The organism is Comamonas sp. JUb58, assembly GCF_004364775.1.
Classification (GTDB): Bacteria; Pseudomonadota; Gammaproteobacteria; order Burkholderiales; family Burkholderiaceae_C; genus Comamonas.
Genome location: NZ_SOAL01000002.1, coordinates 1 through 56,476, shown reverse-complemented (window position 1 = coordinate 56,476; position 56,476 = coordinate 1). Strand labels below are relative to the sequence as shown.

The window sequence follows — 56,476 nt, the reverse complement described above, 5'->3', positions numbered from 1 at the left end:
CATGGGGCCTTCTATGCGCATTTCGCCTCGCGCGAGGCGATGTTGGCCGAAGCTGCCAGTCTGGCCTGTGCAGAATCTGCGGCCGTGGTGGCCAATGTGGCTGCCCAGGCTGCGCTTGACCAGGGCTGGGAGGCTTTGCTGCGCGCCTACCTGTCCAAAGCCCATGTGCAGCATGCCGAGCAGGCTTGCCCCTTGGTCGCCCTGGGCTCCGAGACCGCTCGCCAAGCCCCGGAAGTGCGCCGCGTGACCACCCAGCATATCAAGGGTATGGTGGATCTCATCGCCCGCCAATCGCCCGATTGGGGGCAGGCACAAGCCCACGAGCGTGCGATGGTGACCTTGTCCACGATGGTGGGCAGCCTGCTGCTGGCCCGTGCGGTGGACGATCCTGTGCTGTCGGACAACTTGCGCGAAGCGGCGCTCAAACAACTGCTGCCAGCCGATCAGGCAAGCGACCAGGCATCGGACAGCGGCGCCTAGCAGCGCGCTGCTTTTTTTGATTTTTAATATGACGATCATCATTCGAAATGCTACCTTGCAAGCGTTGGTGCCGGACCGCCCTGGCAAAAACAGCTGGCTGTTGTGCGCAGTTGCGCGAGACCGCAGCGCTGATTGGGGCGAATGCTCCGCCCGCTCGCAGATCGTGTTCTCCCCTTTGAATACACCCCTGACGCACTGGCCACTGTCAAGGCCAGCCATGCCCAGGGGAAAAGTCCCCATCCAGCGCCCATGCGCGCTTCTTCAACCTCGGTAAATGTGGAGATTCCCATGAAAATTGCTAACGCTGTCGTTCTTGTCACCGGTGCCAACCGTGGCATTGGCCAGGCCTTTGTGCGCGAGTTGCTCGCCCGTGGTGCCAGCAAGGTCTACGCGGGTTCACGCGATCCCGCCAATGTCAGCCCCCAAGCAGGAGTGCATCCGCTGCGGCTGGATGTCAACAAGCCCGAGGATGTGGCCGCTGCGGTGGCGCAGGCGCCAGATGTGACCCTGGTGATCAACAACGCTGGCATCGCGCAGACGGGTGGTTTTCTTGCCGAAGACAGCGAAGCCGTGGCACGGCGCATGTTTGAGACCAATTTCTTCGCGGTGCTGCGCATGAGCAAGGCCTTTGCGCCGGTGCTGGCGGCCAATGGCGGTGGTGGCTTGCTCAATGTGCTCTCGGTGGCCTCTTGGCTGAACGGCAGCGATCTGGCCGCTTACTCAGCGAGCAAGTCCGCCGCCTGGTCGCTCACCAACTCGCTGCGCTACGAGCTGGCTGCCCAGAAGACGCAGGTGTTGGGCCTGCACATGGCCTTTGTCGATACCGACCTGACCCGCGGGCTGGAGGCCCCCAAGTCCAGCCCAGCGGATATCGTCAGCCGCACGCTCGATGCGCTGGAAGCCGGGCTGGACGAGGTGCTGGCCGATGACCTGACGCAGCAAGTCAAACGCGGACTGGCGGCAGACAGGCCCAGCTACCTGCCGCAGCGCGCCTAAGGCTTGGCGCTTGGCCGTCTGTATCAGCCGTGCAGCACCAGCTGAAAACCTTCCGCCGCTGACGGCGCCACAAAGTGCTGGCTGATCAGGTCAAACTGCGCATCGCTGGTTTCGAACGGATGCTCGCCCGAGGCATTGCGCGCCCGCAGGCGGCGCTTGCATTCCTCGTCGGGCAGCTGCAGCCAGTGCAGCGCATGCGGTGCGCGCGCTGCCTCAAACATGCTGCGCGCCCAGGCGCGGGTGCTGGGGGTGTTGGACGGGAAATCCAGCACCACCGAAGTACCCGCTTGCAGCAGTGACACGATATGGGGTTGCATCGCGCCGCGCAGCCTGGCGGACAGCAGGACATAGTCCTGGATCGAGACCAGTGCATCCGGGTAGAGCTGGGCAAGCCAGGCATCTTCGCTGACCAGCACGGTGCGGGGCTGCGCCGCCAGCTGCCGGGCCAAGGTGGATTTGCCGGACGCGATCTTTCCGCAGAGCAGGTGCAGGGTGCCGGCATCTGGGTCGCTATCGGCGAACGTATCAGGCGCTTGGGTGGTGTTCATTCCATCTCCTTGGAGGAAACCCCAGAGACGGAAAACCCACCTCCAGGGTGGGTTGCATGCTTGCGTGGCCGCGCGCTATCCCACCGTCGGTTCGACGATGCGAATAATTCGGGCGGTGGTGCACAGAGCCATCAGCGCAATGTAGCAGAAGCCCGGCCAGCGCGCAGCGCTGCGCGCCGTCAAGCGCGCCGCTTGCTCAGGCGGATATCGCCATCGCCAATGTCGCTCTCATCGCACCAGCCCAGGTGGCGGTAGAGGCGTGCGGCGCGGCTGGTTTTGGCTGTTTCCAGCCAGGCCTCTTCATGCTGCGCAAACAAGGCCTGCTCGCAGACCTGGCACAGCGCGCTGCCCAGACCCCGGCCTTCGTGGTCGCTGCGCACAAACAGCGCAAACAGGCAGGCGTTGTCCAGGTCCACCATCGCAAAGCCGGCGACCTCGCCTTGGGCCGTGGCCACCCAAGCGCAAGGCGCGCTGCGGATGGCCTCGGTAATGGAGTCAGGCGTAACGCCGACGGCGGCCAGCTCGTCAGGGCTCATGCGGTTCTCGGTGACGGCCAGGCGCACCTGGAACATGGCCGCGACATCGTCCACGCTAGCGGGGCGGATCTGAAAGGAATCTTGGTGCTTGGGCATCGCCCGACTATAGAGGCGCTGGGGTCTGGCTTGGGGCGCTGACACGAAAAACGCCTGGCCCCTGCTGCACAATGGCAGGCCATGGCGCCAGCGGGCGCGGCTATCCACAGAGTTTTCCACATGCAAATACTGAGCTGGAATGTGCAATGGTGCTGCGGCCTCGATGGCCTGGCCGATCCGGCGCGCATTGTGCGCCATGCGCTGGCCATGGGCGAGGGCACGGGCGGCATCGATGTGCTGTGCCTGCAGGAGGTGGCCGTGGGCCATGGCGGGCTGGCGGGCGCACCGGGAGACCAGCTGGCGCAGCTGCAGGCGCTGCTGCCGGGCTGGCAGCTGTTCTTTGCGGCCACCACCGATGGTTTTGATGCCAGCGGCCAGCGCCGCAGCTTTGGCAATGTAGTGGCCAGCCGCCTGCCGGTGGCCGAGGTGGCGCAGCACCGCCTGCCTTGGCTGGCCGAGGCCGCTGTGGTGAGCATGCCCCGGGGCTGCCTGGTGGTGACCGTGCGCGACCCGGTGCTGGGCCTGGTGCGGGTGATGTGTACGCATCTGGAATACCACAGCGCCAGCCAGCGCCTGGCGCAGGTGCAGGCGCTGCGAGCGATCCATGCCGAGTCAATGGCGCAGCTGGCCGCACGGCCGGGCGCGGCGCCTGCAGCCACGCCCTACACCACACCAGCGCACACGCCGCATGCGGTGCTGTGTGGTGACTTCAATATGCACGCTGGCGAGGCGGCCTATGCCGCCCTGGTCGCAGCGCAGGCGGAGGGATCCGCACTCTGGCATGACAGCTGGCCCTTGCTGCATGGCAGTGCGCCACAGCCGCCCACCTTCTGCCTGTTTGACCGCACCTGGGGGCCCGCGCCGGTGGCCTGCGATTTTGCGCTGGTCAGCGACAGCCTGCGCAGCCATGTGCGGGCCTGGCACAGCGACAGCGCCACGCAGCTGTCCGACCACCAGCCGGTACTCCTGACAATGGCTTGAAATATGCGGCCTTGGCCTGCACCTGCACCTTCAAGGTCTGCCTATGATGGGCAGCAGGAGATTGCCCCATGACGGAAGACCGCTTGCACATCGTGTGCCCCCATTGCCATACCACCAACCGCGTGCAGCGCGCGCAGCTGGCCCAGCAGCCCGATTGCGGCAGCTGCCACCAGCCCTTGTTCAGCGGCGAGCCGGTCGCGCTGGATGCCGACAGTTTTGCCAAGCAGCTGGGGCGCAACCACATCCCCGTGGTGGTGGATTTCTGGGCGCCCTGGTGCGGCCCCTGCCTGCAGATGGCCCCTGGCTATGCGCTGGCCGCCAAACAGCTGGAGCCGCAGCTGCGCTTTGCCAAGCTCGATACCGAGGCCTATCCACACGTCGCCCAGCCCTTCAATATCCGCAGCATTCCGACCATGGTGGTGTTCAAGGGCGGGCATGAGGCCGCACGCATCTCTGGCGCGCTGCCGCCCGGTGAGATCGTGCGCTGGCTGCAGTCGGTCTTGTAAACGCACTGCCCCAAGAAAAAATGCCATCCGTCAGGATGGCATTTTCGTTGTGAAGAGAGCGCGCGAGTGGCCACGCGCTCTCTGCATGCACTTACAGCTTCACAGCTTGCGGGGTGCCGGTCAGGTAACCCACCGAGGCGCCAAACTTGTTCTTGTAGTTGGCGTTGATCAGCGGATCGAGCTGGTCCTTGATCTTGGCGTGCAGCGCGCTCCAGTCACCAGGGTGCTGGAAGTTGCTCATGATGTAGGTCCAGCCGTTGGCTTCGTCCACGGCGTGCAGGCCGGTGGATTCGGCACCCGCAGGCGTCGACAGGATGCGCGACAGTTGCTTGGTGTCGGCGTTGTAGGCCCACAGGAAGTTGTTCACGTGGTTGCCGCTGTCTTCGCCGATGAACAGGGTGCGCATCTTTTCGGAGAACTTCAGGTTGTCCGGGCTGGCGATCTTGTCGGGGTTGGAGGTGTTGCCCAGTGCGTCAGCGGCAATGTCCTCGCCCATCATCAGCATGTGCGATTGCTGTGGCACCCATTCGCTGTTGATAGTGGCGCCTTGGCGGTCCTTGATGCCGCCGCCCAGATTGTGGGCCAGCACGCCGCCGGCCTTCACGGTCTTGGGGAAGGTCACGTTGTGCTTGGCATTCCAGGCCTTGTCACCGTTGATCATCGAGGTCTGGATGTTGGCCAGTGCCGAGTAGGCAACCTTGTCCTTGATGTTGACGGTGGTGCCTTCCATCTTGGTGAAGGCCATCGAGCCGCCAACCAGGTTGGCGTAGCGGTGGGTTTCCAGGAAAGCGGCAGCCTTTTCCATGCCGGGCTTGAGCTTGAGCCAGGCGGCCTTGCCGTCCAGGAACACCGCGGTGTAGCTGGGGTCCTGTGGGTCGGCAGTCAGCGACTCCATGATGTCGCTGGGCTTGAGGCTGTTGGCCAGCGCTTCGATCTCGGCGCTGGTGGCGTGGCCCAGGTGGATCCACTCCATCTTGGCGGTCGAGGTGTCGGTCAGCACGTCGGTGTAATGCGCGACGTACAGGTTGCCGGCGGACAGGTCTTTTTCCTTGTCGGCCACGAACATGAACAGACCACCGTTGGTGTAGTCATCACCCATCAGCGCGGTGCGGTTGTCGGGCATCACATGGATCAGCTCGTGCGAGATGCGACCCAGGCAGTAATGCTTCTTGACCGTGCCGGTGCCGTCCTTGTTGACGGTGATTTCTGGCAGGTGGCCGTAGTGGTAAGGGTTGGCCGTGGTTTCGTTGCCGTACACGTGCTTGCTGAAGGCCTTGAACTGGGCCGAGCTGGCAGCGGTGAAGGCATCGGGTTCGTACTCTTCGCTGGACAGGTGGGTGTTCCAGGGCGAGAGGCTGGCGCCGCAGGTGATCCACAGGCCGTGGGCCTTGGACATGTCCACGTTGTGGTACTTGACCAGGCTCAGCTTGCCGGTGTCCTGGTCTTGGTCCAGGGTCAGCACGGCGATGGGCGAAGGCAGGGTGCCGTAGGCATCGGCGCCGGACTGGTCTTTGGAGGTGTACTCGAACTGCACCACGGCAAACACGGGCTTGCCCTTGACGCCGTCCACCTTGGCATCGGCGACCTGGATGATCGAGGAGCCATCGGGGCAGTCGGAGAAGAAGTGGCGCTCGCTGCCAGCCACGGAGTTGTCCATGATCGGCTGGTTGTTGATGTCGTAGTAGCCGCCAGCCAGGATCTTGCCGCCCTTGCCGTCGGCAACCATGTCGCCGGTCACGAAGAAGGACTCATAGGCCAGCGCCACTTCGCGCTTGCTGTCGTCGGCGTACAGGATGGTCATCACAGCCGTGGTCGAGGTCGTCGCCATCGCTGCGGGGTTGGTCAGGTTGGGCGCTGCCATGTTGGAGAAGCTCACCGACTTGAACGCGGCCGTTGGGCCATCGTCGTCACCACCGCCGCCACAGGCGGTCAGCAGGCCTGCTGCAGACAGGGAGCCGGACAAAGGCAGCAATGGTGCGCTGCCCAGAAATTGCAAAAGACGGCGACGCGAGGTCAGCACTGCGCTCATATCGGTAACTCCGTGGGGTGTTATGTAGTGTTGGATGCACCACAGAGGCCCATGAGAGATCCGGGCCAACATACTCTGTGGTGCGCAGCGAGTATCGGCGGCGACCATGGCAGAGGCATGACGCTGTTGTGTCGTTTTTATGACGATGCAGGCGGGGCGCCTTGCCGTCTTCAGCCGCCAAATGGGGCCATTGCGGCCATGCGGGGAGGGTGCGGCTGCGCGCTGCTGAGAGGGTGGGAAAGTGTATCGGAGACCGGCGCGGCTGCTGGCGCCGTAACCAGAAATATTGCCTGCATTGTGGTCATCCGTGTGTAGGACATGTGATCTGGTCAAAGCGCCGCTAAGGTGCTAAAACCAAGTCACGATAACGGTTGCCTAGGGAGGCTCTGCAAAACCCTCGCCAAATGGTATGGACGCATTCCGACCACGGCAGAGAGTTTTGCAGAGGGGTCCTAACAAGTTTGCGGCACGGTCAGCCCCTTTGGTGCCGCCACGGAGGTCGTATGGATGTCATCAGCAACTCTGCCGCCCGCTACGTGCGCCTGCGCGAAGAGGAAATGTCGCTCGACGAGTTTCTTGCTTTGTGCCAGCGCGACCCGATGGTCTACGAGGGCGCCGCACACCGCATGCTCGCGGCGATCGGCGAGCCGGAGATGATCGACACCCGCAACGATCCCCACCTCTCGCGCCTGTTTGCCAACAAGGTGATCCGCCGCTACCCCGCATTTGCCGAGTTCTATGGCATGGAAGACTCCATCGAGCAGGTGGTGAGCTTCTTCCGCCATGCTGCACAGGGATTGGAAGAGCGCAAGCAGATCCTCTACCTGCTGGGCCCGGTGGGGGGCGGAAAGAGCTCCATCGCCGAGCGCCTGAAATACCTGATGCAGAAGGTGCCGTTCTACTCGCTCAAGGGCTCGCCGGTCAATGAGTCGCCACTGGCACTTTTCGACCCGATCGAGGACGGTCCGGTGCTCGAAGAGCAGTTCGGCATTCCGCGCCGCTGCCTCAACCATGTGCTCTCGCCCTGGGCGGTCAAGCGGCTCGATGAATACGGTGGCGATATCCGCCAGTTCCGGGTCGTCAAGCGTTACCCCAGCATCTCGCGCCAGGTGGGCGTGGCCAAGACCGAGCCGGGCGACGAGAACAACCAGGACATTTCCAGCCTGGTCGGCAAGGTCGATATCCGCAAGCTGGAGAACTTTGCCCAGGACGACACCGATGCCTACAGCTACTCGGGCGGCCTGTGCCTGGCCAACCAGGGCCTGCTGGAGTTTGTCGAAATGTTCAAGGCGCCGATCAAGGTGCTGCACCCCTTGCTGACCGCCACCCAGGAAGGCAATTACAAGGGCACCGAAGGCTTTGGCGCCATCCCCTTTGATGGCATGGTGCTGGCCCACAGCAATGAGAGCGAGTGGAAGGCCTTCCGCAACAACCGCAACAACGAGGCTTTTCTCGATCGGGTCTATATCGTCAAGGTGCCGTACTGCCTGCGGGTATCGGAGGAAGTGCGCATCTACGAAAAGCTGATTCGCGAATCCTCGCTGGCCAGCGCGGTCTGCGCGCCCGGCACCTTGAAGATGATGGCGCAGTTTGCGGTGCTCACACGGCTCAAGGAGCCCGAGAACTCCAGCATCTTCAGCAAGATGCAGGTCTACGACGGCGAAAGCCTCAAGGACACCGACCCGCGCGCCAAGAGCTACCAGGAGTACCGCGACTACGCCGGGGTTGACGAGGGCATGTCCGGCATCTCCACCCGCTTTGCGTTCAAGATCCTGTCCAAGGTCTTCAACTACGACAGCACCGAGGTGGCGGCCAACCCGGTGCACCTGATGTATGTGCTGGAGCAGCAGATCGAGCGCGAGCAGTTCCCCGCCGAGCTGGAGACCAAGTACACCGGCTACATCAAGGAGTACCTGTCACCTCACTACGCCGAGTTCATCGGCAAGGAAATCCAGACGGCCTATCTGGAAAGCTACAGCGAGTACGGCCAGAACATCTTTGACCGCTATGTCACCTATGCCGACTACTGGATCCAGGACAGTGAGTACCGCGACACCGACACCGGCGAGGTGTTCGACCGCAATGCGCTCAATGCCGAGCTGGAGAAGGTGGAAAAGCCCGCCGGCATCGCCAATGCGAAGGATTTCCGCAACGAGATCGTCAACTTCGTGCTGCGCGCGCGTGCCAACAACCAGGGCAAGAACCCCAGCTGGACCAGTTACGAGAAGCTGCGCCTGGTGATCGAGAAGAAGATGTTCTCCAACACCGAAGAGCTGCTACCCGTCATCAGCTTCAACGCCAAGGCCAGTGCCGAGGATGCACGTAAGCACGAAGACTTTGTCACCCGCATGGAAGCCAAGGGCTACACGCCCAAGCAGGTGCGCCTGCTGTGCGAGTGGTACCTGCGTGTGCGCAAGAGCAGCTGACGCAGACTAGAACGGCGCGCCGGCACCGAACGAGCCGGGTCATGGATGGGGGCATAGATGGCATTGCAAATCATCGACCGCAGGCTCGCCGGCAAGAACAAGTCGGTGGGCAACCGCGAGCGCTTTGTGCGCCGCTACAAGACGCAGATTGCCGACGCGGTGCGCCGCGCCGTGGCCAAGCGCGATATCCGCCATATCGAGCAGGCCGAGAACATCACCATTCCGCGCAAAGACATCCAGGAGCCCATCTTTCACCATGGGCAAGGGGGTGTGCGCGACACCGTGCACCCGGGCAACACCGAGCATGTGCGGGGTGACCGCATTGCGCGGCCCCAGGGCGGCGCGGGCGGTGGTGGTGGCTCCCAGGCCAGTGACAGCGGGGAGGGTGAGGACGACTTTACCTTTACCCTGACCAAGGAAGAGTTCATGGAGCTCTTCTTTGAAGACCTGGCCTTGCCGCGCCTGCTGCGCACCCATATCGCCAGCACCTTGCAGTACAAGACGCGCCGGGCCGGCTACAGCCACGACGGCACGCCGCACAACCTGGCCGTGCTGCGCACCATGCGCGGCGCGCTAGGCCGGCGCATTGCGCTGACCAAGGCGCCCAACCGCGAGCTCAAGGAACTGCAAGATGCGCTGGCAGACCTGCTGGCGCAGGATGACGGCACCAGCGAAGCAGTGGCCGAGCTGCAGCAGCGCATTGCCGGGCTGCAGGCGCGCATGGGCAAGGTAGCCTTTCTGGATCCGCTGGACCTGCGCTTTCGCAGCCGCACCAAGGTGCCCGAGCCCAGCAGCCAGGCGGTGATGTTCTGCGTGATGGATGTCTCGGGCTCGATGGACCAGTCGCGCAAGGACCTGGCCAAGCGCTTCTTCATCCTGCTCTACCTGTTTCTCACCCGCCATTACGAGAAGATCGAGATCGTCTTCATCCGCCACCACACCCAGGCGGCCGAGGTGGGCGAGGACGAGTTCTTCCATTCCACCGAAAGCGGCGGCACCGTGGTCAGCAGCGCGCTGGTGCTGCTTGACCAAGTCATCAGCGCACGCTACCCGGTGGCGGACTGGAACATCTACGTGGCCCAGGCCAGTGACGGCGACAACTTTGGCGACGATGGCGGCAACTGCCGCAACCTGCTGGCGGAAAAGATCCTGCCGTTGGCGCGCTACTTTGCCTATGTGCAGGTGGCCCCGGATGAGCAAAGCCTCTGGCAGGAGTACAGCCAGTTGCTGCCGCTGTTCCCGCATTTCGCGATGCGCAAGGTGGCGGAGCCCGGTGATATCTACCCGGTGTTCCGCGATCTGTTCAAGAAGGAAGGGGTAACGGTATGAACCCGTCGCAATACCCCGTGCTCGCACGGCGCAAGGGCTCCCCGCATTGGAAAGTGCCGTTTTCCGGAGACCGCTCCCAGCGCGATGTGCCGGCCACGCCCCGGCCTGCGGGCCAGCGCCCGAACCAGCCCTTGCCCGACCCGAGCGACTGGACCTTCGAGCTGATCGAGCGCTACCACGCCGCGATTGCCGCGACGGCCGAGCGCTATGGGCTGGATACCTACCCGAACCAGCTGGAGGTGATCTCGGCGGAGCAGATGATGGACGCCTATGCCAGCGTCGGCATGCCCGTGGGCTACCGGCACTGGAGCTATGGCAAGGAGTTTCTGGCCACCGAGCGCCGCTACCGCCGCGGCCATATGGGCCTGGCCTATGAGATCGTCATCAACTCCAACCCCTGTATCAGCTATCTGATGGAGGAAAACACCACCGCCATGCAGGCGCTGGTGATTGCCCATGCGGCCTATGGGCACAACAGCTTCTTCAAAGGCAATTACCTGTTTGGCATGTGGACAGATGCGGGCAGCATCATTGACTACCTGGTGTATGCGCGCGACTTCATCGCGCAGTGCGAAGAGAAGCACGGTATTGACACGGTGGAGCAGTGGCTGGATTCCTGCCATGCGCTGGCCAACCTGGGAGTGGACCGCTACCGCCGCCCCTCCAAGAAGACTCTGGCGCGCGAGCGTGCCGAGCGCGAGCAGCGTGAGGCCTATGCCCAGCAGCAGGTCAACGAGCTGTGGCGCACCTTGCCGGCCCGCCCGGACAAGAACAGCCCGGCCCAGCACCATGAGCGCTTTCCCAAGGAGCCGGAAGAGAACCTGCTGTACTTCATCGAGAAGAACGCCCCGCTGCTGGAGCCATGGCAGCGCGAGGTGGTGCGCATTGTGCGCAAGATTGCCCAGTACTTCTACCCGCAGCGCCAGACCCAGGTGATGAACGAGGGCTGGGCCACCTTCTGGCATTACACCTTGCTCAACACCTTGTATGACGAGGGCTGGCTCACCGATGGCGTGATGATCGAATGGCTGTCGTCGCACACCAATGTGATCTACCAGCCGCCTGCCGGCCACCGCGCCTACAGCGGCATCAACCCCTATGCGCTGGGCTTTGCAATGTACCGCGACATCCAGCGCATCTGCGAGCACCCGACCGACGAAGACCGGCGCTGGTTCCCCGATCTGGCCGGCACGCCCTGGCTGCCGGCGCTGCACCATGCCATGCAGAACTACAAGGACGAGAGCTTTGTCGGCCAGTACCTGAGCCCCAAGCTGATGCGCGACATGCGCCTGTTCTCCATCCATGACGACGCCAGCGAACGCGAGCTGCTCGTCAGCGCCATCCACAACGAAGACGGCTACCGCAACCTGCGCCAGACCCTGTCACAGCAGTACGACCTGGGCGCGCGCGAGCCCAATATTCAGGTCTGGAACGTGAACCTGCGCGGCGACCGCTGCCTGACCCTGCGCCACACCCAGTACCAGGGCCGCCCGCTGTCAGATGATGTGCAGGAAGTGCTCAAGCATGCCGCGCGGTTGTGGGGCTTTGGGGTGCAGCTGGAAAGCGTCAACGGCGATGGCGATGTGCCGGTGCTGCTGCATTCGGTGCCAGCACCACCGGCTTGAAGGCCTAGCCGAGGACAGGCCAATCTCGCAGCAGCTTTTGAATATCTTCCTCGTCCGCCAGGGGGTCAATCAGATCCACCTTGCGGGCGCCACAGCGCTCACCGAGCTCGCGCCAGGCGCGTTGCTCGACCTGGGTCATACGCCCAACCGCCTGGGCAGGCGAAGGGCAAGGGTGCAATAGCAAGTGTGCTGCAGGGCTGAACCAGCGCTGTGTACGCTTGCGATAGGACCGTATGGCATGTTTCAGAAACACTTCAGCCACCAAATAATCGCTGATCAGGCAGCGCGGGTGATCAAAAGGTTCGCGCAAAAACGCAGCTGTAGTTTGTGCCACGGCCAGTCTTGCTGTCGCTCCCAAGGCCAGGATCTGGGTTTTGGGGCCGGCAACCAACGCAATGATGGCCTCATCGCTCCATACCAAATCGCTGTTGCTGCTGCGGATCTCGACCGCATCAGGGGCGATGCGCACATACAGCGCAGGTACCCATCTGTCTCCAAATGCCATCAGGCCTCCACGGCCAAGGCCTGTGCCACCGCCTGGCAGCGCGCCTCATGCACCATCGCGCCAATCTCGGCACCTTTGCGGCCGGTGCGGGCGGCGCGTTCTGCCACCTCCTTGGTGCTGACGGCCTGCGCGGCGGTCAGCAGGCGCAATAGCTGCGCGCGTTGCGGATAGGGTTCGTCTTCCAGACCCAGCCGCCCCTGCGCATCGCACTGGCAGGCCAGCAGCGCCTGCGTAAAGCGTTCGGGTTTGCGAAAGGCGTCGCAGCGCTCCAGCAGGCGCACCACGGCAGCGGCGGCAATGCCGGAGCTGCGGTGGATATTGCCGTGCTCGGCGGCGACCATCAGCGCCAGCTCGGCGCAGTCGCTGGGCACGCGCAGGCGCTGTTGTACCTGGCGGGCCAGGTCGACGCTGCGCTCCTCATGGCCGATGTGGCGGGGCAGCACATCGGCTGGTGTCGTGCCTTTGCCCAGGTCATGCGCCAGGCAGGCCCAGCGCACGGGCAGCGGCGCATCCAGCTGGGCGGCGCGGTCCAGCACCATCATCACATGGATGCCGGTATCCACCTCGGGGTGGTAGTCGGCGCGCTGGGGAACGCCCCAGAGGCGGTCCAGCTCGGGCAGCAGGCGGGCGAGGGCGCCGCAATCGCGCAGCACCTCGAACATGCGTGAGGGCCGGGCCTCCATCAGGCCGCGTGCCAGCTCTTGCCAGACGCGCTCAGGCACCAGCGCATCGACCTCGCCGTCGGCGACCATCTGGCGCATCAAGGCAACGGTTTCTGGGGCGACGGAGAAGTCATGGAAGCGTGCCGCAAAGCGCGCCAGGCGCAAGATGCGCACGGGGTCTTCGCGGAAGGCATCGGTCACATGGCGCAGCACCCGGGCCTGTAGATCGGCCTGGCCGCCATAGGGGTCGGTGACGGGGTCGCTGCCATTCCAGTCGACCGGGGCGGCCATCGCATTGACGGTCAGGTCACGCCGGGCCAGGTCCTGCTCCAGGGTCACATCGGGCGAGGTAGCGATGCTGAAGCCCCGGTAACCCCGGCCGGACTTGCGCTCGGTGCGGGCCAGCGCATACTCCTCATGCGTGCGGGGATGCAGAAAGACCGGGAAATCCTTGCCGACCGGCACAAAGCCCTGGGCCAGCATGGCCTCGGGTGTGGAGCCCACGACCACCCAGTCGTGGTCATTCACCGGCAGCCCCAAGAGGCGGTCCCGCACTGCGCCGCCGACCATATAAGTTTTCATCCTGCGAGTTTACTTGCGTACCGGCTGCACATAGACGCCGCTGTCGTGCAGCTCGCCTTCGGCCGACTCGATGCGGGCCACCGCCTGCGGGCCTGCGCGGCTGACCAGCACTTCCAGCAGCGATTCCGACAGCGCCTGGGCAGCGGTGACGGAGGGAAAGAAGGAGGGGCTGTTGACCGCAAACAGCAGGGTCTCGTCGGCCGCCAGCGACAGCGGCGAGGCCAGGCTGTCGGTCAAGGCCAGTACCTTGCAGCCCCGCGCACGGGCCAGTTCCACCGCATGCACGGTTTCTTGCGAGTAGGGCGCAAAGCTGATGGCGACGAGCACATCGCCCTGGTCGATCGCGCGCAGCTGCATCTCGCGCACGCCGCCCATGCCTTCGAGCAGATGCACCGAGCGGCGAAACAGGCGGTAGACATAGACCAGCGAAAAGGCCACCGGAAAGCAGGCGCGCATGCCCATCACATGCACCTGGTCGGCCTTCTCCAGCAGCTTGGCGGCGGTCACCAGGCGCGCTGCACTGTGCTGCTCGGTCAGGTCGAGGTTGCTGCGCTGCATGGCAAACATCTCGGCGGTCAGCTGCTTGTCGCGCGCGCGGCCCATCAGGCTGCGGGCCCGCTCGCCATACTGGTTGCCCGCTTCGCTGGCCAGTCCCATGTCGGCGGTCAAGGCCTGCTTGAAGGGGTTCCATCCTTCAAAGCCGCAGGTCTGGGCAAAGCGCACCAAGGTAGTGGGCGGCACCTGGGCATGCTGGCCCACGGTGCGCATCGATTGCGTCACCACATCGTTGGGGTGGTCGAGCACATAGCGCGCCACTTGCTGCAGCGAGGGGCTCAGGGAGGCAAAGCGGTCTCGCAATTGGTCGATTACGCCCATGGCGGCGGGTCTTTCTTCAGATTTAGGGAAATCACGGGTAGCTATTGTGCGATATGGAACATATGATCCAAAAAAAATAAAAAAGGAGCAAAAGTTCTAAAACGCCGCAAGGCATTGGCCGGTACCGACGGGGTGCCAGGAGGATCATGGATATGCAAGGAAAAATGGGTGTGAAGCGCGCGGTGGCGCTGGCTGCGCTGGTGCTGGCTTCCATGGGCGCGATGGCGCAAAGCAGCAGCACACTGGACAAGATCAAGAGCTCGGGCGCCATCACCCTGGGCTACCGCGAGGCCTCGTTCGGCTTCTCCTACCTGGATGCCAACCTCAAGCCCATCGGCTACAGCATGGACATCTGCGCACACATCCTGGATGGGATCAAAACCAGGCTCCAGCTGCCGGAGCTGAAGGTGAACTACCAGGCCGTCACCTCGGCCAACCGCATTCCGCTGGTGCAAAACGGCACGGTGGATCTGGAATGCGGCTCAACCACCAACCTGGTGGAGCGCCAAAAGCAGGTGGCCTTCTCGCCGGACATCTTCCGCTACAACGTGCGCATGCTGGTCAAGAAGAGCTCGGGCATCAAGAGCATTGCCGATCTGCAGGGCAAGTCGGTCGCCACCACCACCGGCACCACCTCGTTCCGCCTGCTGCGCCAGGCCGACCGGGCCAGCAAGCTCGACATCACCAATGTGCCGGGCAAGGACCATACCGAGTCCTTCCTGCTGGTGCAGGGCGACAAGGCCGCCGCCTTTGTGCTGGACGACATCCTGCTGGCCGGCCAGATCGCCAATGCGCGTGATCCGCAGAACTACGAGATCGTGGGCGAGAGCCTGCGCACCGAGAACCAGGCGCTGATGCTGCGCAATGATGACCCTGCCTTCAAGCAGCTGGTGGACGATACCGTCTCGGGCCTGATGCAATCGGGCGAGATGGAAAAGCTCTACAACCGCTGGTTCATGTCGCCGATTGCGCCCAAGGGCATCAATATCAACTACCCGCTGAATGCCGAAACGCGCGATGCCTTTGCCAACCCCTCGTCCAAGGGCATCTAAGGGCATCTGAGCACAGAGGGAGCTCTTGTACATAGCGCCTAGCGATGGTTCGCCCATCGGTAGGCGCTTTTCTTTCCCCTCAGCGGATTCGCGCCTGGATCGCTGTTGAGCATTGATGTATTTGTTAGTCAGATAAGCGCTTTGCATAACCCGCACTTCCTCGCTATGCTGATCGGTTGGCCCAATGGGCTGATTCGAAATAAGACAAAGAGGGAGGGATTTATGTGGACAACCATTGGCGTGGTGCTGGTGACGATTGTATTGACGTTTGTCGGTCTGTTTGTGCTGCTCAAGTTCGGCATTCGCTGGTATTTTTCGCGCATGCTTAAGCATGTGCAGGCGCTGGGCAGCGCGCAGCAAGGCGTGGTGGCACGCATAACGATGCAGTTGGATAAGCTGCAGTTCAGCGACCCGCAGGTGCGGAAGCTGATGCAGGAGTTCAAGGCGCTGGGCTATGCATCGGCCGGGCGCTACTCGGTGGATGAAATGCCCGGAGTCAAGATCTGGGCGGGCACGCATCCGCAGAACGGCAGTCTGGCCTTGGTGCTGGAACTGGCAGACCGCTACTTCTCCGCCGATGTGGTCCGGTTTTATGAGAATGGCGCAGCGCTGGGTGCGGGCACCAACCCGGTGTTCCATGCTGAGCACTATCCCAGCCATGTGCAGTACCGCCAGTTTCCACGCGATACGGCCATGCAGGACCTGGCGCAGTGGCTGGACGCGCGGCCCTTGCAAGCTGCGGTGGTGCCGGCCACGCCCAAGAATCTGCGCCAGCTCAATGCCCGCATGTACGCGGAGATGATGGACTATCAGCTGTCCCAACCCATGCCCGGCCTGGAGGCCTGGAAGCGCATGGCTTTGCAGGATGCCGCCGCGATGGGCAGTACTGTGCCGACCTTGACCGAGCCGCAATGGCAGGCTGCCTACGATGCGCAGCGCGAGAGCCAGCAATCCGCTACCGAAGAGGCCCTGCAAGACCATGTCTTGCGCAGTGGCCAGGTGTCTGCCGCGCAGTGGCAGGCCATGTCCCATGAGCTGGTCTATGTCCATGCGCTGTTAGGTGCCGAAGAGGTTGCAGAGCGCGCACTGCGCCGCAGCGCCTTGACGACGGATGCCACCCAGGTGGAAGCGTTGCTGCGCCAGAACCTGGCGCATGCCGAGCTGTTTGAAGCGATCCAGCGCTTGCTGCCGGAAGACGAGCGTTTTGTCTACCTGATCAGCATCAATGCGCCGCTGGATGCGCGGGTGTACCGGCCCCAAGTGCTTTGACCACCAGGCGGCCGATGCCTGTGCTCTGGCACCCCAACAGCAAGGCGCCAGACACTGCGCAAAGGCCGGCGGTGCTCAGCGCTCCGCGCGGTAGGGCTCGTCCATCGCGACAAAATCCTGCTCGGCCAGCGCCGCATCGATCCAGGCCTTGACGCCTGGCAGCTGGTGCACGCGCTCGATATAGGCGGCGATCTCGCCGGGGATGGGCAGCTGGTAGGTTTTGAGGCGCGAGCACACCGGTGCGTAGTAGGCATCGGCAATGCTGAACTGGTCAAACAACATGGGGCCGCCATGCTGGGCCAGCAGGTGGCTCCACATGCTGCACAGGCGCTCGACATTCTTGCGCACGGCGGCATTATCGCGCCAGACGATCCGGCCCACCTCGGCCAGGTCGGCCTCAATGTTCATCGGGCAGGCGCTGCGCAGCGCCGTGAAGCCGCCATGCATTTCGGCGCAGATGCTGCGGGCGCTGGCGCGGGCCGCCTTGTCCTGGGGCCAGAGCTGCTTCTCTGGGTATTGCTCGGCCGCATATTCGGCAATCGCCAGGCTGTCCCAGACGCTGATATCGCCATCGCGCAGCAGCGGCACCGTGCCCGTGGGGCTGAGGGCCGTCATCGTGCGCTTGAACTCCGACTGGCTGTCAAAGCCGTCGAAACGGACAAACTTCTCTTCAAACGGAATGCCCGCCTGGCGCAGAAGCACCCAGGCGCGCATGGACCAGGACGAATAATTTTTGTTGCCGATATAAAGCTGCAGCATGATCTAGACCACTTGATGAATGAAGCTGATCTGCGCTTTATACCGTATGCGCGGCCCCACAAAGGACCGCCCGGGGGTCTGCTCAGGATTCGCCCAGGGGCCAGACCACGCCGTTGTCATTGAGGATGGCGTCCAGCGGCAGGTCATGGGCTTCGGGCTCGAAGTCATCGACAAAGCCATTGGTAAAGCCCAGCCCCACGGTGAAGGGGCGCGGCTCCAGGGCGGCCAGGGTGCGGTCATAAAAACCGCCGCCATAGCCCAGGCGGTAGCCACCCGGGCCATAGCCCACGCAAGGCACAAACAGCAGGGTGGGCACGACCAGCTCGGTATTTTGCGGCTTGGGGATGTCGTAGGCGTCCATCTCCATCGGGCAGCCGGGGTACCAGGCGTGGAAGCTCAAGGTCTTGTGCTGCTTGTTCACCACCGGCAGGGCGATGCGGCGCAGCTTGGGCTCGTCCATCAGCGCACCGTCTTCCTTCCAACGGTGCAGCGCGGGCAGCGGGTCGAACTCGCCCTTGATCGGCCAGTAGGCGCCGATCACGGCATCCTGGCGCTCCATCAGCCAAAAACGCAAGACTTGCTGGAGCTGTTCGGCGCGCTCCAGACGATCGGGCATATGCAGACGCTGTTCGATGAGCGCTTGGCGTACGGCTTTTTTATCCATTGCAAATATCCCTACAGAAACACGCTGGGTAAGCCATTCTGACAGCCAAAAGTGACGTTCCCAGCAAATTGACTACCGTGAAAACCAGATAGCTTTTTTACATATTGGGGCAGTTTCCGTAAGCGCATGTAAGAGGAGGCCGGGTATTGCAGCCTTTGGGACCGCTGACGCGTTAGGCGATGTGTATGATTTTAGGGATGACTTGGGCGCCGCTGGATAGCGCCGCTTTCTTGCAACCTGGAGCGGCTATGCCTCGGAATGTTCTTACCCCCTTGATGGCGGCCTTGTTGGCCTGTAGCGCGCTGCCGCTGGCTGCTCAGACGATTTTGCAGGGCGCAACGGCCGCGCCTGCGTCGATACAAACGCCTGTGCAACTGCAGTCGAGCCCGTCGATGAGCAGCGGCATGGTCAACGATGACGTGATCGTCGACATGCAGCAGGCCTTTCGCAAGCGCGAAAAAAGCAAGCTGACCCAGCTCTTGCCCGGCGCGCGCGGCCATGTGCTGGAGCCCTGGGCTGCGTACTGGGAGCTGCGCGCCCGCCTGAGCGAGGCCACGCAAGACGAAGTGCAGGCCTTTCTGACCCGCTGGGCTGGCACCTACCAGGAAGACCGTTTGCGCAACGACTGGCTGCGCCTCCTGGGCCAGCGCCGCGACTGGAGCAATTTTGATGCGATGTACCCGGCCTTCCGCATGGGTGATGACCGCGAGCTGCGCTGCTATGCGGCGGTGATCGATCTGGCCAAGGGGGGCCAACGCGATCCCTTGGCCGAGACCGTCAAGAGCAACTGGTATGCGCAGCGCGATTCGGAAGACGGCTGCAACCTGGCGGCCTCGGAGCTGTTCTCGGCCGGAGGTCTGCAGGCCGACGACATCTGGCGCCGTGCGCGCCAGACCATGGAGACGGGCCGACCCCGCGCCGCCCGCGCTGCGGTGGAGGTAGTGGCCCCCATGCAGCTGCCCGCCTTTGCGAGCATGCTGCAGTCGCCCAGCAAGTTTTTGACGAGCAAGGCCAAGACATCGTCCAAGGAACAGCAGGAGCTGGCCACCTTGGGTCTGATCAAGATCGCCGCGGACAACCCCGATGGCGCAGCCACCCTGATGGAAAGCCGCTGGAACGAGCTGCTGACGCAGCCGCGCCGCGACTGGGTCTGGGGGGTGATCGGCAAGACCCAGGCGACGCGCCTGTCGCCGGACGCGATGGCCAGCTTTGCCAAGGTGAGCAAGGAGTCCAACCTGAGCGACGACCTGCTGGCCTGGAAGACCCGTGCCGCACTACGTGCAGGCCAATGGCAGCAGGTACGCAAGAGCATTGAGGCCATGAGCGCCGAGGAGCGCGAAGACCCGACCTGGATGTACTGGCAGGCCAAGGCCTTGCAGGCGGGCCGCATCAGTGAGGCGCAGACCCAGCAGTCGCGCCAGCTGCTGCAGAAGATTGCAGGCTCGCAAGGCTTTTATGAACAGCTGGCGCAGGAGGAGCTGGGCCAGCCCATCGTCATCCCCTCGCAGCCGGTGGCCATCGATGCGCAGGCGCGTGAGTCGGTGCGCAGCAATGCAGGCCTGGCACGTGCGCTGTATGCGATCCAGCTGGGGCTGCGCAGCGAAGGCGTGCGCGAGTGGAACTACATGACCAATCTGCACCAGCGCGGCGGCATGGACGATGCCCAGCTGCTGGCTGCGGCCGAACTGGCCTGCCAGCGCCAGATCTGGGACCGCTGCATCAACACCAGCGAGCGCACCAAGACCGTGGTCGATGTAGGCCAGCGCTACCCCATGCCGTTCAAGGATGCGGTGGTCAGCCGCTCGCGCGAGATCGGGCTGGATCCCGCCTATGTCTATGGCCTGATCCGCCAGGAAAGCCGCTTCATCATGGATGCGCGCTCGGGCGTTGGTGCCTCGGGCCTGATGCAGATCATGCCGGCCACCGCCCGTTGGACGGCCCGCAAGATCGGCATGACCGATTTCACGCCCGCCAGCATCAACGACCGCGACACCAATATCACCTTGGGCACCGCCTACCTGAAGCTGGCGCTGGACGATTTCGATGGCTCGATGGCCCTGGCGGCGGCCGGCTACAACGCCGGCCCCGGCCGGCCGCGCAACTGGCGCAATGGCCCGGTGCTGGATGGCGCCATCTGGGCCGAAAACGTGCCCTTTGCCGAGACGCGTGACTATGTGAAAAAGGTGCTCTCCAACACCACCAGCTATGCCGCGATTCTGACCGGCCAGCCCCAGTCGCTGCGCGCGCGCCTGGGCTCGGTAGGCCCCAAGCCTGAGGGCGAACCGGATCTGTCCAAAGAGCTGCCTTGACCGGCCTTGGGCGTGCTTACTGGTTGACCAGCAGCGCGCCCTCGCGCCGCGCGGCGCCTGAGCGTTCCAGGTCGGCCACCAGCGATGCATGCCACTGCGCCAGCTCCTGGTCGGCAAAATAGCGCTGGTGCAGCAGGCCGTAATAGGGCGTAGCGGCCAGCCAGGCCTGCACTTGTGCCAAAGGCAGCTGCTGCCATTCGAGCAGCTTGTACTTGAGCAGCACCTTGGCAGCATAGAGCGCATGGCGCTCGGGGCTTTGCACAAAGCGCTCCAGCCGCTGGCGCGCGGTTTGCAGGGCAGTCTCCACATCGCTGAAGGCACTGCCATGGCCAGGCAGCACCAGGCGGGGCTGCAGGCGCTCGATCACATCCAGGGTGGCTGCCACCTCGTCAAAAGCCGCCGTGCCCTCGATCTCCGGAAAGACCACGCCAAAGCCGTTTTCCCAGAGTGCATCGGCCGAGATCAGGATGCGCGAAGCGGGCTCGAACAGAATCACCGAATGCGGGTCATGGCCGGGCGCGGCATGGATTTGCCAGCGCTGCTCGCCCAGTGGGGTGTCGGTGCCGGGCTGCAGCACCTCGTCCATCTGAAAGCGCGGGCAGTCCTGGCCGGTGGGGCGGTAGCTCAGCTGGTGCTCGTCCCAATCGATGACGGCCTGCGCATGGCCGGGCGCAATGCTGGTGCGGGCCTGGGGCCAGCGCTGCTGCAAGGCGGCATTGCCGCCGCAGTGGTCGCTGTGCAAATGGGTGTTGACGATGCGCTGCAGCGGCGCGCCTTGCAGGCTGGCCTCGACAAGATGCACGGTCTGCTCGGCATGGATGCAGTAACCGGTATCGACCACCGCCGTGACGCCACGCACAAACACGGCATTGTTGGCGGACAGCCATCCGCGCTCGATGAACTGGAGATCGGCAGGCAGCGACAGGGCAGAGGCGGACATGGTGAGGCAGGCGGCGGCGGGGGCAAGACCCCCAGCCTAGCAGACAAGCACCGGCGGCGCATGCCCGCCTGGCGCCCAGGTGTCAGCGCGGCGGCTGCACCGCGCTGTTGCCCAGCATAAAGGCCTGGCTGGCCTGCTCGGGCGCGGCCAGCGTGTCGGATTCGTCCTTGAGCTGCACGCCCGAGAGCTGGCGCTGGCGCGCCTGCTGCATCAGGTAGTGCAGCTTGTGCACCGCCTGCGCATAGCTCAGCCCCTGCTCGCGCACATTGGAGATGCAGTTGCGCGACTCATCGGTCATGCCCGGGCGGGGCTGCCAGGTCATGTAGAGACCCATGCTGTCCGGGGAGCTGAGGCCCGGGCGCTCGCCAATCAGCACCACCACCAGCGAGGCGCCCAAGGCAGCACCAATCTCGTCGCCTAGCGCCACCCGGGCATTGCGCACCAGGCTGATCGGGCCGACGCGCCATTGCTCGGCCAGCGCCGGCAGCATCTGGCGCAGAAAGGGCAGGGCATTGCGCTCGATCGCCAGCGATGACAGGCCATCGGCGACCACAAACACCACATCGGCCTGGGCGGGCGGCTGGCCTTGCAGCAAGGCGCGCGACTCGGCACCCAGGCGTCGGCCCAGGTCGGGCCGCTGCAGGTAGGTGGGGCGGTCTTGCGCAGCACTGTGCAGGCGCAAAACAGACTGGCCCTGGGGGGCAATCGCCTGCAGTGCGTTGGCGAGCAGGTCCATGTCGAGCTCGGTGTGCACGGCCATGCGCGCCTGGGCATGGGCCAGCGCAAAGTCCAGATGCGCGCGCGTGGGCAGGCTGGTGCCGGCGCGGCCCAGCGCAATGCGGGCGCTGGTGAACTGGCGCAGGCGCTCCCAGGGGTTTGGGGTGACGACGGCACTGGCGGGCTCGGCGGCGGGCAAGGGTGCAGGGGCAGAAGGGCGTGGGGGCATGGCGAACGTCAATGGAGCTGGGCCAGCGCTTGCGAAAAGGGGGCGGGCAGGTCCTGGACCAGGCGCAACCCTGGGCCGCCGGCCTGGGTGATGCCCATGGTCTGCAGCCAGGCCTCGAACTCGGGCGTGGGCCGCAGGCCCAGGGTCTTGCGCAGGTAGAGCGCATCGTGGAAGGACGTAGTCTGGTAGTTCAGCATGATGTCGTCCGAGCCCGGAATGCCCATGATGAAGTTGATGCCGGCCACGCCAAACAAGGTCAGCAGCACATCCATGTCGTTCTGGTCGGCCTGGGCATGGTTGGTGTAGCAAATGTCGCAGCCCATCGGCAGGCCCAGCAGCTTGCCGCAGAAATGGTCTTCCAGCCCGGCGCGGATGATCTGCTTGCCGTCGTAAAGGTACTCGGGCCCGATGAAGCCGACCACGGTGTTGACCAGCAGCGGCTGGAACTTGCGCGCCACCGCATAGGCGCGCGCCTCGCAGGTCTGCTGGTCCAGCCCATGGTTGGCGCCGGCCGACAGCGCGCTGCCCTGGCCGGTTTCAAAGTACATGGCGTTGTTGCCGACCGTGCCGCGCGCCAGGCTCTGGGCCGCGTCATAGCCTTCCTGCAGCAGGGCCAGGTCCAGGCCAAAACTGCGGTTGGCGGCCTGGGTGCCGGCGATGGACTGGAACACCAGGTCCACCGGCACGCCCCGCTCGATGGCCTCGATGCTGGTGGTCACATGGGTGAGCACGCAGGACTGGGTGGGGATCTGGTATTGCTGGATCGCCTCGTCGAGCATGTAGAGCAAGGTGCTGACGGCGGCAATGCTGTCGCTGGCCGGGTTGATGCCGATGACGGCATCGCCATTGCCATACATCAGGCCGTCGAGCAGGCTGGCGGCAATGCCCGAAGGGTCATCGGTGGGGTGGTTGGGCTGCAGGCGGGTGGACATGCGGCCGGCCAGGCCGATGGTGTTGCGAAAGCGGGTGACGACGCGGCACTTCTGCGCGATCAGGACCAGGTCCTGGTTGCGGCAGAGCTTGGAGGTGGCGGCCACCATCTCCGGGGTCAGGCCGGGCGCCAGTGCACTCAAGCTCGCCTCGTTGGCGGCATCGGACAGCAGCCAGTCGCGAAAGCCGCCCACGGTCAGGTGCGCCACCGGGGCAAAGGCGGCCCGGTCATGGCTGTCGAGGATGAGGCGGGTGACCTCGTCGCTTTCATAGGGTACCAGCGCCTCTTGCAGAAACTGGGCCAACGGCAGATCGGCCAGCGCCATCTGCGCGGCAACGCGCTCGGTGTCATGGCGGGCCGCGACCCCCGCCAGGTTGTCGCCCGAGCGGGCTGGCGTAGCCTTGGCCATCAGCTCACGCAGCGATGCAAACACATGGCGCTCGGCGCCAACGGTATGGGAATGGGGCATGGTTGCAGCGCTTCCTCAGGGTGTGGTTTCGCCGGGGGCGTCTGCCACCAGGTGGTGGCGGCTGTACAGCGCAAAGTAGGCTACGAAGACAGCGTAAACGATGAGGGCGCCAATGAGAACCCGAGGGTCTACCAAGAACCCCGCCACCACGGCGATGCAGGCCAGCACCAGCGCGATGCCCGAGGTGAACACACCGCCCGGCGTGCGGTAGGCGCGGGGCAGATGCGGCTCCTTGATGCGCAGCCAGATGTGCGAGGCCATCATCATCACGTAGGAGATCGTGGCGCCAAACACCGCGACGAGGATCAGCAGATCGCCCTGGCCGCTGAGCGACAGCGCAAAGCCGATGGCGCCGGGCACCAGCAGCGCGAGGTAGGGGGTCTTGCGCTGCGTGGTCAACGACAAACCCCGGGGCAGGTAACCCGCGCGGGACATCGCAAACACCAGGCGCGAGTAGCCGTAGATGATCGAGAAGAAACTCGCAATCAGCCCGGCCAGGCCGACAAAGTTCACGAAGCGGCTGATCCAGCTGGGGCCACCCAGCACCTTGCTGGATTCCAGCGCTTCGACCAGCGGGTTGCCCGAGTTCATCAAGGCTGCAGCACCGGCGCCGCCCGGTGCCAGCACTAGGATCAGGCCGCAGAACAGCACCAGCACGACGATGGCGCCGATCAGGCCCCTGGGCAGATCGCGGCGCGGATCCTGCGCTTCTTCGGCCGCCAGCGGCACTCCTTCTACCGCCAGAAAGAACCAGATGCCATAAGGAATGCAGGCCCAGATGCCCAGGTAGCCAAAGGGCAGGAACTGGCTGGCGCCCCAGGCGTCAGTGGGGGCGATGTCGAACAGGTTGCTGACCTGGAAATGCGGCACCATCGCGACGATGAAGACCACCAGCGCAACGACCGCCAGCGCGGTGACGGCAAAGATTAGGCGCAGGGCCTCACCGGCGCCATAGATGTGGATGCCCAGAAAGACGGCATAAAAGCCCAGGTAGACCATCCAGCCATCGATGCCGAACAGCGACTGGCAGTAGGCGCCAATGAAGGTGGCGATGGCCGCCGGTGCAATCGCGTATTCCATCAGGATGGCGACGCCGCAGAGAAAGCCGCCCCAGGGACCAAAGGCGCGCCGGGCAAAGCCGTAGCCGCCGCCGGCAGTGGGGGCGATGGTGGCCAGCTCGGCCAGCGCAAAGCACATGCAGGTGTACATCGTCGCCATCAGCGCCGAGGCCACCAGCAGGCCGCCCCAGCCGCCGGTCTTGAGGCCGAAGTTCCAGCCGGCATAGTCGCCCGAGATGACATAGGCCACGCCCAGGCCCACCAGCAGCAGCCAGCCGGCGGCGCCACGCCGCAGCTGGCGCTGCTCGAAATAGTTGCTGGGCTGCGCGGCGCTGGTGCCTGCGGGGTTAGGGGTTTGGGCCATGGCCTGCCTTGTTGTCTGTGGTGTCCCCGATGGTGGCAAGAATGCGGGCCGGGCTCTATCCGATTTCGGCAAATCTGGCTAAGGGGAAGGCTGGGTTGACCTTGGTCCGCTTTTTGCATGACCATGCCTGTATGCCTCGCCACGCCATTGCGCCTCCATGTCCTTGAGCGCCCCTTGTCCATCGCCCGCGCTGAGCAGCCGCCATGCTGAGCGCTGCGCGACTGTAGGCGCCCCGGCCGCACAGGTGGCGCAGACCTGTGATGTGGACGAGCAGGCGGCCTTGCTGCAGGGCTGGAACCAGCGCTACGAGCAGCTGTCGGCCGGCAGCTTTGAGGGCCGGGTGACCAGCCTGCACCTGGGGCCCATCCAGGCCTGGCGCGAGTTCTCCAGCCAGGCCTTGCACCAGACCGGGGCATTGCGTGCGGGGCAGTTGGCCATCGGGCTGCCCAGCAGCATTCCGGGCAACACCATGTTCTGCAACCGCTCCTGCAGCGAAGGGCATGCGATTGTGTTTTCGGGCGATGGCCCGTTTGAGTTTGTTTCGCCGGGTGGTCTGGAGATCATCGATTTTGTTGTGGAACAGGGCAGCCTCGACCCCTATCTGACCGCCAGCGAGCGCGAGCAGTTGCAGGCCCAGCTGGCGCAGCCGCATCTGCGGCCGGTCTCGGCCCATGAGCGCTGGCGCCTGCCGATTCTGCTGTCCGACATGCAGCAGTGCCTGGCGCAGACGGCGCCCGAGGCGCTGCCGCCCCAGCAGTTGGAAGAGATGGCCGGCGATGTGCTGGCCGCGATTGCCGCCGTGCTGCGCGATGGGGTGGGCAGCGAGGCAGATGAGCAGCTGTCTTACCAGCGGCGCGCGCATATCGTCAGCATGGCGCGGGAGCGGGTGGTGGCGACGGGCGCCGATGGCTCATTGACGGTGGAGGACCTGTGCCAGGCGCTGGCGGTGAGCCGCCGGGCCTTGCAGTACTCGTTCCAGGAGGTGCTGGGCATCTCGCCGCAAAGCTATCTGCGCGCCGTGCGCCTCAATGGCGCACGCCGCGCCATCAAGCAGGGCAGCAGCGTCTCCGACGCGGCGCTGGCCTGGGGCTTCTGGCACTTTGGCCGCTTTGCGCAGGAGTACAAGGCGCTGTTTGCCGAGCTGCCCTCCCATACCTGCAAGCGCTACCGCTGAGCGGCGCGCACAACTATCAGTCGTGCGCGTCTGCCGCCAGCTCCGGCAGGCCGCGCAATGCGGCATACACGGGGGTGAAGTCGCCTTCGGTCATGTCAAACAGCTGCTGGAAATCGTCGATGACGAAATAGGTCTGCTGGTAGCTGTCGATCTTGTAGCGGGTGCGCATGGTGCGCTCCAGCGACAGCGGCAGGCGCTGCGGCAGTGGGCTGGTCACCGCGTGCTGCAGCTCGCCCGATGAGCTCAGGATGCCAGCGCCATAGGCGCGGATCTCCCCTTGCTCGCGGATCAGGCCGAACTCGATGGTGTACCAGTACAGGCGGCTCAGCATCTCGCAGGCGCCCAGGCGCTCGGCCTTGAGGCCGCCCTGGCCGTAGCGCTGCACATAGTCGGCAATCACCGGGTTGAACAGCAAGGGCACATGGCCGAACAGGTCGTGGAAGATATCGGGCTCGACCACATAGTCGAACTCTTCGGGCTTGCGGATCCAGTCGGTGACCGGGAATTTACGGTTGGCCAGCAGGCTGAAAAAAGGCACCTCGGGGATCAGGCCGGGCACGGCGACGATCTCCCAGCCTGTCGCCTGGCGCAGGCGCTGGTTGATGTCTTCAAAACAGGGGATGCGGTCTTCAACGCCCAGCGAGGGCAGCGCATCGATGAAGGCCTGGCTCGCCAGCCCCGGCAGCAAGGCCTTTTGACGCGCATACAGGCGCCGGTAGGTGTCGTGGTCGGCCTCGGTGTAGGCGGCGTAGTCTTGCGCGCAGGTGTAGTCGTCCTGCGCGCGGCTGTAGTCGCCGCGGGGAGGGCGATCCGATTGTCCATAAACTACGGGTGCTTGTCCCATGCTGTGCTCCTAATGTTGTGGAGCCGCCAACACAACCCTTGATACGTCGTTGCCAAGCCTTGTCGTACGCTTGTACTGCCTGCGGCTTGACGCCTAGTCTCAACCGCAAACCTTCGGTTTGCTGGGTCGTGTTACCGGCTCTTATAGGACCAGCCGGGCACCCGCAGTTGAGGGACTGCAGGCGCTCAGTTGGTCTTGATCTTGATCGTGTTGATCAGAAACTGAAACTTGCGTGCTTCCTGCGATACAAAGTACGACAGCTCCTTGAGGCGCATGTCTTCGGGGGCAATGCCCATCTTCAGGTACTCGGCCTTGAAACGCGGATCGGTCAGCGCGCCCTGGAAGGCGAAGGCGTACTTTTGCGCTTCCTGGTCGGGCAGGCTGGCAGGTGCAAACACGCCAAACCAGGTGGATACATCAAAGCCGGGCACCGACTCGTTCACCGGCGGCACCTGGGGCAGGGCCACATTGCGGTCCGAGGTGGTCACCGCCAAGGCCAGCAGCTCGCCGGACTTGATCAGCGGCAGGGCCGAGGCCAGGTTGTCAAACACCACATCGATCTCACCGCTCAGCAGCGCCTTTTGGGCCGGTGCTGCACCGGCATAGGGCACGCTGGGCATCTGCAGATTGGCCAGCGACTTGAGCATCTCGCCCGAGATGTGGCCGATACTGCCGTTGCCGCCCGAGCCCATCTTCAAGGTACCAGGGTGGCCCTTGATATAGGTGACCATCTCCGAGGTGGTGTTGATGCCCAGCTGTTCGGCGCGGCTCTTCTTCATCACCAGCACGTTGGGCACGCGCGCCACCAGGATCAGCGGCTTGAAGTCCTTCTGTGCGTCGTACTGCGGTGGTGTGCCCAGGTAGGGCAGCACCGCATGCGTGGCTACCGCGCCCATCAGCACCATGTTCTCTTGCGGCTTGGCATGGGCCACCAGGGCTGCGCCTGTGGCACCGCCGGCGCCTGGCTTGTTGGCCACCGTGATGGCGCCGAGTTGCTTTTCAGCGCCCTGGGCCAGCAGGTGGGCCGAGGTGTCCAGCGGGCCGCCGGCTGGGTAGGGAACCACAAAGGTCAGTGGTTGGCTGGCGTTCTGCGCGCTGGCAGCCAACATGAAACCCGACAGGGCGGCGGCGAGGAAGACGGAGCGTTTCACAATTGTTTCCAGATTGATAAATTGCTCCGCAGTATAGAGAGGCCGCATGGCAAATTGAGGAATATCAAAGCCGCAGCCGTTCAATTTTTCCTATAGCACCCCACGGCGCATCTGATCGAGCTCAATGCTTTCAAACAGCGCCTTGAAGTTGCCATTGCCAAAGCCATCGTCGCCCTTGCGCTGGATGAACTCGAAGAAGATGGGGCCCAGCTGGTTTTCGCTGAAGATCTGCAGCAGCAGTTTCTGGCCGGTGCCATCGATCAGGATCTTGCGCTTTTTCAGCTCGGCCACGTCTTCGCCATGGTCGGGCAGGCGCTTGTCCACCAGCTCGTAGTAGGTGTCGATGGTGTCGAGCAGCTTGACGCCGCCGGCACGCAGCTGGTCCACCGTTTCGTAGAGGTTGTCCGAGCCCATCGCGATGTGCTGGATGCCTTCGCCGTTGTACATGTCCAGGTACTCCTGGATCTGGCCGGCCTTTTCCTTGCCCTCTTCGTTGATGGGGATGCGGATCTTGCCGCAGGGGCTGGTCATGGCCTTGCTCTTGACGCCGGTGACCTGGCCTTCGATGTCGAAATACTTGATCTCGCGGAAGTTGAACAGGCGCTCGTAGAAGCCCGCCCATTCGTCCATGCGGCCACGGTGTACGTTGTGGGTCAGGTGGTCGATATAGGTCAGGCCATGGCCGTGTGGGTTCAGGGCTTCTTCCGCGCTGACGCCCGGCAGCGGCTCGAAGTCCACATCGAAAAAGCCGATGTTGCCGATATCACCGGCTTGGGCGCCGTTCTTGCCGCGCCAGCGGTCTACCAGGTAGATCAGGCTGTCGCCAATGCCCTTGATCGCGGGGATGTTCAGCTCGCCCGGGCCGGCCTGGCCAGCATAGCCCCAGGCGCCCAGGCCGAGGGCGCGCTCGTAGGCGGCCTTGGCATCCTGCACGCGGAAGGCGATGGCGCAGACGCTGGGGCCATGCAGGCGGGCAAAGCGCTGGGCAAAGCTGTCAGGCTCGGCGTTGATGATGAAGTTGATCTCGCCCTGGCGGTACAGAGTCACGTTCTTGTGGCGGTGGCGCGCAACAGGCTTGAAGCCCATGGCGGTAAACACCTTGCCCATCGCGACGGGATCGGGTGCGGCGTATTCGATGAACTCGAAGCCGTCGGTGCCCATGGGGTTGTCCCAGGTCGTGAATTCTGTGGTCTGGTGGGGGATGGCGGCTGTCATCGCAGGTCTCCTGTGGATCGTCTCTGGTGTTGCCAGCATGGGCTGGCTGCTTTGGCTCCACTGTACCGGCCTTGACGCGCAGCATTTTGGCGATTTATCCCAGCTGTATGGCCTGTATAGCTTGATTAATGTGATCTTGCTAAAAATCAAGCATTAAAATTGCGTGATCCTGTTGTGTCGCGCTGCTGCGGTGCAGCAAAACCACCCGGACCTCTGCCATGACCACCTCTGCCTACCCCCTGGACAAGCTCGACCGTGCCATCCTGCAGCGCCTGCAGCACAACGGCCGCGAGACCTATGACGTCGTGGGCGAGCAGGTGGGCCTGTCGTCCAGCGCCGTGCTGCGCCGGGTCAAGCGCCTCGAAGAGGTGGGCGTCATCGAGCGCTATGTGGCCCTGGTCAAGCCCGAGGCCGTGGGCCTGTCGATGACGGCCTACCTCAATGTGCGGCTGGAGAAGTTCACCGAGGCGAGCAAGCGCAACCCGCTCGATCTCTTCCGCGCCAGCGTGCAAAGCTGGCCCGAGGTGGTGGAATGCGTGGCCCTGACCGGGGACATGGATTATCTGCTGCGCGTGGTCGTCGCCGATATGGCGCACTACAGCCGCTTTGTGATGGACACCTTGCTGCGCCACCCCGCCGTGCAGGATTGCAAGACCAGCTTTGTGCTGGACCGTGTCAAGCTCACCACAGCGCTGCCGGTGTTACCTGGGGTCTAAGCAACACCCGATGTTGCGCCAGCGCAAACCGCGCTGCAATCGCGCGGCCGCTCGCTGGCCCCAAAAACCACATGCACAAGTGCCGGCCCCCGGCGCAAAGCCGCATGGCTGCGGGCGCTGAATACCCTTTGTAAGCCGAGGGTAAGCCATAGGCACGAAATATGCTGCATCGCAGCATGATTGATAATACGCGGGTTAACCCGTATATTTCCCAAATGATCACGACGAAAGAATGGTTCCCTTCATCCGTTGCCAACGGCATGATGGCGTTTTTCCCCTTCTTTGGCCGGTTGGGCGAGAGCCCGCAGCAGCCCGACGGCAAGAAGCCACGACCTTCCGCCTCCATGGTTCCTATCCGTGCCCTCAGTGAGCGTCACCGCCCGCGCATCCTCGCCCATCTGCTGGGCCTCGACGCGCAGGACCGCTATCTGCGCTTTGGCTACCAGGCCAGCGATGCGCAGATCGAGCGCTATGTGGACGGCCTCAACTTCGAGCGTGACGAGATCTTTGGCATCTACAACCGCAGCCTCAAGCTGATTGCGATGGCCCATGTGGCCTATGCGCCGCCGTCGTCGAACATGGCCAGCTGCGCCGAGTTTGGCGTCTCCGTGCTCAAGTCCGGCCGTGGCAAGGGCCTGGGCAGCCGCTTGTTCGAGCGCGCCGCGATGGACGCCCGCACCAAAGGCGTGCAGATGCTGTTCATCCATGCACTGTCCGAGAACACCGCGATGCTGAAGATCGCCCGCAAGGCCGGTGCCACGGTGGAGCGCGATGGCTCGGAATCTGAGGCCTACCTGAAGCTGCCACCCGCGGGCTTTGACACGCGCATGGCCGATCTGGTCGAGGACCATATGGGCGAGATGGACTACCAGTTCAAAAAGCAGGCGCGCCAGTTCTGGCATTTCCTGTCGACGGTGCAGGAAGTGCGCCGCGATGTTCAGGACGGCCGGCACAAGTCGGGCCAGTAAGCGCCAGGTTTGTCTCTGAAGTTGCTCAAGGATTGGGCAGCGATTTCGGAGGAAATCCGCAATCCGTTATGCTGATCGCTTGTTTCACTACCGCACGTCCTGCATTCCAAGACAGTGTCAGACCCCCATCCCTCGCGCTTCCCTGACAAGGAAGATAAAAAGACCTTTTTGCAGAAGGTCGTCGAACTGATTCACCCGGCCCCGGACTCTCCGGACGAGTTGATCGAAACCCTGGCGGAAGCCGAAAGCAACGATGTCATCAACGCCGACTCCCGCGTGATGCTGGAGCGGGTCATCCGCATGGAAGACATGACCGCAGGCGATGTGATGGTGGCCGCACCACGCATGGACCTGGTCGACATCGAAGCCGATTACGAGTCGGTGCTGCACACCGTCATCAACACCGCGCATTCGCGATTCCCGGTGTTCCAGGGCGAGCAGGAAAACATTATTGGCATCCTGATGGCCAAGGACCTGCTCAAGCTGCAACGTTCTCCCCAACTCAATCTGCGTGCGCTTCTGCGCCCGGCAGTGTTTGTGCCCGAGAGCAAGGGCCTCAACGACCTGCTGCGCGAGTTCCGGGGCAACCGCAACCATCTGGCCATCGTCATCGATGAGTTCGGCCGTGTGGCCGGCCTGGTCACGATTGAAGACGTGCTCGAACAGATCGTCGGCGAGATCGAGGACGAGTTCGATCTGCCCGAAGACGAGGGCGACATCTTTGCGCTGGCCGATGACACCTTCCGCATCTCGGGCGATACGCCTGTGGAGCGGGTCGCCGACGAGTTCAACGTGGTGCTGGAGAGCAGCGACCCCGATGAGTCGTTTGAAACCATCGGCGGCCTGATTGCCCACGAGCTGGGCCATGTGCCCAAGCGCGGCGCCCACATCATGCTGGGCGGCCTGCACTTTGAGGTGCTGCTGACCAAGGGCGGCGCCGTGCGCTGGTTCCGCGTGCAGCGGGCCGCACCGGTATCGGACCCGGCCGCAGACGCTTGAGTCCGCGCCGCATAGGCGTCCATACCGCCTGCAGCAGGGCGGCAAACCATGGCAGCGAATCCCGGTTCGCTGCCATTTTTTATGGCCGCTCGCTGGGTCTGCCCGGTGTTTGGCCTTATGGGCAGGGCTGTAGCGCAGCCTCCCTAAAATGCTGCTCCATGCCCACGATTCCACACGCCCCCACCCCGGCGCCTGCCGCTGACCCTGCCGCCACGGCAGCCCAGCCGGTTTGGCCCGCCCTGGCCGCCCCGCATGCGGCGCCCCAAGACCACTGGATTGAACAGCTGGGCCGCCGGCGCAATGATGACTTTGCCTGGCTGAAGTACATCCCCGAGACTGGCACGCGCAGCATGGACAACCTGCCCGAGCCCTTGGGCAGCCTGCTGCAGGCCGAGCGCCAGTATGCGCAGCAGATGCTGGCGCCGCTGGCCGCACCGGCGCAGCACTTTTACGATGCGATGGCCGCCCATGTCTGCAGCACCGAGCTGGCGCCGCCTGCCGCACTGCAAGGCTGGGCCTATAGCAGCCAGCCCGGGGCGGGCGGCCAGCGGGTGTTTGTGCGCAGCCATTCGGATGGCCGGGTGCAGACCCTGGTCGACGAGGCCGTGCAATCGCAAGGCCATGTGTACTACCGCGCGACCGACCACCAGGCCAGCCCGGACGACCGCTACTACGCCTGGGCCGAGGACCTGATCGGCAATGACCGCCACCGCATCTGCGTGCTCGACACCCACACCGGCCAGACCCAGGTGCTGGTGGAGAGCGACGCCTTTGGCTATGGCGGCCTGACTTTTTCGCCGTCGTCGCAGGATCTGTTCTGGATCTGGCGCGATGCGCACAGCCGGCCATCGCGCCTCTACCGCAGCGCGCTGCAGGGCGGGCAGCCGGTGCTGGTGCATGAGGAGGCCGACCCGGCGCTCTTCATGCGCGTGGTGCGCACGGCGGCCAATGGCTTTGTGGTGCTGAGCCTGTTCGGGCCGGACACCAGCGAGGTGCGCCTGATTGCTGCCGGCCAGGAGCATGCTGCGCCCCGCGTGCTGCGCCCGCGCGAGCGTGGCATCCGCTATGAGGTCAATGAATGGAATGGCAGCCTGGTGGCGCTGACCAATGCCGGTGGCGCCACGGACCGCCAGATCCTGCGGCTCGACCCTGCGCACCTGCAGCCCCAGCAAACCCTGGCCGCGCACCGCCATGGCGTACCCATCATCAAGATGCAGCCCTTTGCCAGCACCCTGGTGCGGCTGGAGAGAGTCGATGGCCTGCACCAGCTGGTGCTGCTGCAGCGCGACGGGACAGAAACCTCGATCCGCTTTGACGATGCCGCCTACAGCCTGGACCTGCTGCCCGGCCAGCACTGGGATGCCAGCCATGTGCGCATCAAGCACCAGACGCCGGCCCAGCCGCCGCGCTGGCTGGACATCCGCCTGGCAGACGGCCAGATGACCGAGATGGGCCGCGAGACCTGGAGCGGGCTGGACCCGGCCAACTACCGCATCGAGCGCCTGCAGGCCCGTGCCGATGACGGCCAGTGGGTGCCGCTGACGGTGCTCTCGCGCAAGGACATCGATGCCAGCCAGCCCCAGCCGCTGCTGCTGACCGGCTATGGCGCCTACGGCATTGCGCACGAGGCCTCGTTCTCGCTGCCGGCGCTGGCCTGGGTCGATGCCGGCTACCGCTATGCGATCGCCCATGTGCGGGGTGGCTCAGAGAAGGGCCATGACTGGTACCAGGGCGGCTGTCGCGAGCACAAGCGCAACTCGATGACCGACTTCATCGCGTGCGCCCAGCATTTGCAGCAGCTGGGTTACAGCACGCCGCAGCAGATGGTGGCGCAGGGCATATCGGCCGGCGGGCTGCTGGTCTGCGGCGCGATGAACATGCAGCCCCAGCAATGGGCGGGTGTGATTGCGCAGGTGCCGTTTGTGGACATGCTCAACACCATGAGCGATGCCGACCACCCGCTGGTACCGCTGCTGCGCCCGGACTGGGGTGATCCGCTGGCTGACCCGGTGGCCTATGACTACATGGCTGCGCTGTCGCCCTACGAGAACGTGCGCGAGGCGGCCTACCCGCCGCTGCTGTGCACGGCGGGCTTGAAGGATGACCGCGTGCCGTACTGGGAGCCGGCCAAGCTGATGGCCAATGTGCGCCGCCGCTCCACCAGCGCGGCGCCCGCCCTGCTGCTGCTGAACCCGGACAGCGGCCACCAGGAAAGCGACCAGCAGGAGAGCGTGTTTGGCCAGGCGGCGCGCCTCTGGGCTTTTGCCCAGCACTGCGCAACGGCCGGCAAGCCGCCAGCCGTTTAGATCGCCTGACCCGCCTGGGGGCGGCTGCGTTGAAACAGTCCCCAGGCGCACCAGGCCGACACCAGCAGCGCCGGCACGGCCGTGACCGAGATGGCGCTGAGCAAATGGCCCTGCACCACCCAGGTGGAGATAAAGCCCGCCAACAGCGGGCCCAGCGCGCTGAACACCGAGACCACAAAGCTCCACAGTGCAAAGATGCGGGCGCGCAAGGCGGCGGGGGTGAGGTCCTGCAGCATGGTCGGCACCAGCGCATTGGCGGTGCAGGTGATGAAGAGGAAGAGCCCCACCACCACAAAGGCCTGCGGCAGCGATGCAGTGGAGAACAGCATCAGGATGGCCGGGATGGCCAGCAGCGCGCAGACGCCCATGATGAGCGGGCGCACCGCCTGGCCCAGGCGCCGGGCCAGCCAGCGGTCCAGCCAGGCCACCACGGGCAGGCAACCCAGGGTGCTGACCAGCAGGATCGGGCCCATCACCTCGCCAATATGGGCGGGCGTGGCCTCAAAGCGGCGCTCCAGCGCCAAGGCGATCAGCTGGTTGAGGCCTTGCACGGCAATCATCAGGCTGCCGGCAATGCCGACAAAGAGGCCAATGGACTGCCAACGCGCACGCAGAAACTGGCGCAGCGAGGCACCGCTGGCGCCATCGCTGCTGGCGATGTAGCGCGGTGGATCGGCGGTGAACAGGCCCGCCAGCAGCAAGGGCAGGCCGGCGACCGACAGCAGCATGAAGGCCTTGCGCCAGGCATCCATGTCGCCGGGAATCAGCGCAACGGCCGCGCTCTGGATATCACCGGCAAAATAAAAGCCGGCGCTGGCGCCGCTGGAGACGAGCGCCGCAAAACCCAGGTTGGCCAGCACGCGGTGGCGCTGCGGTGCCAGATCGGGGATCATCGAGTAGACCAGCGGCACCATCGCAAACTCGGTGATGCCGGCGGCCGAGCGGCCCAGGAAGAAGAGGGGGAAGTTGGGTGCCAGCGCGCTCAGCACCATCATCGCGGTGGAGGCGGCAATCAGGCAGAGCAGCACGCGCTTGCGCGAGAAACGGTCGGCAAACCGCGCCAGCGGTATCGCCAGCGCACTGCCCACCAGCACACCGGCGAGGCCCTGCAGCGCGCCAATGGCGGCATCGCTGATTGCAAAGCTTTTCTGGATGGCCGACAGCGAGATGGCCTGCAGGCCATAGTCGCTCATCTGCACCCCGGCGGTGAGGCCCAGAAAAACGACCGTCAGCAAAGCACGAACGGACCACTGCGCGGGTCCGGTGTCGGCGGCAGAGGGGGCGGCACTGCCGGAAGAAGTCGTCATGGAGAGAAAGACAGAGAAGAAGCCAATCCAGTGCTACGGGCGCGGCCCGCAGCACTGGCACTATGCATTCAATCTTAGTGGCTTACTTCCACTGGTACTGCAGTTGCACGTCCACGGTGCGGCCACCGCCGTAGTAGCAGTAGAAGTCACAGCCGCTGACATAGGTTTTGTCGGTCAGGTTGCGGGCATTGAGTTGCAGTGCCCATTCGCGGCTCAGGTCGTAGCGCACCATCAGGTCCAGCAAGGTGTAGCCGGAGATACGCTTGCCGGGGCTGTAGCGCTGGTCTTCGGTCTGGCCGTTGTAGCGGGCACCGGCGGCCACCGTCAGCTTCTGGCTGTTGGCCAGGCTCAGGCTGTGGCTCAGCCACAGGCTGACCTGGTTGTCCGGGATCAGCGGCGTGCGCACGGTCTGCGTGGTCGAGATGTCCTGCTTGGAATTGTTGTGCGTGTAGGCCGCCTTGATGGCAGTCGCCGCGCCCAGCTTGAAGTCGCCTTGCAGCTCGATGCCCTTGTTGGTGCGCTTGCCCGATTGGGTCTGGATGTTGGAGGCGTCCGAGATCAGCGCGTTCTTTTCCTTGATGTCAAAGTAGGCGAGGGTCAGGGTGCCGTTGAGCCAGGTGGGCTCCATCTTCAAGCCGATTTCGCTTTGCTTGCCTTCGTAGGGCTTGTAGGTCACGCCTTGGCTGTCCACACCGGCGATGGGCTTGAAGGATTCCGAATAGCTGATGTAGGGCGAGACACCGAAGTCGGTGATGTACATCGCGCCCAGGTTGACGCTGTTCTTGCTCACGTCGTAGGCGGCGTCGGAGCCGCTGACCGAACCCGTGTTCTTGGCTTTGTCATGGCGGAAGCCGGCGTTGAAGTTCCAGTGGCTGCCCACGCGCAGCTGGGTGGAGGCATAGGCGCCCCACTGCTTGGAGTGCAGGCCATAAGGCGTGCCGGTGATGTCGAAAGGCGCGCCGTAGACGGGGTTGAACATGTCCAGGCCCGGCACGAAACCGAAGCCGTTGTTCAGGCCATCGGTGTCGGACTTGAGGTAGTCGATACCGAAGGTGGGCAGCAGCTGGATGCTGTCGGACAGCTTGAGCTTGCCGGTGATGCGGTTGTCCAGGTAATGGCTCTTGGAGGTGCCATCGGTGTAGGTGTAGCCGCGCGACAGCGTGCGGTCACCGTCCGAGCCATAGGCAAAGGTGTTGACCTGGTCCAGATCGAGGTGGGTGTACTTGTAGTTCTGGCTGAACTTCCAGTCGCTGTTGATCTGGTGGCTCAGCAGCCAGCCCAGGCTGGACTGGGTGCGCTTGAGGTGGTCCACACCCGGCTCGCCCGCGTTGAGGCGGCGGTCAATGCGGCCATAAGGCGTATCGGTGATGGTGCCGTAGGCGGGCAGGAAGCCGTTGGTGGGGCGGCCATCTTCGCGCTGCACGCTGCCCAGCAGGGTCAGCGAGGTTTGGGGCGTGAACTCCATCGTGACGCTGGGCGCCAGGTAGTAGCTCTTCATATTGGTTTCGCGCTGCATGCCGTCTTCGCGGCGTGCTTGTGCGACCAGGCGGTAGTACACGGTGCCATCGGCATTGGCGATGTCGTTGTAGTCGATGCCAGCGCCCAGGCGCTTTTGGTTGCCGACTTCGGTGTTCAGCTGCAGTGCGCGTTCCTTCTTGGGGCGCTTGGTCACCAGGTTGACGACGCCGCCGGACTCGGATGCGCCAAAGACGAGCGAGTTGGCGCCCTTGACGACTTCCACCGTTTCCACGCCAAAGATTTCGGGCTTCCAGACAAAGTAGCCATTGGGCGAGGTGGGGGTGCCGTCCAGCGACACCGAGGCGTCAAAGCCACGGATCTTGAACCACTCGACCTTGTTGTCCGCGCCAAAGGGCTCGCTGACCACACCGGCCTGGTACTGCAGGGCCTGGTCCAGCTTGCGGGCACCCAGGGCGTCGATCTGGTCTTTTTGCAGCACAGCGCTGGAGTTGGGCGCGTAGAAGTCCAGGCTTTGCAGATCGTTGACCGAGCCGATGACGGTCACAGTCTCCAACGTGGTGCTGGGGGCGTCGGCCTTGGCATTGGCTGTCGCGGCTTCAGTGGTGTCGGCGGTTTGTGCCAGCGCTGGGGCCGCAAAGCCGATCGCGCCAATGGCCAGCAGAACGGCGTGGACCACCGGGGTGTAGCGTGCGTATTGCATGGTGTTGGGGAGGGAGAGGGTAAGAACGTGAGTGACGGGTAACTAGTTTGTAATTTTATATTGCAATCGATAATTGTTCTCAAATGCATTCTCTTTTGTAGCTGATTTGCCGCATTTGCTAATTTCTATCGGCTGTTGCCGGGCGTCATCGCGCGCTGTCCTTGGGCTCTGAACGCCTGCCCGCTACAGAGGGGGATCGCGTATAGTGCGCCCAGCGGCCGTGCCTGAAGAGCGCGCGGTGGTTCTCCCCCTGCCAAACCCTGATTGACCTGTGCCCGCTTCCTATTCTTCTTTTTCCTCCTTTGAATCCCCCCGCCGCTTTCCCTGGCTGTGGGCCTGCCTGGCACTGGTCGCCGGGGTCTTGCAAGCCTGGTCCCTGGCCTGGCCCTGGCATAGCGATGGTTTTCCTGGCAGCTATGGCCAGCCGCTGTGGTGGCTGCAGCTGCTGTCGCTGGCGGTGCTGCCCGCAGCACTCTTGCGCGTGCAACGGCCCTGGCATGGGGTGCTGATCGGCTGGGCCTTTGCCTGTGCCTGGCTTTGCGCCACCTTCTGGTGGCTGTTCATCTCCATGCACACCTATGGCGGCCTGCCAGCGCCGCTGGCCGTTCTGGCGGTGCTGGGGCTGGCGGCATTTCTGGGGCTGTACTACGCCGTTGTCTGCGGCCTTTTTGTGGCCTGGCGCAGTGAGCGCCTGAGCGGCGCCATGCTGCTGTTTGCCGCGCTGTGGTTGCTGGCCGAGCTCGCGCGTGGCCAGTGGTGGACCGGTTTCCCCTGGGGTGCCGGCGGCTATGCCCATGTCGATGGCCCACTGGCCAGCCTGGCGCCCTGGATAGGCGTTTACGGCATTGGCGCGGTCGCATCGGCTGCTGCGATGTGGCTGGCCGGTCTGCGTGCTGCGCATGTGGCGCGTTGGCCGGGCTATGTCGCGCTGCTGGCAGTGGCCGGGGTGCTTTGGCTGGCCCAGCGCCTGCCCCAGGCCTCGGTGGTGGCGGCGCCCAACAAACCGGTATCGGTGGCGTTGCTGCAAGGCAATATCTCGCAGGGCGAGAAGTTCCAGGCCAGCTCTGGCATTCCGATGGCGCTGGCCTGGTACTCCCAGCAGCTGCAGCAAAGCCAGGCGGACATGGTGATTGCGCCGGAGACGGCCATCCCCGTGCTGCTGCAGCAAACCCCGCATGGCTACTGGCAAGAGCTGCAGCAGCGCTTTGCCAGCGGCCAGCAGGCGGCGCTGGTCGGTGTGCCGCTGGGCGATTTTGAGCAGGGCTATACCAATTCCATGGTCGGCCTGGTGCCCGGCAGTGCCGAGGCCTACCGCTACGACAAGCACCACCTGGTGCCGTTTGGCGAGTTCATTCCGCCGATGTTCCGCTGGTTCACCGATTTGATGCAGATCCCGCTGGGCGATTTCAACCGGGGCGGCATGAACCAGCCCTCGCTGGGCTGGGCGGGTGAGCGCTGGGCACCCAATATCTGCTACGAGGATTTGTTTGGCGAGGAGCTGGCCAGCCGCTTTGTGGACAGCGCGCAATCGCCGACGATCATGGTCAATGCCAGCAATATCGCCTGGTTTGGCGATTCGATTGCGATCGACCAGCATTTGCAGATCAGCCGCATGCGGACCCTGGAGCTGGCGCGGCCCATGCTGCGGGCCACCAACACCGGTGCCACGGCGGTGATCGACCGGGCCGGCGTGGTGCAGCAGATTCTGCCGCACCAAAGCCGCGCCGTGCTGCAAGCGCAGGTGCAGGGGGTGGATGCTGGCCCCACCTGGTTTGCCCAGTGGGCGGGCCGCTGGGGTCTTTGGCCGCTGTGGGGCCTGGGTTTGCTGGTCGTGCTGGGGGCCTGGCTGGGTCGCCGGCGCTGAAAACCAGGCGCTGTGCGCCTGGTGCAGATGCCAGCTTAAGCAGACAAATTACCAGCAGATGACAGCGGCAGCCTGGGCTGTGCGCCATACCGGCATGGCCAAGACGCCCGCCACTGGCAAATGTAATTGCTGTTAAAAAACGCAGATCGCCTGGATTTTGTGCACAAAGCACAGCGCGGTTCACGGCTTTGTCTCGCACGTTCAGGCCCAGAAGCGGGATAATGCGTACCTGCAGGTAGTGGTGCCTGGGCACCATCAGAGAAATGCGGCGGAGTGACCGCCACCAGAAGTTGGACTGACAATGGCTGAATCTTTTTCCTATGAACAACTGATCGCCTCCGGTGAGGGCAAGTTGTTTACCCCTGAAAGTGGCCGTTTGCCACTGCCGCCGATGCTGATGTTCGATCGCATCACTGAAATCAGCGAAAACGGCGGCGCGCACGGGCTGGGAAAAATTGTGGCCGAGCTGGACGTTAACCCGGATCTGTGGTTCTTCAAGTGCCACTTCCAGGGCGATCCCGTGATGCCTGGCTGCCTGGGCCTGGACGCCATGTGGCAACTGATCGGTTTTTACCTGACCTGGCTGCGCCTGCCAGGTCGCGGCCGCGCCCTGGGTGCCGGTGAGGTTAAGTTCACCGGCGAAGTCGGCCCCGACGTGAAGCTGGTAACCTACGAAATCGACATCAAGCGCGTGATCAAGCGCAAACTGAACATGGCCATTGGCGATGCACGATTGCTCGCCGACGGCAAGGAAATCTATGTCGCCAATGACCTGCGTGTGGGGTTGTTCCTGCGCGAGGGCGACGGCAAGGAAAACGCAGCATGAAGCGTCGGGTGGTTATTACAGGAGCCGGCATCGTCTCCTGTATCGGTGTGGGGCTGGAGGCCGTGGAGACTTCGCTGCGCGAAGGCCGCTCCGGCATCGATCACATGCCGGTGTTCAAGGAAATGGGCCTGCGCAGCCAGGTCGCTGGCATTCCGCGCATCAATGTCGAAGACTTCATTGATCGCAAGCAACTGCGCTTCATGGGAGATGCTGCCGCCTACGCACAGATCTCCTTGCAGCAAGCGATTGCCCAGGCAGGCCTGTCACCCGAACAAATCAGCCACCCGCGTACCGGATTGATCATGGGCTCGGGCGGCGGCTCGCCGGCCAACCAGATCGAAGCGGCCGATACCCTGCGTGAAAAAGGCATTCGCCGCGTTGGCCCTTACCAGGTCACGCGCTGCATGGGCTCGACCGTGTCGGCCAACCTGGCGACCAATTTCAAGATCAAGGGCATCAACTACTCGATCACCTCGGCCTGCTCGACCTCGGCGCACTGCGTGGGCGCAGCCGCCCAGCAGATCTCCTGGGGCATGCAGGACGTGATGTTTGCCGGTGGCGGCGAAGAGCTGTCCTGGGGCCTGGCCATCCTGTTCGATGGCATGGGCGCGATGTCCAGCAAGTTCAACGACGACCCGACCAAGGCCTCCCGTCCCTACGATACCGACCGTGATGGTTTTGTCATTGCCGGCGGCGGCGGTGCCCTGGTGCTCGAAAGCCTGGAGCATGCCCAGGCCCGTGGCGCCACCATCCTGGGTGAGATCGTCGGTTTCGGCATCTCGTCGGATGGCGAAGACATGGTGGCCCCGTCGGGCGAAGGCGCTATCGCCGCAATGGCCCAGGCCATCGAAGGCCTGGACGCACCGATCGACTACATCAACACCCATGGCACCTCCACCCCGGTGGGCGATGTGCCTGAGCTGCACGCAATCCGCAAGGTGTTTGGCGACCGCATTCCGCCGTTCTCGTCGACCAAGTCGCTGACCGGCCACTCGCAGGGCGCCACCGGTGTGCAGGAAGCCATCTACAGCCTCATCATGCTGATGAAGGGCTTCATCGCCGGCTCGGCCAATGTGGACCATCCCGATCCCGCCGTGGGCGATATGCCCCTGGTCACCAAGGCACGCGTGGCCGAGTTGAAGCAGGTGCTGTCCAACAGCTTTGGCTTTGGCGGCACCAATGCCTGCCTGGTGCTCAAGCGCTGGGAAGCGGCCTGATCGGCCCGGAGCCCACGGGTCCCCTCTGACAAAGCGCCTTCGGGCGCTTTTCTTTTGGCGGTTGAATAGTGGCCGCTGTGCTATCAAAATGAGATCGCTGATGCAGCGCAGGCGCGGCACCAACACCTTGCAAGCTTGTTAAAACATAGTGCTTGGTGGTTCTGGCCCCTGATGCGCTCGGCTATCGCCGCCCATGGGGCGGCTGAAAGCACTAAAATCAAATGTTTTTGACCGCTTTGCTGGTGCAGACAGGCAGCAAGGCATGCATGCAGTCCGATCTTGTCGCTGCGCGCCCACTTCGCGGGCCGCCAGCAGCAGGCTGCGTCCACCACCAGACTCTCCATGTTGAATTTCCAACAAATCATTTTGAAGCTGCAGCAGTACTGGGCCGACCAGGGCTGCGCGCTATTGCAACCTTATGACATGGAGGTGGGTGCAGGTACCTCGCACACCGCCACCTTCCTGCGCGCCATCGGCCCCGAGCCCTGGAAAGCCGCTTATGTGCAGCCCAGCCGCCGCCCCAAGGATGGCCGCTATGGCGAGAACCCCAACCGCCTGCAGCACTACTACCAGTTCCAGGTGGTGCTCAAGCCCGCGCCTGCCAACATCCTCGATCTGTACCTGGGCTCGCTCGAAGCGCTGGGCTTTGACCTGAAGAAGAACGACATCCGCTTTGTCGAGGACGACTGGGAAAACCCGACCCTGGGCGCCTGGGGCCTGGGTTGGGAAGTCTGGCTCAACGGCATGGAAGTGACGCAGTTCACCTATTTCCAGCAAGTGGGCGGTATCGATTGCAAGCCCGCGACCGGCGAGATCACCTACGGTCTGGAGCGCCTGGCCATGTACCTGCAAGGCGTGGACAACGTCTACAACCTGCAGTGGACCGATGGCCTGACCTATGGCGATGTCTACCACCAGAACGAGGTGGAGCAGTCCACCTACAACTTCGAGCATTCCGATGCGGAGTTTCTGTTCCAGGCCTTTGGCGCCCATGAAAAGCAGGCCAAGCTGCTGATGGAGCAGCAGCTGGCCTTGCCCGCCTATGAGCAAGTGCTCAAGGCCGGCCACACCTTCAACCTGCTCGATGCGCGTGGTGCCATCAGCGTGACCGAGCGCGCAGCCTACATCGGCCGCATCCGCAACCTCGCGCGCGCCGTGGCGCAGAGCTACTACGACAGCCGCGAGCGCCTGGGCTTCCCGATGGCGCCGCGCGAATGGGTGGCGCAGATCCCGCCCAAGGCTGCCGCCTAAACACCCCCGCCGCGCTGCCCATGCCCACGATCTTCACGCATGTCGCCGTACCGGTTGCCGCAGCGCTGGCGCTGGGCAGCCGCCGTGTGCCGCCCAGCATGCTGCTGGTGGGCGCGCTGGCCGCGATTGCGCCGGATTTCGATGGCATTCCCTACCAGTTCGGCAGCGCCGGCAGTGGAATCTGGGCCCACCGTGGCATCACCCACACGGCCTTGTTTGCACTGCTGATGGGCTTGTTTGGCCTGTGGCTGGCGCGCTGGTGGAAAGTGCCGCGCCTGGCCGGCTTTGCCTGGGTGTTTCTCTGCACGCTGTCGCACCCCTTGCTGGACATGATGACCAGCGGCGGCAGCGGCATTGCCTTGTTGTGGCCTTTGAGCTCCGAACGTTTTTTCAGCCCTTGGCGACCGATTGCCGTCTCGCCCATTGCTGCAGACCGCTTTTTCTCGCAGCGCGGTGTGCAGGTCTTGGTCAGTGAACTCTACAACGTATGGTTCCCGCTGCTGACCCTGGGCCTGTCCATCTTCGCGCTGCGCCATACCCGGAAATCCTGATGACTTCCTCTCCCAATCTTCTGGTTGAACTGTTTGTTGAAGAGCTGCCCCCCAAGGCGCTCAAAAAGCTGGGCGACGCCTTTGCCCAGGTGCTGCTGCAGCAATTGCGTGCGCAGGGCCTGGCTGGTGACGGCTCGCAGCTGACGGCCTATGCCTCGCCACGCCGCCTAGCCGCGCTGATCAGCGATGTGCTGCCGCGCGCCGCAGACAAGCAGGTCTCGCAAAAGCTCATGCCGGTGGCCGTGGGCCTGTCGGCCGATGGCCAGCCTACGCCAGCCCTGCTCAAGAAGCTGGCCGCGCTGGGCGCGGACGCCTCGGTGGTGCCGCAGCTCAAGCGCGCCCAGGACGGCAAGGCCGAAGCGCTGTTCTACGACAGCACGGCCGCTGGCGTCAGCCTGGCCGAAGGCCTGCAAAAGGCGCTGACCGAAAGCATCGCCAAGCTGCCTATTCCCAAGGTCATGACCTACCAGCTCGAAGGCAATTGCGAATTGCCCGGCTGGAGCAGCGTGCAGTTTGTGCGCCCGGCGCACGGCCTGGTGGCCTTGCACGGCACCGAGGTGCTGCTGTCGATCGAAGCGCTGGGCCTCAAGGCCGGCAACACCACGCATGGCCACCGCTTTGAAGCGCTGGTCGATCCACTGCTGATCACTGATGCCGACAGCTACGCCAAGACCCTAGCCGAGCAGGGCGCGGTGATTGCCAGCTTTGACGAGCGCAAGGCCGAGATCGTGCGCCAGCTGCAGGCCGCGGCCGAGCGCGTGGGCGGCGGCGTCAAGCCGATCGACGACGAAGCGCTGCTGGACGAAGTGACCGCCCTGGTCGAGCGCCCGCATGTGCTGGTCTGCGCCTTCGAGAAGGAATTCCTCGATGTGCCGCAAGAGTGCCTGATCCTGACGATGAAGGCCAACCAGAAGTACTTCCCGCTGCTGGCGGCCGATGGCGCGCTGACCAACCAGTTCCTGGTGGTGAGCAATATCAGCCCGGCCGACGCATCGGCGGTGACCGGCGGCAACGAGCGCGTGGTGCGCCCACGCCTGGCCGATGCCAAGTTCTTCTTTGACCAGGACCGCAAGAAGACCCTGGCCTCGCGCGTGGACGCGCTGGACAAGGTCGTCTACCACAACAAGCTGGGCACCCAGGGTGAACGCGTGCAGCGTGTGCGAGCCATTGCCAAGAGCATTGCGCAGCAGTTGGGCGCCACCGCGCTGGGTGCCACCCAGCTGGGCAAGCAGGTGGACCAGGCCGCACAACTGGCCAAGACCGACCTGATCACCGACATGGTCGGCGAGTTCCCTGAACTGCAAGGCACGATGGGCCGCTACTACGCGCTCAACGACCAGCTCGATACAGCAGTGGCCGACGCCATCGAAGACCACTACAAGCCGCGTTTTGCCGGCGATGTGCTGCCTCGTGGCGACGTCGGCGTGATCGTCGCACTGGCCGACAAGCTCGAAACCCTGGTCGGTATGTTCGGCATTGGCAACCTGCCCACCGGCGACCGCGACCCCTTCGCGCTGCGCCGCCATGCGCTGGGCGTCATCCGCATGCTGGTCGAAAAGGACCTGCCGCTGGACCTGGACACCCTGCTGGTCAGCACCTTGCCCGCCTTTGGCGACAAGATCGAAGACGCCAGCACCGCGCTGTCCGACTTCATCTATGACCGCCTGGCCGGCAGCCTGCGCGAGCAAGGCTTTGGTGCCCAGGAAGTGGAAGCCGTGCTGGCCTACCGCCCGCAGCGCCTGGCCGATGTGCAAAAGCGCCTGGAAGCCGTGCGTGCCTTTGCCGCGCTGCCCGAGGCACCAGCGCTGGCCGCTGCCAACAAGCGCGTGGGCAATATCCTGAAGAAGGCCGACGGCCCGGTGCGCGCCCGCGTGGACGAGGCCCTGCTGCAAGAGCAGGCCGAGAAGGACCTGTTTGCCGCGCTGCAAACCGTGGCACCCAAGGCCGAAGCCCAGTTTGCCGAAGGCGATTACACCGCCAGCCTGCAGACCCTGGCTGCGCTGCGCACGCCCGTCGATGCCTTCTTTGAGCATGTGATGGTGAATGCCGAAGACCCGGCGCTCAAGGCCAACCGCCTGGGCCTGCTGGCGACCTTGCATGAAGCCATGAACCGCATCGCCGATCTGTCGCGCCTGGTCGCTGCCTGATAAGCTGGATGGGCGCGCCGCCATCGTGCATGGCGGCCGCCCGCCAAGGCCGCGTGCCGCAGCCTGTCTTCTGAGGGAGCCTGTGATGAAACTTGCGATTCTCGAGCGTGACGGTATTGTCGGCCAGCCCGTGCTGGGCCAGCTGAGCGGCCACCAGGACTGGCAGAGCATGCCCGATGCCGCCATCAGCATCGCCCGGCTGAACCTGTCTGGCTGGCATGTGGTGCTGGTGGCCAACCAGCCCGGTCTGGGCCGAGGCCTCTACGACTGCGCCGCACTCAATGACTACCACCGCCAGATGTACAAGGAGCTGGCCACCGTCGGCGCCAAGGTCGATGCGGTGTTCTTCTGCCCCCATCCGCCCGATGACCATTGCGACTGCCTGGACGCCCAGGCCGCACTGCTGCGCCAGATTCTGGACCGCTTCAACATGGAAGCCGGCAAGGTCGCGGTGATCGCCCGCAGCGCCAGCCTGCTGCAGGCCGCTGCCGGCCTGGGCGCGCGCCTGCACTGGGTCTCCGTGCCCGGTGGGCCGGATGCCGAGGCGGCGCTCTGCCCTTCGCAAGAGGCGCAGCAGCATGCCAGCATGGTCCAGTGCACCGAGCACCTGCTGCAGAGCATGCTGGCTCGGCCGCCGCAGGCCTGAGCGTCTGCAGCTCCCACAATGCACAAAGCCCCGCTTGGCGGGACTTTTGCTTGGGCGATGCAGCAGCGCGCAGCCGCCGCCATCAAGCGCGCATCGCACGCGACTGGCTGTGCACCGCTTCCACCAGGGCCGCCACATGCTCGGGCGGAGTGAACTGGCTGATGCCATGGCCCAGGTTGAAGATGTGCGTGGGGCCGGGGCGGCTGGTGTCGGTATGGGGTGTGCCAAAGCTCTCCAGCACATGGCGCACCTGCTCGGCAATGCGCTCGGGCGGTGCAAACAGCACATTGGGGTCGATATTGCCTTGCAGCGCCTTGCCGGGGCCACCGGCTTCGCCGCCGACGATGGCACGGGCCTTGCCGAGGTTGGCGGTCCAGTCCAGGCCCAGCACCTCGCAGTCCAGATCGCGCATCTCGGGCAGCCAGATGCCGCCGCCCTTGGTGAACACGATGCGGGGCACATCGCTGCCATCGGCACCGTGGCGCTTGAGCTGGCTGAGCACGCGCTTGGTGTAGGCCAGGCTGAACTGCTGGAAGGCACCATCGGCCAGCACACCGCCCCAGCTGTCAAAAATCATCACGGCCTGTGCGCCGGCGTCGATCTGGGCGTTGAGGTAGGCGGCCACGCTGTCGGCATTCACCTCCAGGATGCGGTGCATCAGATCGGGGCGGCTGTACATCAGCGACTTGACCTGGCGGTAGTCATCGCTGCCCCTGCCTTCGACCATGTAGCAGGCCAGGGTCCAGGGGCTGCCGGAAAAACCGATCAGCGGCACCCGGCCATCCAGCGCACGGCGGATGCTGGTCACCGCATCGAACACATAGCGCAGCTTGTCCATGTCCGGCACGGCCAGCGCCTGCACGGCGGCTTCGTCGCGCACCACCTTGGCAAAACGCGGGCCTTCGCCTTCGGCAAAGGACAGGCCCAGGCCCATCGCGTCGGGCACGGTCAGGATGTCGCTGAAGAGGATGGCAGCGTCCAGCGCAAAGCGCTCCAGCGGCTGCAGGGTCACCTCGGTGGCGTAGTCCACATTTGTCGCCAGCCCCATGAAGCTGCCAGCGCGTGCGCGCGTGGCCTTGTACTCGGGCAGGTAGCGGCCCGCCTGGCGCATCAGCCACAGGGGGGTGTAGTCCGTCGCCTGGCGGCGGCAGGCGCGCAAGAAGGTGTCGTTGGTCAGCGGTGCAAATGTCGTGCTCATGGGCAGGGATTGTCGCGCAGTTGCCGATGCCTGGGCAGCGATGCCGGTTTGCCCGGGTAGGGTATGGATCAAAGTTCGCGCAAATCGCGCCCCGGCGGTGGCTCAGCCGAGGTGGTTCTGGCGGTGGCCGGACTGGCGCGGCGGAAAGGCGGCATCGCTGGCTTCGTCCTGCGCGGCCAGGTTGGCCTGCTGCTGCAGGCTGTGCAGGCTCTGGTCCAGCTGCTGCAGCGCATCGGCGTCGAGCGCAGCCACCAGATCGGTGTTGATGCGCCGCACCTGGGGCAGCAAAGCATCATGCAGGCGCTGGCCGGCGGGGCTCAGCTGCAGCGCGGCGCGGCGGCGGTTGCTGGATTCGGTGGATTTGTGCAGCAGGCCCTTGGCCTGCATCGAGGCAATCGCGCGCGAGATGCGGGCCCGGTCAAGTTCGAGCAGATCGGCCAGCTGCGAGGGCTGCAGACCGGGCTGGCGCGCCAGCCACATCAGCACCCCCCATTCGCGCCGGGTGATGCCGTAGTGGCGCTCGCACAGCCGCGTGACCAGCCGGCCCGCCGAGGCGGTGAGCTTGGCCAGGCGGTAGAGCAGCAGGTCGCTGGGCTGCTGCGGATCGGCGAGGGGGCTAGGCGGCACTGCGGGTAAATCCGGGCGATGGTTGATTAGAACAATTGTGCCCTGGTTTTCTACAGTGCAGGCATGCTGCGCTGGCGCTTGTGCTGAAGCTGAAAAAGCTTATGCCTTTAGGCTAGATCAAACGCGGCACCATAGAGGGCATGGGCCTGCTGTTGCGGGCCCTTGTTCATAAGCATCGGAGACTCTCCCCATGGTTCAACGTCGTCATTTTCTCGGCCAGTCCGCAGCCATGGCTGCCTCGGTGCTGGCCACCACCTCGTCGCTGTGGGCCTTGCCCGCGCAGGCCCAGGACGGCGTGCTGCGCATCATCGTCGGCTACCCACCCGGTGGGGCCACCGACCGTGTCGCGCGCATTGTGGCCGACAAGCTGCAGGCCAGCCTGGGCAGCACCGTGATTGTGGAAAACAAGGTGGGCGCTGGCGGCCGCGTGGCTGCGCAGTTTGTGAAGAACGCCCCCGCCAGCCAGCCGGTGCTGATGCTGGCCAACCCCGCCGTCATGGTGGTGGCGCCGCTGGTGGTGAACAACCTGGGCTACGACCCGGAGCAGGATTTTGTGCCGGTCAGCGAAGTCAACCGCTATGTCTTTGGTGTGGCCGTGGCCAGCGCCGTGCCGGTCAAGGAGATGAAGCATCTGCTGGCCTGGCTCAAGGCCAACCCGGCCAAGGCCAATATCGGCGTGCCTGCCACCGGCAGCCTGCCGCACTTTTTTGCACTGATGCTGGGCCAGCAAGCCGGCGTCGAGGCCGAGGCGGTGGGCTACAAGGGCTCGGCGCCCCTGCTCACCGATCTGATGGGCGGCCAGGTGCCGGTGGCCGTCGACACGCTCGACACCCTGGTGCAGCAGCACCAGGCGGGCAAGCTGCGTCTGCTGGCCGTCAGTGGCGATGCCCGCAATGCTGCCGTGCCCGATGTCCCAACCCTGAAGGAGGCGGGTGTGAACCTGTCTGCCGCCGGCTGGAACACCTTTTTTGCGCCCCAGTCCATGCCTGCCGCCCAGGTGCAGCGCTATGCCGCCGCCATCCACAAGGTGATGCAGGATCCTGAAGTGCACAAGCAGTTTGCGACCAACTACCTGGACCCGGTGGCCAGCACCTCCGAGCAGACCGCCAAGGCGCTGCAGGCCTACAAAAAGCAGTGGGCACCGGTGATCCAGGCCTCGGGCTACAAGCCCTGATCCGTTTTCCCCTGAACTGCCAGACGCAGGCGGCGCACCGACCAGGTGCCAGCCTGCCATGACTGTGAGCGAGACCCCGTGTTGAAACGACCGAACATCATCTTTATCGTGGCCGATGACCTGGGCTACGCCGATCTGGGCTGCTATGGCGGCCGCCATGCCAGCTTTGGGGCCGTGTCGCCGCATATCGATGCGCTGGCCGCCGGGGGCCTCAAGCTGACGCAGGGCTATTCCAACTCGCCGGTCTGCTCGCCCACGCGCTTTGCGCTGATGACGGCGCGCTACCAGTACCGCCTGCGCGGTGCTGCCGAGGAGCCGATCCGCACCGCCACGCGCGGCAACCCGGACCTGGGCCTGCCGCCCAGCCACCCGACCTTGCCATCGCTGCTGCGCGAGGCAGGCTACCGCACGGCCTTGATGGGCAAGTGGCACCTGGGCTACCCGCCGCATTTCAGCCCACTTAAATCCGGCTATGAAGAGTTCTTCGGGCCCATGTCGGGCGGGGTGGATTACTTCAGCCACTGCGGTGCCAACGGTCAGCATGACCTCTGGTTTGGCGAGGCCGAGCGCGAGCAGCCCGGCTACCTGACCGACCTGATCAGCGACTACGCGGTGGACTACATCGACCGCATGGCGGCCGGCGCACAACAGGACAGCCCCTTCTTTTTGAGCCTGCACTACACCGCGCCGCACTGGCCCTGGGAAACCCGGGACGACGAGGCCTTGTCGCGCGAGCTGGTCGAGAACAAGCAGGCCATCTACCACCTGCATGGCGGCAATATTGAGAGCTACCAGCGCATGATCCACCACATGGACGAGGGCATTGGCCGCCTGGTGGAGCGCTTGCAGGCGCATGGCCTGGCGGACGATACCCTGATCGTCTTCACCAGCGACAACGGCGGCGAGCGCTTCTCGGACAATTGGCCGCTGGTGGGCGGCAAGATGGACCTGACCGAGGGCGGCATCCGCGTGCCCTGGGTGGCCCACTGGCCGCGTGTGATTGCGCCTGCGGGCGAGAGCCGCCAGACCTGCATGACCATGGACTGGAGCGCCACCATGCTGGAGATTGGTGGGGCGACCGCCGCTGCCGACTACCCCTGGGACGGACAGTCACTGCTGCCGCTGCTGCAGGACGTGGCCTGGCAGGACGACCAGCCCCTGTTCTGGCGCATGAACCACCGGGGCCAGCGCGCCATGCGCGATGGCGACTGGAAATACCTGCGCGTCGATGGGGTGGACTATCTGTTCAACCTGCGCGCCGATGAGCGAGAGCGCGCCAACCTGGCCACTGTGCTGCCGGAGCGCCTGCAAGCCATGGTGGCGGCCTGGGAGGCCTGGAACGCCAGCATGCCGCCGATTCCGGGGGATGCGACGGTGAGCCTCTGCTACACCGATGCCGACATGCCCCAGCGCTGAACACCGTCACTGGGCCGCTTGCGGCCCAGTGTCTTCTTCATCGTCTTCAGGAATCGCCGCAAAGCTGATGCCGCCGAGCAAGGCCATCACCAAGGCAAACAGGTAGACGGCGTTGCTGATACCCAGGCTCAGGCTGTAGCCCCAGGCGATGACCGAGCACCAGATGCTGTCCTTGTACTGGGCCGCGCAGCCGGATTGGGCGGGCATGTGCACATACCAGATGACGGCCACCGCAGCGAAGGCCAGCGCGACGACGACACCCAGCACATTGCGGTGGTAGCGCAGCATCGCAATCAGCGAGAGCGGCACCAGCGCGCCCCAGACAAACATCATCAGCCAACTGGCTATGGGGGCCTGGGCCAGCCAGCTGGACAGTGCCGACCAGTGCAGCTGCGTCTGGATCAGCTCCAAGCCGTCACGGACCAGCGGCAGCACCAGCGCGGCCAAGGCTACGCATAAAAGCACAATCCCCAGGCAGATCCGCTTGGCGCTGAAATGGCGCCGGTGGTGGTCTTCGCTGGGGGTGGAATGCAGTCCATGCTCATGGGTGATGACAGCCATCTTTGTCTCCTGGTGGAGGCTGTCATTGCGGGCTGTCAGCACCTTGCGAAGGGCCCACAGCGGGCATTGCAGCCCTGTTCTAAGGAACCGCATGCACGATGTGGCCTGTTGCAATGCGGCGGTCAAGACGCAGAAGACGTTGGCTGATGGGCACAGCGCGTCTGCTACACCTTGTTTTCAATATAGACCTATTCAAAAGCTCTGGCTATAGGCGCAAGCCTTGGGCGGCTGGCTGCGCATATGTGAAAACTGCATGTGCAAGCGCATTTTTATTCGTGTCCCTGCAGCGCCTGGCGGCCTAAATTGGTGGCTATCCCCATCCATTTGACCGTAGAGGCTTTTTATGACGACAACCGATACCAGCCTGCCTGAAGTGCTGGAGACGGCCTGGAAAGCGGCGCAGGACCAAGCGCTGGGCTATGCCGGCAGCGTGCCCCCGCTGGCGGCCTGGCCGCTGGTGCAGCAGCAACGGGCGGTGCTGGTCGATGTGCGCTCGGCCGAGGAGCGCCATTTTGTCGGCCATGTGCCCGGCAGCATCCATGTCCCCTGGGCGACCGGCACGGCGCTGACCCGCAACCCCCGTTTTGTGCGCGAGCTGGAGGCGCGCCTGGCGGCACACGGCGGCAAGGAAGCCGTGGCCCTGCTGCTGTGCCGCAGCGGCAAACGCTCGGTGCTGGCAGCGCAAGCGGCCGAGGCTGCCGGCTTTCGCCATGTCTTCAATGTGCAAGAGGGCTTTGAAGGCGAGCTGGACGCGCAGCAGCAGCGCGGCCATGGCAATGGGTGGCGCTACCACCAACTGCCCTGGGTGCAGGACTGACGCCCTGACCCATACACAAGCGCTTTGATCCTCCCACGAAGGTATGCCATGACCACCCCTTTCCCCATCCAAGAAGTGGCCGCACAGTTGGCCGAGCAGCGCCGCCATTGGCGTGATTCCCACCAGCGCAGCCAGGAGCCCGGCGGGCGCGAGTTCCCCTCGCGCGATGCGCTGGCGCAGACCCTGGGTCTGCTCAAGGGCGTGCTGTTTCCGATGCGGCTGGGCCCGCATGATTTGCTGCAGGAGAGCGAAGACTTTTATGTGGCCCATGCGCTGGATGCCGCCTTGCACCGGTTGCAGACCCAGATTGCACTGGAGCTGCGCTACACCCAGCGCAGCCCGGCGGGCACCGAGGAGCAGGCCCAGGCACTGACGCGCCAGTTTGCGCTGGCCTTGCCCGGCATTCGCCGCCTGCTGGATAGCGATGTGCAGGCCGCCTACGAGGGCGACCCCGCCGCCCGCACCGTCGACGAGGTGCTGCTTTGCTACCCCGGCGTGCTGGCGCTGATCCACCACCGCATTGCCCACCAGCTCTATGTGCTGCAGCTGCCGCTGCTGGCCCGCATCGTGGCCGAGCTGGCGCACAGCGAGACGGGCATCGACATCCACCCCGGCGCGCAGATTGGCGAGGGCTTTTTCATCGACCACGGCACCGGCGTGGTGGTGGGCGAGACGGCGGTGATCGGCCGCAAGGTGCGCATCTACCAGGCCGTCACCTTGGGCGCCAAGCGCTTTGTGCAAACCGAACAAGGCCATCTGCAAAAAGGCCAGCCGCGCCACCCGATCGTCGAAGACGGCGTGGTGATCTATGCGGGCGCGACCATTCTGGGCCGGGTGACCCTGGGCGCGGGCGCCGTCATTGGCGGCAATGTCTGGCTGACGCAGAGCGTGGTCGCCGGAGCCCATGTGACCCAGGCATCGTTGCAGGCCGCTGCGCAGCGCCCGCGCAGCGAACCCGCCTTGCCCGCTGAGGAGGCCGCGCTATGAATGATTTTTCCCACCATTTCGGGCTGGCCGTGCGCCGCTCGCGCGAGGCCATGGGCTGGTCGCAGGAGCAGCTGGCCGCGCAGGCCGATCTGAACCGCTCCTATGTCGGCGAGGTCGAGCGCGGCCAGGTGGCGGTGTCGCTGGCCACCATCGGCAAGCTGGCCCAGGCGCTGCAGGTGCCGCAGTCCACCTTGGTGCTGCGCGGTGAGGAACTGCACCAGCACTACCTGGTGCGGGCCCAGCACATGCAGCGCTTGGCGGCGATAGCCGGTTGAGGCCAAAGCGCCGCAAGGCGATGATTTTCCTGTTCATTCACACGCGCAACCGGAGAGAAATATGACAGCGAATGTAGGCGGCACGACCGCATTGGGCGACAGTGCTGCACGGCAGTTAGCCAACGCCACCAAGACCGTTCCCCAGCTTTCCACCATCAGCCCGCGCTGGCTGACACACCTGCTGCAATGGGTGCCGGTCGAGGCCGGTATCTACCGGCTCAACCAGGTCAAGAACCCCGAGGACATCCGGGTGGCCTGCACCGCCAAGACGCATGAGAACCAGCTGCCGCGCACCTTCGTCGAGTACGAGTCGCAGCCGCGCGAGTTCTTCCTGAACGCCGTCAGCACCGTGCTGGATGTGCACACCCGCGTCTCGGACCTGTACAGCAGCCCGCATGACCAGATCAAGGAGCAGCTGCGCCTGACCATCGAGACCATCAAGGAGAACCAGGAAAGCGAGCTGATCAACAACCCTGACTACGGCCTGCTGGCCCAGGTGACCGAAGAGCAGCGCATCTTCCCGCTGACCGGTGCGCCCACGCCCGATGACCTCGATGAGCTGCTGACCAAGGTCTGGAAGGAGCCGGCCTTCTTCCTGGCCCATCCGCTGACCATTGCCGCCTTTGGCCGCGAGGCCACGCGCCGGGGCACCCCACCGCCCACCACCAGCCTGTTTGGCTCGCAGTTCATCACCTGGCGCGGTGTGCCGCTGATCCCCTCGGACAAGGTGCCGGTAGCCGATGGCAAATCCAAGATCCTGCTGCTGCGAGTGGGCGACAAGCGCCAGGGCGTGGTCGGCCTGTTCCAGCCCGGCTTGCCGGGCGAGCAGGGCCCAGGGCTGTCGGTGCGCTTCATGGGCATCAACAACCATGCGATTGCCTCGTACCTGATCTCGCTGTACTGCTCGCTGGCGGTGCATACGCCCGATGCGCTGGCCGTGCTCGATGACGTGGAGATCAACAAATACCACGACTATCCCGATACCTACAAGTGAGCAAAGGAGCCGCCATGGTTTCCGCCGTATCCGGCCTGCCCGAGCCATCGGGCGCGCCCATCTCCACCGAGCTGCTGGCGCAGCTGGCCACGGCGCTCTGGGCCGAGCGGCCTGCGGCGCCGGCGGGCCTGCCGCCCGGTGTGCAAGCACCTGTGAACATCGCGCCACCGGGCTCGCCACTGGCCAGCCCGGCTGGCCTGGGCCCCAGCGTGCCTGGCACCCCCATCCCTGCCGGCCTGCTGCCGGGCAGCAACCTGTTGCCGGCATCGCCGACACCAGCGCTGTCGCTGGCCCACCGCGCCCCCGCCTTGCTGCCCCATGCCGCGGCAGGCAATGGCGTGCCCGACACGCTGCACAGCGCGCTGCCCGCCTATGAGCCGCGCCTGGGTGGGCTGGTGCAAGGGGTGCCGCCGGTGGCTGCAGCGCCGGCCACTGTACCCAGCACAGTGCCAAGCGCAGTGCCCGCCGCTGCCAGTGGCTATTACTTTCTGGATGCGCCGGCAGCCGCCGCGCCCGGCGATGCGCCATTGCAGGCGCTGGCCGACCAGGCCCGCCATGCGGCGCCCGACCCGCATCTGGACGGCATCGATCTGCGCGGCCCGCGCGCGGCCGATGTGCCACCGCTGGGCCAAGCGCTGCAGGCGCCGGGCGCTGCGCCGCAGTACTACTTTGTGCATGCCGTGCAGCTGCCCAATGGCTTTGTCACACCGGCCAAAGCGCATCCCCATGCCGATGCGGCGCCTGCGGCCGCACAGCAGGACCGCCATCCGGGCTTTGACATCCAGGCCGTGCGGCGGGATTTTCCGATTCTGTCCGAGCGCATCAACGGCAAGCCGCTGGTCTGGCTGGACAATGCGGCCACCACGCACAAGCCGCGCCAGGTGATCGAGCGCATCAGCCATTTCTACGCGCATGAGAACTCGAACATCCACCGCGCGGCCCACACCTTGGCCGCGCGGGCGACCGATGCCTATGAGCATGCGCGTGAGGTGGTGCGGCGCTTTATCCATGCGCCCGATGCGCGCGAGGTGATCTTTGTGCGTGGCACCACCGAGGCCATCAACCTGGTGGCCAAGGCCTGGGGTGGGGCGAATGTGGGCGAGGGCGACGAAATCATCATCAGCCACCTGGAGCACCATGCCAACATCGTTCCCTGGCAGCAACTGGCAGCGGCCAAGGGCGCCCAGCTGCGGGTGATTCCGGTCGATGACCAGGGCCAGATCCGGCTCGATGAGTACCAGAAGCTGATCAACGACCGCACCAAGATCGTGGCCATCGGCCATGTCTCCAACGTGCTGGGCACGGTGGTGCCCGTCAAGCAGGTGGTGGAGATCGCCAAGCGCCGGGGCATCACCACCTTGATCGATGGTGCGCAGTCCATTGCGCACACCCCGGTCGATGTCCAGGACCTGGGGGCGGACTTCTTTGTCTTCTCGGGCCACAAGATCTTTGCACCCACCGGTATCGGCGTGCTCTGGGGCCGGCGCGAGGTGCTGGAGGCCATGCCACCCTGGCAGGGCGGCGGCAACATGATTGCCGATGTGACGTTTGAGAAAACCGTCTACCAGCCCTTGCCCAACACCTTTGAGGCAGGCACCGGCAATATCGCCGATGCAGTGGGCCTGGGCGCGGCGCTGGAGTATGTGGAGCGCATCGGCATCGCGCAGATCAGCCGCTACGAGCATGCGCTGGTGGACTATGGCATGGCGCAGCTGGCCAGCATTGCGGGGCTGCGCCTGATCGGCACCGTGCCCGGCAAGGCCAGCGTGCTGGCCTTTACCTTGGATGGCTACAGCACCGACGAGGTGGGCCAGGCGCTCAATGCCGAAGGCATTGCTGTGCGCACCGGCCACCATTGCGCGCAGCCCATCCTGCGCCGTTTTGGGGTTGAGACCGCCGTGCGACCCTCGCTGGCCTTCTACAACACCTTTGACGAGGTCGACCAGCTGGTGCGGGAGGTGCGCAAGCTCGCGGCGCGGCGGCGCTGAGCGGCGGGTCTTTCAGCCTTGCAGCAACGAAAAGCGCCGGTCACAACTGAACTGACCCCAAGAAGTTGGACAGTTGAATGTTAGCGGCTCAAGGCCTGAGTTCGGTACTCCACCGGGCTCAGGCCTTTTAGTTTGAGCTT

Annotated in this window: 49 protein-coding genes (1 of these 49 cut by a window edge); 29 read left to right on the top strand and 20 right to left on the bottom strand. The window is 64.5% G+C overall.

Going from position 1 to position 56,476, the window contains the following annotated elements; translation table 11 throughout:
* A protein-coding gene (locus EDF71_RS02515) for a TetR/AcrR family transcriptional regulator (RefSeq protein WP_133855069.1) crosses the window boundary here: on the top strand, positions 1 to 480 show its 3' portion. Its footprint begins 156 nt before the window's first position; 480 of the gene's 636 nt are visible here — the last part of the coding sequence; its start codon lies beyond the left edge, outside the window; its stop codon occupies positions 478 to 480.
* Between the two features lie 288 nt (positions 481 to 768).
* Entirely contained in the window at positions 769 to 1,476 is a 708-nt protein-coding gene (locus EDF71_RS02510; RefSeq protein ID WP_133855068.1) for an SDR family oxidoreductase, read from the top strand.
* Positions 1,477 to 1,499: 23 nt separating this feature from the next.
* Here the strand turns inward: EDF71_RS02510 and EDF71_RS02505 are convergent, their stop codons facing one another.
* A complete protein-coding gene (locus EDF71_RS02505; protein WP_133855067.1) occupies positions 1,500 to 2,024 on the bottom strand; it encodes an ATP-binding protein in 525 nt (174 codons plus the stop codon).
* Positions 2,025 to 2,203: 179 nt separating this feature from the next.
* A complete protein-coding gene (locus tag EDF71_RS02500; protein ID WP_243854138.1) occupies positions 2,204 to 2,656 on the bottom strand; it encodes a GNAT family N-acetyltransferase in 453 nt (150 codons plus the stop codon).
* A gap of 120 nt (positions 2,657 to 2,776) precedes the next feature.
* Here EDF71_RS02500 and EDF71_RS02495 point away from each other — a divergent pair, with 120 nt between their 5' ends.
* Entirely contained in the window at positions 2,777 to 3,637 is an 861-nt protein-coding gene (locus EDF71_RS02495; protein WP_133855066.1) for an endonuclease/exonuclease/phosphatase family protein, read from the top strand.
* A gap of 68 nt (positions 3,638 to 3,705) precedes the next feature.
* Entirely contained in the window at positions 3,706 to 4,143 is a 438-nt protein-coding gene (gene trxC, locus EDF71_RS02490; protein WP_133855065.1) for a thioredoxin TrxC, read from the top strand.
* Positions 4,144 to 4,234: 91 nt separating this feature from the next.
* On the opposite strand, the gene EDF71_RS02485 is transcribed toward trxC, so the two are convergent.
* Positions 4,235 to 6,172 (bottom strand): alkaline phosphatase PhoX, encoded by a 1,938-nt coding sequence (locus EDF71_RS02485; protein ID WP_133855064.1) that lies wholly within the window; start codon positions 6,170 to 6,172, stop codon positions 4,235 to 4,237.
* 503 nt (positions 6,173 to 6,675) lie between these two features.
* On the opposite strand from EDF71_RS02485, the gene EDF71_RS02480 reads away from it, so the two are divergent.
* From EDF71_RS02480 to EDF71_RS02470, 3 genes are read left to right on the top strand one after another with little or no spacing between them, the layout of a single operon-like run.
* The gene (locus tag EDF71_RS02480; protein WP_133855063.1) at positions 6,676 to 8,598 is read left to right on the top strand and encodes a PrkA family serine protein kinase; all 1,923 of its coding nucleotides are present in this window, start codon (positions 6,676 to 6,678) and stop codon (positions 8,596 to 8,598) included.
* 57 nt (positions 8,599 to 8,655) lie between these two features.
* Positions 8,656 to 9,927 carry a YeaH/YhbH family protein gene (locus tag EDF71_RS02475; protein ID WP_133855062.1) on the top strand — a complete coding sequence of 424 codons (1,272 nt, stop codon included), beginning with the start codon at positions 8,656 to 8,658 and terminating at the stop codon, positions 9,925 to 9,927.
* Entirely contained in the window at positions 9,924 to 11,552 is a 1,629-nt protein-coding gene (locus EDF71_RS02470; protein ID WP_133855061.1) for a SpoVR family protein, read from the top strand. The genes EDF71_RS02475 and EDF71_RS02470 overlap by 4 nt, the downstream gene beginning before the upstream one ends.
* 4 nt (positions 11,553 to 11,556) lie before the next feature.
* Here the strand turns inward: EDF71_RS02470 and EDF71_RS02465 are convergent, their stop codons facing one another.
* From EDF71_RS02465 to EDF71_RS02455, 3 genes are read right to left on the bottom strand one after another with little or no spacing between them, the layout of a single operon-like run.
* Positions 11,557 to 12,057: a rod shape-determining protein gene (locus EDF71_RS02465; RefSeq protein ID WP_133855060.1), complete on the bottom strand. Its 501-nt coding sequence runs from the start codon at positions 12,055 to 12,057 to the stop codon at positions 11,557 to 11,559.
* A complete protein-coding gene (locus EDF71_RS02460) occupies positions 12,057 to 13,301 on the bottom strand; it encodes a multifunctional CCA addition/repair protein (protein WP_133855059.1) in 1,245 nt (414 codons plus the stop codon). The genes EDF71_RS02465 and EDF71_RS02460 overlap by 1 nt, the downstream gene beginning before the upstream one ends.
* Positions 13,302 to 13,310: 9 nt before the next feature.
* On the bottom strand, positions 13,311 to 14,177 hold the full coding sequence (locus EDF71_RS02455; RefSeq protein WP_133855058.1) for a MurR/RpiR family transcriptional regulator: 867 nt from the start codon (positions 14,175 to 14,177) through the stop codon (positions 13,311 to 13,313).
* Positions 14,178 to 14,389: 212 nt separating this feature from the next.
* Between EDF71_RS02455 and EDF71_RS02450 the strand changes: the two genes are divergently transcribed.
* Positions 14,390 to 15,229 carry an amino acid ABC transporter substrate-binding protein gene (locus EDF71_RS02450; RefSeq protein WP_243854157.1) on the top strand — a complete coding sequence of 280 codons (840 nt, stop codon included), beginning with the start codon at positions 14,390 to 14,392 and terminating at the stop codon, positions 15,227 to 15,229.
* A gap of 222 nt (positions 15,230 to 15,451) precedes the next feature.
* On the top strand, positions 15,452 to 16,498 hold the full coding sequence (locus tag EDF71_RS02445; protein ID WP_133855056.1) for a hypothetical protein: 1,047 nt from the start codon (positions 15,452 to 15,454) through the stop codon (positions 16,496 to 16,498).
* Positions 16,499 to 16,573: 75 nt separating this feature from the next.
* Here EDF71_RS02445 and EDF71_RS02440 read toward each other — a convergent pair whose 3' ends face one another.
* Positions 16,574 to 17,257 carry a glutathione S-transferase family protein gene (locus tag EDF71_RS02440; RefSeq protein ID WP_133855055.1) on the bottom strand — a complete coding sequence of 228 codons (684 nt, stop codon included), beginning with the start codon at positions 17,255 to 17,257 and terminating at the stop codon, positions 16,574 to 16,576.
* 82 nt (positions 17,258 to 17,339) lie between these two features.
* The gene (locus EDF71_RS02435) at positions 17,340 to 17,921 is read right to left on the bottom strand and encodes a 5-formyltetrahydrofolate cyclo-ligase (RefSeq protein WP_133855054.1); all 582 of its coding nucleotides are present in this window, start codon (positions 17,919 to 17,921) and stop codon (positions 17,340 to 17,342) included.
* A 392-nt stretch (positions 17,922 to 18,313) separates the two neighbouring features.
* On the opposite strand from EDF71_RS02435, the gene EDF71_RS02430 reads away from it, so the two are divergent.
* The gene (locus tag EDF71_RS02430; RefSeq protein WP_133855247.1) at positions 18,314 to 20,230 is read left to right on the top strand and encodes a lytic transglycosylase domain-containing protein; all 1,917 of its coding nucleotides are present in this window, start codon (positions 18,314 to 18,316) and stop codon (positions 20,228 to 20,230) included.
* Between the two features lie 16 nt (positions 20,231 to 20,246).
* On the opposite strand, the gene EDF71_RS02425 is transcribed toward EDF71_RS02430, so the two are convergent.
* The 4 genes from EDF71_RS02425 to eat form a co-directional block, all read right to left on the bottom strand.
* Positions 20,247 to 21,170, bottom strand: a complete 924-nt coding sequence (locus EDF71_RS02425) for an MBL fold metallo-hydrolase (RefSeq protein WP_133855053.1) — start codon at positions 21,168 to 21,170, stop codon at positions 20,247 to 20,249.
* Between the two features lie 82 nt (positions 21,171 to 21,252).
* On the bottom strand, positions 21,253 to 22,116 hold the full coding sequence (gene eutC / locus EDF71_RS02420; RefSeq protein ID WP_133855052.1) for an ethanolamine ammonia-lyase subunit EutC: 864 nt from the start codon (positions 22,114 to 22,116) through the stop codon (positions 21,253 to 21,255).
* Between the two features lie 8 nt (positions 22,117 to 22,124).
* Positions 22,125 to 23,516 (bottom strand): ethanolamine ammonia-lyase subunit EutB, encoded by a 1,392-nt coding sequence (locus EDF71_RS02415; RefSeq protein ID WP_133855051.1) that lies wholly within the window; start codon positions 23,514 to 23,516, stop codon positions 22,125 to 22,127.
* A gap of 15 nt (positions 23,517 to 23,531) precedes the next feature.
* Positions 23,532 to 24,938, bottom strand: coding sequence for an ethanolamine permease (eat, locus tag EDF71_RS02410; RefSeq protein WP_133855050.1), 1,407 nt, complete (start codon positions 24,936 to 24,938; stop codon positions 23,532 to 23,534).
* Positions 24,939 to 25,095: 157 nt separating this feature from the next.
* Here eat and EDF71_RS02405 point away from each other — a divergent pair, with 157 nt between their 5' ends.
* On the top strand, positions 25,096 to 26,112 hold the full coding sequence (locus EDF71_RS02405; protein WP_133855049.1) for a helix-turn-helix domain-containing protein: 1,017 nt from the start codon (positions 25,096 to 25,098) through the stop codon (positions 26,110 to 26,112).
* A 16-nt stretch (positions 26,113 to 26,128) separates the two neighbouring features.
* Here the strand turns inward: EDF71_RS02405 and phhA are convergent, their stop codons facing one another.
* The 3 genes from phhA to hppD form a co-directional block, all read right to left on the bottom strand.
* Positions 26,129 to 26,956: a phenylalanine 4-monooxygenase gene (gene phhA / locus EDF71_RS02400; RefSeq protein WP_133855048.1), complete on the bottom strand. Its 828-nt coding sequence runs from the start codon at positions 26,954 to 26,956 to the stop codon at positions 26,129 to 26,131.
* 185 nt (positions 26,957 to 27,141) lie between these two features.
* Positions 27,142 to 28,107: a tripartite tricarboxylate transporter substrate binding protein gene (locus EDF71_RS02395; RefSeq protein ID WP_347876657.1), complete on the bottom strand. Its 966-nt coding sequence runs from the start codon at positions 28,105 to 28,107 to the stop codon at positions 27,142 to 27,144.
* A 90-nt stretch (positions 28,108 to 28,197) separates the two neighbouring features.
* A complete protein-coding gene (gene hppD / locus EDF71_RS02390; protein WP_116926630.1) occupies positions 28,198 to 29,322 on the bottom strand; it encodes a 4-hydroxyphenylpyruvate dioxygenase in 1,125 nt (374 codons plus the stop codon).
* Between the two features lie 218 nt (positions 29,323 to 29,540).
* Here hppD and EDF71_RS02385 point away from each other — a divergent pair, with 218 nt between their 5' ends.
* From EDF71_RS02385 to EDF71_RS02370, 4 genes are all read left to right on the top strand, one after another.
* Entirely contained in the window at positions 29,541 to 30,038 is a 498-nt protein-coding gene (locus EDF71_RS02385) for an Lrp/AsnC family transcriptional regulator (RefSeq protein ID WP_021028762.1), read from the top strand.
* A gap of 215 nt (positions 30,039 to 30,253) precedes the next feature.
* The gene (locus tag EDF71_RS02380) at positions 30,254 to 31,006 is read left to right on the top strand and encodes a GNAT family N-acetyltransferase (protein WP_133855047.1); all 753 of its coding nucleotides are present in this window, start codon (positions 30,254 to 30,256) and stop codon (positions 31,004 to 31,006) included.
* Between the two features lie 114 nt (positions 31,007 to 31,120).
* Positions 31,121 to 32,005, top strand: coding sequence for a transporter associated domain-containing protein (locus EDF71_RS02375; RefSeq protein WP_133855046.1), 885 nt, complete (start codon positions 31,121 to 31,123; stop codon positions 32,003 to 32,005).
* Positions 32,006 to 32,163: 158 nt separating this feature from the next.
* Positions 32,164 to 34,311, top strand: coding sequence for a prolyl oligopeptidase family serine peptidase (locus tag EDF71_RS02370; protein WP_133855045.1), 2,148 nt, complete (start codon positions 32,164 to 32,166; stop codon positions 34,309 to 34,311).
* On the opposite strand, the gene EDF71_RS02365 is transcribed toward EDF71_RS02370, so the two are convergent.
* Positions 34,308 to 35,618 (bottom strand): MFS transporter, encoded by a 1,311-nt coding sequence (locus EDF71_RS02365; RefSeq protein WP_133855044.1) that lies wholly within the window; start codon positions 35,616 to 35,618, stop codon positions 34,308 to 34,310. The two genes, EDF71_RS02370 and EDF71_RS02365, sit on opposite strands and share 4 nt — an antisense overlap.
* 82 nt (positions 35,619 to 35,700) lie before the next feature.
* On the bottom strand, positions 35,701 to 37,797 hold the full coding sequence (locus EDF71_RS02360) for a TonB-dependent siderophore receptor (RefSeq protein ID WP_133855043.1): 2,097 nt from the start codon (positions 37,795 to 37,797) through the stop codon (positions 35,701 to 35,703).
* A gap of 328 nt (positions 37,798 to 38,125) precedes the next feature.
* On the opposite strand from EDF71_RS02360, the gene lnt reads away from it, so the two are divergent.
* The 7 genes from lnt (at position 38,126) to EDF71_RS02325 (ending at position 46,299) form a co-directional block, all read left to right on the top strand.
* Complete coding sequence (gene lnt, locus EDF71_RS02355; RefSeq protein WP_243854155.1) at positions 38,126 to 39,661, top strand: apolipoprotein N-acyltransferase; 1,536 nt, start codon at positions 38,126 to 38,128, stop codon at positions 39,659 to 39,661.
* Positions 39,662 to 39,956: 295 nt separating this feature from the next.
* Positions 39,957 to 40,487 carry a bifunctional 3-hydroxydecanoyl-ACP dehydratase/trans-2-decenoyl-ACP isomerase gene (gene fabA, locus EDF71_RS02350; RefSeq protein WP_208300988.1) on the top strand — a complete coding sequence of 177 codons (531 nt, stop codon included), beginning with the start codon at positions 39,957 to 39,959 and terminating at the stop codon, positions 40,485 to 40,487.
* The gene (gene fabB, locus EDF71_RS02345) at positions 40,484 to 41,704 is read left to right on the top strand and encodes a beta-ketoacyl-ACP synthase I (RefSeq protein WP_133855040.1); all 1,221 of its coding nucleotides are present in this window, start codon (positions 40,484 to 40,486) and stop codon (positions 41,702 to 41,704) included. Before fabA ends, fabB begins: the two co-directional genes overlap by 4 nt.
* 342 nt (positions 41,705 to 42,046) lie before the next feature.
* Entirely contained in the window at positions 42,047 to 42,955 is a 909-nt protein-coding gene (glyQ, locus tag EDF71_RS02340) for a glycine--tRNA ligase subunit alpha (protein ID WP_116926715.1), read from the top strand.
* Positions 42,956 to 42,975: 20 nt separating this feature from the next.
* A complete protein-coding gene (locus EDF71_RS02335; RefSeq protein ID WP_133855039.1) occupies positions 42,976 to 43,506 on the top strand; it encodes a metal-dependent hydrolase in 531 nt (176 codons plus the stop codon).
* A complete protein-coding gene (gene glyS, locus EDF71_RS02330) occupies positions 43,506 to 45,653 on the top strand; it encodes a glycine--tRNA ligase subunit beta (RefSeq protein WP_133855038.1) in 2,148 nt (715 codons plus the stop codon). The genes EDF71_RS02335 and glyS overlap by 1 nt, the downstream gene beginning before the upstream one ends.
* An 85-nt stretch (positions 45,654 to 45,738) precedes the next feature.
* Positions 45,739 to 46,299: a histidinol phosphate phosphatase gene (locus EDF71_RS02325; RefSeq protein ID WP_133855037.1), complete on the top strand. Its 561-nt coding sequence runs from the start codon at positions 45,739 to 45,741 to the stop codon at positions 46,297 to 46,299.
* Between the two features lie 82 nt (positions 46,300 to 46,381).
* Here the strand turns inward: EDF71_RS02325 and hemE are convergent, their stop codons facing one another.
* A complete protein-coding gene (gene hemE, locus EDF71_RS02320; protein WP_133855036.1) occupies positions 46,382 to 47,497 on the bottom strand; it encodes a uroporphyrinogen decarboxylase in 1,116 nt (371 codons plus the stop codon).
* A gap of 102 nt (positions 47,498 to 47,599) precedes the next feature.
* Positions 47,600 to 48,124, bottom strand: a complete 525-nt coding sequence (locus EDF71_RS02315) for a MarR family winged helix-turn-helix transcriptional regulator (protein WP_243854137.1) — start codon at positions 48,122 to 48,124, stop codon at positions 47,600 to 47,602.
* A 229-nt stretch (positions 48,125 to 48,353) separates the two neighbouring features.
* Between EDF71_RS02315 and EDF71_RS02310 the strand changes: the two genes are divergently transcribed.
* Positions 48,354 to 49,298, top strand: a complete 945-nt coding sequence (locus EDF71_RS02310; protein WP_243854154.1) for a Bug family tripartite tricarboxylate transporter substrate binding protein — start codon at positions 48,354 to 48,356, stop codon at positions 49,296 to 49,298.
* A gap of 78 nt (positions 49,299 to 49,376) precedes the next feature.
* Entirely contained in the window at positions 49,377 to 50,714 is a 1,338-nt protein-coding gene (locus EDF71_RS02305) for a sulfatase-like hydrolase/transferase (protein WP_133855033.1), read from the top strand.
* Between the two features lie 6 nt (positions 50,715 to 50,720).
* On the opposite strand, the gene EDF71_RS02300 is transcribed toward EDF71_RS02305, so the two are convergent.
* Positions 50,721 to 51,275, bottom strand: coding sequence for a hypothetical protein (locus EDF71_RS02300; RefSeq protein WP_133855032.1), 555 nt, complete (start codon positions 51,273 to 51,275; stop codon positions 50,721 to 50,723).
* Between the two features lie 343 nt (positions 51,276 to 51,618).
* On the opposite strand from EDF71_RS02300, the gene EDF71_RS02295 reads away from it, so the two are divergent.
* The 5 genes from EDF71_RS02295 to EDF71_RS02275 all read left to right on the top strand — a co-directional run bounded on the left by EDF71_RS02295 (position 51,619) and on the right by EDF71_RS02275 (position 56,336).
* The gene (locus tag EDF71_RS02295) at positions 51,619 to 52,092 is read left to right on the top strand and encodes a rhodanese-like domain-containing protein (RefSeq protein ID WP_133855031.1); all 474 of its coding nucleotides are present in this window, start codon (positions 51,619 to 51,621) and stop codon (positions 52,090 to 52,092) included.
* 48 nt (positions 52,093 to 52,140) lie between these two features.
* On the top strand, positions 52,141 to 53,079 hold the full coding sequence (gene epsC / locus EDF71_RS02290; protein ID WP_133855030.1) for a serine O-acetyltransferase EpsC: 939 nt from the start codon (positions 52,141 to 52,143) through the stop codon (positions 53,077 to 53,079).
* Positions 53,076 to 53,354: a helix-turn-helix transcriptional regulator gene (locus EDF71_RS02285; protein ID WP_133855029.1), complete on the top strand. Its 279-nt coding sequence runs from the start codon at positions 53,076 to 53,078 to the stop codon at positions 53,352 to 53,354. Before epsC ends, EDF71_RS02285 begins: the two co-directional genes overlap by 4 nt.
* A gap of 61 nt (positions 53,355 to 53,415) precedes the next feature.
* Positions 53,416 to 54,348 carry a family 2A encapsulin nanocompartment shell protein gene (locus EDF71_RS02280; protein ID WP_133855028.1) on the top strand — a complete coding sequence of 311 codons (933 nt, stop codon included), beginning with the start codon at positions 53,416 to 53,418 and terminating at the stop codon, positions 54,346 to 54,348.
* A gap of 14 nt (positions 54,349 to 54,362) precedes the next feature.
* Positions 54,363 to 56,336 (top strand): family 2A encapsulin nanocompartment cargo protein cysteine desulfurase, encoded by a 1,974-nt coding sequence (locus EDF71_RS02275; RefSeq protein WP_133855027.1) that lies wholly within the window; start codon positions 54,363 to 54,365, stop codon positions 56,334 to 56,336.
* The last annotated feature ends 140 nt before the right edge of the window (positions 56,337 to 56,476 follow it).

Coding starts and splice junctions, on each gene's coding strand:
- EDF71_RS02510 (WP_133855068.1), top strand. CDS start 769: ATGAAAATTGCTAACGCTGTCGTTCTTGTCACCGGTGCCAACCGTGGC.
- EDF71_RS02505 (WP_133855067.1), bottom strand. CDS start 2,024: ATGAACACCACCCAAGCGCCTGATACGTTCGCCGATAGCGACCCAGAT.
- EDF71_RS02500 (WP_243854138.1), bottom strand. CDS start 2,656: ATGCCCAAGCACCAAGATTCCTTTCAGATCCGCCCCGCTAGCGTGGAC.
- EDF71_RS02495 (WP_133855066.1), top strand. CDS start 2,777: ATGCAAATACTGAGCTGGAATGTGCAATGGTGCTGCGGCCTCGATGGC.
- trxC (WP_133855065.1), top strand. CDS start 3,706: ATGACGGAAGACCGCTTGCACATCGTGTGCCCCCATTGCCATACCACC.
- EDF71_RS02485 (WP_133855064.1), bottom strand. CDS start 6,172: ATGAGCGCAGTGCTGACCTCGCGTCGCCGTCTTTTGCAATTTCTGGGC.
- EDF71_RS02480 (WP_133855063.1), top strand. CDS start 6,676: ATGGATGTCATCAGCAACTCTGCCGCCCGCTACGTGCGCCTGCGCGAA.
- EDF71_RS02475 (WP_133855062.1), top strand. CDS start 8,656: ATGGCATTGCAAATCATCGACCGCAGGCTCGCCGGCAAGAACAAGTCG.
- EDF71_RS02470 (WP_133855061.1), top strand. CDS start 9,924: ATGAACCCGTCGCAATACCCCGTGCTCGCACGGCGCAAGGGCTCCCCG.
- EDF71_RS02465 (WP_133855060.1), bottom strand. CDS start 12,057: ATGGCATTTGGAGACAGATGGGTACCTGCGCTGTATGTGCGCATCGCC.
- EDF71_RS02460 (WP_133855059.1), bottom strand. CDS start 13,301: ATGAAAACTTATATGGTCGGCGGCGCAGTGCGGGACCGCCTCTTGGGG.
- EDF71_RS02455 (WP_133855058.1), bottom strand. CDS start 14,177: ATGGGCGTAATCGACCAATTGCGAGACCGCTTTGCCTCCCTGAGCCCC.
- EDF71_RS02450 (WP_243854157.1), top strand. CDS start 14,390: ATGGGCGCGATGGCGCAAAGCAGCAGCACACTGGACAAGATCAAGAGC.
- EDF71_RS02445 (WP_133855056.1), top strand. CDS start 15,452: ATGTGGACAACCATTGGCGTGGTGCTGGTGACGATTGTATTGACGTTT.
- EDF71_RS02440 (WP_133855055.1), bottom strand. CDS start 17,257: ATGCTGCAGCTTTATATCGGCAACAAAAATTATTCGTCCTGGTCCATG.
- EDF71_RS02435 (WP_133855054.1), bottom strand. CDS start 17,921: ATGGATAAAAAAGCCGTACGCCAAGCGCTCATCGAACAGCGTCTGCAT.
- EDF71_RS02430 (WP_133855247.1), top strand. CDS start 18,314: ATGAGCAGCGGCATGGTCAACGATGACGTGATCGTCGACATGCAGCAG.
- EDF71_RS02425 (WP_133855053.1), bottom strand. CDS start 21,170: ATGTCCGCCTCTGCCCTGTCGCTGCCTGCCGATCTCCAGTTCATCGAG.
- eutC (WP_133855052.1), bottom strand. CDS start 22,116: ATGCCCCCACGCCCTTCTGCCCCTGCACCCTTGCCCGCCGCCGAGCCC.
- EDF71_RS02415 (WP_133855051.1), bottom strand. CDS start 23,516: ATGCCCCATTCCCATACCGTTGGCGCCGAGCGCCATGTGTTTGCATCG.
- eat (WP_133855050.1), bottom strand. CDS start 24,938: ATGGCCCAAACCCCTAACCCCGCAGGCACCAGCGCCGCGCAGCCCAGC.
- EDF71_RS02405 (WP_133855049.1), top strand. CDS start 25,096: ATGTCCTTGAGCGCCCCTTGTCCATCGCCCGCGCTGAGCAGCCGCCAT.
- phhA (WP_133855048.1), bottom strand. CDS start 26,956: ATGGGACAAGCACCCGTAGTTTATGGACAATCGGATCGCCCTCCCCGC.
- hppD (WP_116926630.1), bottom strand. CDS start 29,322: ATGACAGCCGCCATCCCCCACCAGACCACAGAATTCACGACCTGGGAC.
- EDF71_RS02385 (WP_021028762.1), top strand. CDS start 29,541: ATGACCACCTCTGCCTACCCCCTGGACAAGCTCGACCGTGCCATCCTG.
- EDF71_RS02380 (WP_133855047.1), top strand. CDS start 30,254: ATGATCACGACGAAAGAATGGTTCCCTTCATCCGTTGCCAACGGCATG.
- EDF71_RS02370 (WP_133855045.1), top strand. CDS start 32,164: ATGCCCACGATTCCACACGCCCCCACCCCGGCGCCTGCCGCTGACCCT.
- EDF71_RS02365 (WP_133855044.1), bottom strand. CDS start 35,618: ATGACGACTTCTTCCGGCAGTGCCGCCCCCTCTGCCGCCGACACCGGA.
- EDF71_RS02360 (WP_133855043.1), bottom strand. CDS start 37,797: ATGCAATACGCACGCTACACCCCGGTGGTCCACGCCGTTCTGCTGGCC.
- fabB (WP_133855040.1), top strand. CDS start 40,484: ATGAAGCGTCGGGTGGTTATTACAGGAGCCGGCATCGTCTCCTGTATC.
- glyQ (WP_116926715.1), top strand. CDS start 42,047: ATGTTGAATTTCCAACAAATCATTTTGAAGCTGCAGCAGTACTGGGCC.
- EDF71_RS02335 (WP_133855039.1), top strand. CDS start 42,976: ATGCCCACGATCTTCACGCATGTCGCCGTACCGGTTGCCGCAGCGCTG.
- glyS (WP_133855038.1), top strand. CDS start 43,506: ATGACTTCCTCTCCCAATCTTCTGGTTGAACTGTTTGTTGAAGAGCTG.
- EDF71_RS02325 (WP_133855037.1), top strand. CDS start 45,739: ATGAAACTTGCGATTCTCGAGCGTGACGGTATTGTCGGCCAGCCCGTG.
- hemE (WP_133855036.1), bottom strand. CDS start 47,497: ATGAGCACGACATTTGCACCGCTGACCAACGACACCTTCTTGCGCGCC.
- EDF71_RS02310 (WP_243854154.1), top strand. CDS start 48,354: ATGGCTGCCTCGGTGCTGGCCACCACCTCGTCGCTGTGGGCCTTGCCC.
- EDF71_RS02300 (WP_133855032.1), bottom strand. CDS start 51,275: ATGGCTGTCATCACCCATGAGCATGGACTGCATTCCACCCCCAGCGAA.
- EDF71_RS02295 (WP_133855031.1), top strand. CDS start 51,619: ATGACGACAACCGATACCAGCCTGCCTGAAGTGCTGGAGACGGCCTGG.
- epsC (WP_133855030.1), top strand. CDS start 52,141: ATGACCACCCCTTTCCCCATCCAAGAAGTGGCCGCACAGTTGGCCGAG.
- EDF71_RS02285 (WP_133855029.1), top strand. CDS start 53,076: ATGAATGATTTTTCCCACCATTTCGGGCTGGCCGTGCGCCGCTCGCGC.
- EDF71_RS02280 (WP_133855028.1), top strand. CDS start 53,416: ATGACAGCGAATGTAGGCGGCACGACCGCATTGGGCGACAGTGCTGCA.
- EDF71_RS02275 (WP_133855027.1), top strand. CDS start 54,363: ATGGTTTCCGCCGTATCCGGCCTGCCCGAGCCATCGGGCGCGCCCATC.